Source organism: Asticcacaulis aquaticus, assembly GCF_028550415.1.
In the GTDB taxonomy this organism is placed as follows: Bacteria; Pseudomonadota; Alphaproteobacteria; order Caulobacterales; family Caulobacteraceae; genus Asticcacaulis; species Asticcacaulis aquaticus.
In genome coordinates, this window is the sequence record NZ_JAQQKX010000021.1 from 1 (window position 1) to 46,221 (window position 46,221).

The following is a 46,221-nucleotide window of genomic DNA, read 5'->3' on the forward strand; positions in this document are numbered from 1 at the left end:
TGCCGGTTGGTCCCCACCCGATCCCATTCCGAACTCGGTCGTTAAGCCTGCCAGGGCCAATGGTACTTCGTCTTAAGGCGCGGGAGAGTAGGTCGTCGCCAGGTCTATCAAACACAAGCATCAACCCTTCAATCACATATTATCTCGATGACGCGGGATGGAGCAGCCCGGTAGCTCGTCAGGCTCATAACCTGAAGGTCGTCAGTTCAAATCTGGCTCCCGCACCCATTGAGTCATGCCTCATATATCAACCGTTCGGATCATACCTGAGCGGTTTTTTTGTGCTCGCTACCCGCAGCCCCTTGCGCGCACGAAACGGTCCACCGGATCGGACCATCGCGCTCACTCGCCCTCGCCGGGCCGCACAGGCTCATAAGCCTTCCGGTCGTCAGTTCAAACGCAGCCACGCCTCGCGTGGCAAGTTCGGGGAACATAGCGACCCAAATCTGGCCCCCGAACCCAAAAAACTAAACAAATACAACCAAATACAGGCCTCCTCACGGAGGCCTTTTTGCGTTCAACCCTTGGAAATATTGAGGGTTAGCGGTCACGATTAACAGCCAACCCTCGCAATTTACGTCGTTGAAATTACGACTTGCGCAGAGGTCAGCCCTGTGGCGGTCGCCGTAACCCGAATGGTCCCGCCGCTGCGGCCGCTCTGCACGATGGCCTGAGCCAGACCGTTGAACAGGTGGCGCTTCGAGGCCTTGTCAGGCTCATGACTGGTGGGATTGCCGTTACCGACGCCGATAATTGCGCCCGGGCCGGTAATATCGAACGTCACCAGCTGATCGGCGCGGGGCACCGGGCGCCCCTTGGCATCGAAGGCCTCGACCCGGAGAACCGCCACGTCCTGACCGTCGGCCTTAAGCGTGTTGCGGTCTGCCGTAAGCACCAGTTTTACGGCGTCGCCCGCCGTTTCGCGCGTCTGTTTCAGGACGACCTTGCCGTCCTTATAGCCAAACGCCTGAATCTTGCCCGGTTGATAGACGACATCCCATTCGAGATGGCGGTTCCTGACCACGGCCTTCTTGCCTGCCGACTTGCCATTGACGAACAGTTCGACCGCGTCGAGATTGGAGTGGACCCAGACGGGAATCGTTTCGCCTTCCTTGCCGGCCCAGTTCCAGTGCGGGAACAGGTGCAGCAGGGGCTCGGCCTTCCACCAGGCGCGGTAATAGTAATAGTTGTCTTTCGGGAAACCGCAGGTATCGAGCACGCCGAAGTGCGAGGAGATCGACGGCCAGCGGTTATAGGGTGTCGGTTCGCCGCGATAGTCGAAGCCGGTCCAGATGAAACCGCCGGCGATAAAGGCTTTTTCGTCGAACAGGGGCCAATAGGCTTCGGCGGTCGATGCCCACCACGGATGCTCGGTATCGTAGGCGCGAACATAGGATTTGGCGGCGTCGGTGACGTATTCGCCGCGGGTCGAGACGGTCGAACCGGTTTCGGAGCCGTAGATTGGAAGGTTCGGGAAGTCGGCGTGGAATTTCTCCATCTGGCCGTGGCGGTAGTTGAAGCCCAGGACGTCGACGACCGAGGTGATACCCTTACCATAGGAGTTGTCGAGCGCCGCGGTCACCGGGCGTGTCGGATCGAGGCGCTTGCACAGGGCCTTCATCGTTCGGCCGACTTCGATGCCGCGCGTCGTCCCCTGAAGCGGCTCTTCGTTGCAGATGGACCAGGCGATGACCGAAGGGTGGTTGCGGTCGCGGCGAATCATGGCGTCAAGCTGATAGAGGCCGTCTTCTGACGACGACATCTTGCGCGTTTCGTCGATGACGAGGATGCCCAGCCGGTCGCAGGCCATCAGCACTTCGGGCGTCGGAGGATTGTGCGAACAGCGATAGGCGTTTGACCCCATCTCTTTCAGCTGTTGCAAGCGCCATAGTTGCAGCGCATCGGGGATGGCGGCGCCGACACCGGCATGGTCCTGATGGTTGTTCGTACCTTTAAGTTTTACCGGCTTCTCATTGAGTAGAAAGCCTTTTTCGGAATCGAAGCGGATATCGCGAAGGCCGAAAAAGGTGATGACCGTGTCTTCGCCGCCCTTACCATCGCCTACCGTGGTGACGAGTTTATAAAGGTGAGGGGTCTCGATCGACCACAAGACAGGATCGGCAATTTTAAGCGTCTGACGGACGGTTAGAGTCTGGTCGGGTTCGGCGGTTCCGCCCGTGGTCTGAAACGCTGTCGGACGGTCTGTCGGGCCTATAGAAGAGGTAACGGCCAATGCTCGCGTGCCGTCAGAAGCATTCCGCACGGTTGTCTCGATCTCGACCGTACCGTCGGTTTTGCCGCGCACCCAGACGCCCCATTGCGGGATATGCACGGCATTGGTCTTCACCAGCCAGACGTGGCGATAGATGCCCGCACCTTCGTAGAACCAGCCTTCGCCCTGGGTCGCATCGACGCGCACGGTCAGGATGTTCGGCTTGTCGTCGGTGTTGATAAAGTCGGTGATGTCGACCTGAAACGAGGTATAGCCGCTCTCATGGCGCTTGAGCAGGAAGCCGTTGAAAATGACGACGCAGTCGCGGAACACCCCGTCGAACTCGATCCACAGGCGCTTCCCCTTATCGGCCGGTGATACCGGCACGACCTTGCGGTACCAGCCGATCGATGTGTCCGGATAGTCGCGGCCCAGCGGCTTGTAGCCGTGGGCGGCCAGCATGTCTTCTTCGTCGGGTTTGCCGGTCGGGGTATAGTTCGGATTGTTGACGAAAGGCAGTTCCACGGCCCAGTCGTGCGGCAGGTCGAGCCTGCGCCAGCCGGAATCGTCGTAGTCGTGGCCGGTATTGGTGGCCACGCGGGCGCCCTGTTTGGCGTGGGTCCTGAGGTCGAGGCCGTAACCGAAATCCTTGCTCATGTCCGCCGCGTGGCCGAAATGAAAACGCCAGTCGAGGTCGAGCCTGATCCGTTCGCGCGGGCCGAGATCCGGTTGCGGGAAGGCATCGAGGACCGGGGCGCTGTTTGCGGGTTTCGCGGCCAGAGCGGGCGAGGTCGCGGCGGCCCCGGCGATGGCGGCGCTTTGCAGCAAGCGGCGGCGGTTCAGGCTGGTCATGGCAAATCTCCCCGTAATTTTATTACAATTATCTTACAAATAAAGGGGCCGGGTCTTCAAGTGAAAACCCGGCCCCGGCGATTGCGCAATCGATTAAAATTTGACGGTGACGTCGAGCAGGAAGCGACGGCCGAAATAGTTGATGTCGCCGACGCGATGCGCCTTGTAATCCGTATAGACCTTCATCGGCGTATCGAGGAGATTACCGGCCTGAAAGCGGACGCCGACATGCGAATTGATGGTGTAGCCAGCGGAGAAATCCAGCGTCGTTTCCGGCAGGACGCGAACCAGATTGGTCGAATCCCAGCCGAGGATGGCCGTATATTCCGAATGATACTTGGCCCCCAGACGCGCTTCGAATTTCGCATCCGCGTACCACAGGTCGAGGATGGCCGTGGAATCCGCCACGCCGTTCATCGGTAGCGGGTTGCCTGTCGGGACCATTTCCTTGATGTCGGAATTGACCAGGGCGAGGTTCGAATAGATACCGAACTTGTCGAGCCAGGCCACGTCGGGGAGGATGGCGCTGAAGGGCGTCTGGAAGGTGAATTCGACGCCCGAGATATAGCCCGTGCCCGTGCCGTTGACCGGCGAGGTCAGGACGTAGGGACGCCCCATGATCGTTTCGGACCGTTGATTGTAGCCGACATAGTTTTTGACGTTCTTGTAGTAACCGGCCACCGCGAACAGGGCGTCCGGATTGAAATAGTATTCGTAGGAGATATCGAGCTGGTCGGCTTCGAACGGCTTGAGGTACGGATTGCCCGCCGACCCGGTATAGGGGGCGACCGGCGACAGGCTGCGATTGGCCTTGAGCTCGTTCATGGGGGCGCGCGAAATGACCCGGGCGATGCCCAGCTTTAGGAACGCGTTGTCGAACAGTTCGAGCCGCGCCGAGGCCGAGGGCAGGACCTTGGTATAGGTCACGCCGCCCGCCGCCGTGGTCACGACCAGCGGATAATCGGTCCAGCTGCCGTCCGGGTTCTGGAACCAGCCGCCGCCCGACCGCGATTCCCCGGCGCTCTGGCTATCGACATCGACGACGCGCAGGCCGACATTGCCGGTGAGGGGCATTTCGCCGAAGGTGCTTTCGAAATTGGCCTGAACATAGGCCTCGAAGACCTTTTCACTGACGTCGGAATTGAACGCCAGCGCGTCGGGGTCGGGATTGACGGCATTGGCGCCGTAAGCGGTTTTCAGCAGGGTGTCGAAATTGCCGTTCAGCATGACCGGCAGGTCGAAATTCTTGAATTTATAGGCGGTCAGAGACGATCCGGCGATGGTGACGGACAGCGGGGCTGGATATTGGCCGTAGCCGGTGGCTTCGCGCTTGGTGCGGTCGGCATAGCGCGCGCCGAACAGGACCGAGGTCCAGAAATCGCCGCTCATCTCGCGGCGGAAATCGAGCTGTCCGGCGGTCAGTTCGTCCTTGACGCGACCGGGGGTTGCCTCGCCGAACTCCGGCGTGAAACTGGCCGTATTGGGCTGCTGCGACACCCGGATCGACGGGTCTTCGGTCAGGAGCCAGGTCATGCTTTCGGGGTAGGTGTTCATCTGGACCGAGCGCCAGAGATTGCTGCGTTCAGCACCGGAATAGGACAGGTCCGCGGTGACGGTCCATTTATCGTAGGTCCATTTGCCGTTGAGGCCGGTGACCAGCAGGGACTTGTCTTCTTCGTAGCGGGCGATGACGGCGGTAATTTCCGACCATGCGGTCGTCGCACCGATCAGGTCGCCATTGACGATGACCGGGTTCTTGTAGCTGCCGACATTGCCGCCGTCCCAGTTGCCCCAGTTATTGCCGCCGTACCAGGCCTGATTCTGGTCTTCCTGAATCTTGTACTTCGAATAGAGCAGATCGTAGGCCAGTTCGAAATTTGCATTGGGGCGGTACTGCAGGCCCAGAGACGCCGAATAGCGGTTGGAATCGAGGTACTTGGCTTCGGCACCCGCGCCCCACGGCGTCGGCACGTCCGGGCCGTTCGCGACGATGGGACCGGTATTGTTGCCCGGGCGCAGCTTGTCGTCGTTGAAGCCCCAGCCGCGGAAGGTCTCGTAACCGTTCTTCTGGTTCTGACCGGTCAGGCCGACGACGAAGGCGAAGCTGTCATTGACCTTTTTCACCCATGAGCCCGAGGCGCGCCAGCCGGTGCCGTCATAGCCGGGGAAGGCGGACCCGCCGTCGTAATTGACCACGCCGGCGCGGGCGACGAATTCAGGACCGGAATAGGCCAGCGGCCGGATGGTCTGGATGTCGACCGTGCCGGAAATGCCGCCGGACAGAAGACGCGCTTCGGAAGACTTGTAAACGGCGGCCCCGGATACGACTTCCGACGGGTAGATTTCCCAGCGCACATTGCGGTCGGGTTCGGAGGTGGCCACTTCGCGGCCATTGACGGTGCCCAGCACCATGCGCGGACCGATGCCGCGGATCGAGGCCTGACTGTCATTGCCGCGGTCGCGCGACGTATTGACGCCGGGCAGGCGCGCCAGGGATTCGGCGATCGTCACGTCGGGCAGGACGCCGATTTCCTTGGCCGAGATGAATTCGGCCACGCCGGGATTGATCCGTTTCTGGTCGATGGCGTCGCGCATCGACTTGCGCAGGCCCACCACGACGACTTCTTCGGGTTCATCCGACTTTGCGGCTTCAGCCTGAGCGGTGTCGGCGCCTTTTTCCACGCTCACCGCCGACGCCTTTACCAGCACGGCCGTGCGTCCGTCGTTGGATTTCACCGTCAGGCCGGTGCCCGCGATCAGCGTATCGAGCGCCTTGCCGACCGGCAGATTGCCTTCGACCGGGTTGGTGCGCACCCCGTCGAGATCGGCGGCGGTCGCCAGAATCTGCAGGCCCGACTGCCTGGCGAAGGCCTGTACAGCCTTGGCAGCCGGTTGTTCGGGGATGGAGAAGGGTTTCATAGCCTGAGCATAGGCCGACGGGGCGACGCAGGCCGTGGCGAGCGCGGTCATCAGGGCCGCTCTGGAAAGCCCGGACAGATGGTGCATGATGGTGTTTCCCATTTTTATATGTGGCCTCCACCGGTTAAGCGGGCGGAAGCGGTTATTGGATGAAGCGCGGCGTCAAAAACGCCGTTCTTCGTCCCTCCCGATGTCTAAGATGAAGCGGCGCGGGATTTCCGCCGGGAATGTCGGGAATTTTTCGGCGCGGCGGGCGCGAACCGTAGCCGGTTACCCGATCACGATGCGGTCGCCATCGACGGTCACGGGCACATTGAGCGCGCCGTGTACGGCACGGGCAAAGGTTTCCGGCTGATCGGCGCGGAACCAGCCGACCAGCTTCTCCGCGTTCAGCGCCGGGTCGGCGACGACGATCTTCTGAGCGTTATAGCGGTTGAATTCGGCCACCGCGCTTTGCAGGGTGTCGTTGTCGAAAGCGATCTGCCCGTCGCGCCAGGCCAGCGCCCGGTCCACGGCTTCGGGCCGGTACTCGGCCTCTACGGGCGCGGGGGCATAGGGCACGAAGGCGCGGCTGCCAGCGGTCAGACGCGCGGGCCGGTCGGGGATTTTGTGGTTCCATACCTCAACGACGCCCTCGGAGACCAGCACCACGGCCCCCGTCGCCAGTTTCCGGACGCTGAAGGCCGTGCCGACCGCCCTGACGCGCACGGTGTCGGCCGCCACGACGAAGGGACGGGCCTTGTCCTTGGCGACTTCGAACCACGCTTCGCCGCGCACCAGCCGCACGTCGCGCCGGTCGGGCTTGAGGCTGACCTCGATGCGGCTGTCGGTATTGACGCTGGCGACGCTCTTGTCTTTCAGGGGCACCTTGCGCAGTTCACCGACTTCGGTCTCCAGATCGACGCGGTCCCTGACGGCTGCGGCCAGAACGAAGGCCGCCGTCAGCGAGGCCGCGACCGCACCGCCACCCATGACGCTCAGGAGGCCGCGACGGGTGGGCCGTGCGGCCGCCGTCAGGGGCACGACAAAAGCGTCCGGGGCGGTGTCAGGTACGGATTCGGCGTCAAAAGGGGGCGGCGATATCTCCGCAGCGTCGATCCCGGCCCCCATGACGCTGGCGCGATCCATCATCGCCCAGGCGGCCTGCGCCCGAAAAAACGCGCCCTGATGCCGCGTGTCGGCGCTCAGCCAGGCATCGAGCCGCGCCTGCAGATCGGCGTCCCAGACGCCGGAGGCCTGCGTGGCCACCCAGCGAACCGCAATGTCGTCAATGGCGGACATGCTGGACCTTTTCGGCGACCGGCAGGCTTCGGGGCTGGCCGTCGCCTTCGGCAATGCGTTTGAGGATCAGCGACAAGCCCTTGGCCGTTTCCTTTTCGACGATGTTTTCGCTGACCGACAGGCGTTGCGCCGTCTCGGCCTGCGACAGACCATGTACCTTGCGCAGTTCGAACACGGCGCGGCAGCGGGCCGGGAGCGCTTCGATAAAGCCCATGACGCGCGACAGTTCGCGCCGCGCCGAAACGGCACGTTCGGGCGAGGGCGTCAGGTCGGCGCTGCCCAGTTCGTCAATATTCTGCACGGTGGTGATCGACACGACGCGGTTTTTCCTGATCTGCTCCAGCATGATATTGCGCGCCGTCCGGTACATATAGGCGCGCGGATCTTCGATATGGTCGAAACCCGTCTGACGCAGCAGGCGGTAATAGACCTCCTGCACCAGATCGTCGCGTTCCGATGGTGTGAGCCCCGCCCGCGCCAGCCAGTGGCGCAGACCGGCTTCATGCGGCAGGATGTGGGTGCCGATGAAGGCCAGATGTTCGGCGGGCGCGGTCATCGTCCACGCACCCCGATCGGGTCTCTGCGGTATAGGATGCACGGGCGCGAGATTTCCGCCGGGTCAACCGGATATTTTTTACTGAGCATGTACGCACTCCCTGAGACTGCCCGTCTTTTTGGCGCGGACATGTCTCAGCCAGTGAAACACGGAACACTCTCTCTGGCCAGATATATTGTATGATAAAAAGTGGCGTGTGACTATTGTGCCGCTAAATTGACCAGAGCCGCTTTCGCCGGTACGACGATTTCCGACGCCTGTGCATCCTTGAGGTCGGCGACGGCGGGCGCGACCCCGGCCAGCAGGGTCGTCCCCGGCTTCTGCCAGCTTCTGTAGATGAAATAGCCGTCCCGCCGTTCCATCGGCACGGCCAGACCGCCGGTGAAATCGCCGGTCAGGTACATGGCTGCCTGACCCGTATCCCTGACGCGGAAGGTCAGTTCCACCGGATAGACGAAGGCGGCTTTCGGCCAGTCGAGCGCGGGGAGGGCTTTGCCGTCGAAATCGAAGAAGGTGGCGTTTTCCCAGTTCGACCCCGTGCCCCAACGCGTCTTGCAGGCGGTCGAGACCCAGGCGGGTTCCCAGTACACGACGCCCACCCCGCCATTGTCGAGCGTAAGCTGCATCAGGTCGTGCAGATAGGCTGCCTGCCCGGCCGGCGAGACGCCGTAAGGGGCAAAGGCGGAGTCGGTTCCCATCAGATTGCCGTTCTGATCCTTGTGCCGGTCGGTGAACGGATAGGCGGTTTCGACGACGACGATGTCCTTGTCCGGATAGGTATGGCGGACGCGGTTGATCACCGCCCCCAGCCCCGCCATATCCATTTTCGACCATTTTTTATAATAGCTGATCCCGATCAGGTCGTAACCGGTTATCCCGGCCTTCGTGGCCGCCAGAAACCAGTGTTCGACGTTTTCCGGCTGGGCGATGTGCAGCATGATGCGCGGCGTCTTTCCGGCCTTTGCCCCGGCATCCCTGACCGCCCTGATGCCGCTGTTGAACAGCCGGGCGTTGCGCGTCCAGTCGATCGGTCGTTTGGCCTGACCTTCCTTATAGGTGAGATCGCCCATCATCTCGCCATTGGTCTCATTGCCGACCTGTACCTGATCGGGCATCAGGCCTTCGGCATTCAGTTCCATCAGCGTGTCGTAGGTAAAGCGATAGAGCGCCTCGGCCTGCTGGTCGGTGGTCAGCCTGGCCCACGCTTTCGGGACAAGCTGCTTTTCGCCGTCGGCCCAGTCGTCCGAATAATGAAAATCGAGGAGAACCGGCAGGCCAGCCGTTTTGGCGCGGCGCAAGGACCGCTTGACGTCCTTCAGATTCGAGTAGTTCGTCCAGTCCGGGTCGTTCCACAGGCGGATGCGAACGAGGTTGGCACCCGATCCCTTGAACAGCGCATAGACGTCCTCTGGAGTGCCGTCGCGGCTATAGGTCGCCCCGCAGTCCTCCATCTCGTTGACGTAGGACAGGTCGCTGCCGAAATAATAGTCGCGGGCCATGACCGGCGGAGCGGCCAGAATAGAGGATATGAACAGGGCGGTGATAGGGCGCATGCGGCGGGCTTTCCTGAGAGATGTGCCCTTAAGATGCACCACACGCCTTTTTCCGCCGGTGGAATGCGCCGAACCCGACCAAGATCAAAGAAAAAGCCGTTCGGGGGCATCCCGAACGGCTTTGATATTACAGGCTGGTGAGCCTTAGCCCATGGGCATCATGCCCGGCATCATATTGTGGTTCAGATGGAACATGACCCAGATGGTGCCGACGATCAGGATGCCGACGATGATCACGGTGAAGACGAAGGCCGCATTGTTCCACACCTGACTGGACGAGGTGTCCATATGCAGGAAGTAGTGCAGGTGGACGACGATCTGAATGACGCCGAGGATCAGGATGACCGGAATCAGGCTCGCGGCGGGCAGGATTTTCAGCATGGTCAGGGCGAAGGGGATCGCCGTGAGGATCACCGACAGGGCGAAGCCGATCAGATAGGACTTCACCGAGCCATGGCTGGCGCCATAATCGTGCGCGCCGTGACGGTGGTCGTGGTTCAGCTGATCGACCGCGTGGTGATCCGCCAGTTCGGTGTGCGGGTCTTTGGCCTTGTGCAGGGTGGGTTCGTTAGGAACGTGCATCAGGCGGCTCCCATCAGGTAAACGATGCTGAAAACGCCGATCCAGATGATGTCGAGGAAGTGCCAGAACAGGCTCAGTTCCATCATGCGGATGCGGTTGGCGGAGGTCAGGCCGCGGCGGGACAGGTGGACGAACATAATGGCCATCCAGACGAGGCCCGACGTCACGTGGATACCGTGCGTACCGACCAGCGTGAAGAAGGCCGACAGGAAGGCCGACCGGTCGGGACCGGCACCTTCGTGGATCAGGTGATTGAACTCATAGAGTTCCATACCCATGAAGCCGAGACCGAGCAGACCCGTGACAGCCAGCCAGCCCATGACGCCCTTCAGCTTGTTGGCCTGCATCGAAATCATCGACAGGCCAAAGGTCAGGGACGACAGCAGCAGCAGCGCGGTCTCGATCGCCACGAAGCCGAGGTCGAACAGTTCGCGCCCGTTCGGGCCGCCCGCCGTCGCGTCTTTCAGGACGCCGTAGGTGGCAAAGATCGTCGCAAACAGGATACAGTCGCTCATCAGATAGATCCAGAAACCCAGGGTGACCTTGGTTTCTTCGTCGTGATGATGATGGTCGTGCGTATCGTGGGCGTCGTTCGGGTTGTGGTCGTAGGCGGACGTGATCTCGTCCTTGATCGCCTCTAACGGATTTGCAGGATGGCTCATGTTTAGGCCTCCTTTTGGGTCTTGAGCAGGGCGAAGCGCGCGTCCTCGATGGCCTTGATTTCGTCAGGCTGGACGTAATAGTCGCGGTCTTCGTTGAAGGTGTGGACGGCGGCGATGACGATCATGGCGACGAAGCCGAGCAGGGCCAGCCACCAGATGTGCCACACCAGCGCGAAGCCGAACGGGACGCTGACCAGACCGATCAGCAGGCCGGTCGCCGTGTTGCGCGGCATATGGATCGGCGCATAGGTTTCGGGCTGAACATAGGCCTGACCCAGTTGCTTGGCGTCCCAGAACGAGTCGTGATTGCCGATCGCGGGCGTCACGGCGAAGTTATAGAACGGCGGCGGCGACGAGGTCGCCCATTCCAGCGTCCGGCCATCCCACGGGTCGCCCGTTTCATCGCGCAGCTCGTCGCGCTTGACGACGCTCCACACGATCTGGGCGATATTGGCGACGATACCAGCCAGGATGAGCAGGGCACCGCCGGCGGCGACGATCAGATAGACCTGCCACACCGGGTCGTTCATATGGCTCAGGCGGCGCGTCATGCCCATCAGGCCCAGCGCATAGAGCGGCATGAAGGCGACATAGAAGCCGATCAGCCAGCACCAGAACGAGACCTTGCCGAGGCCGGTGTGCAGCTTGAAGCCGAACGCCTTGGGGAACCAGTAGTTCAGGGCGGCGAAGCAGCCGAACAGCACGCCGCCGATGATGACGTTGTGGAAGTGGGCGATCAGGAACACCGAATTGTGCAGGACGAAGTCGGCGCCCGGCACGGCCATCAGGACGCCGGTCGCGCCGCCGATGACGAAGGTGATGATGAAGCCGAGCGTCCACATCATTGGCAGGTCCAGCTTGATGCGGCCGCGGTACATGGTGAACAGCCAGTTGAACACCTTCACCCCGGTGGGGATCGAGATGATCATGGTCGTGATGCCGAAGAAGGCGTTGACGTTGGCGCCTGCGCCCATGGTGAAGAAGTGGTGCAGCCAGACGACGAACGAGAGCAGCGCGATACACATGGTCGCATAGACCATGCCGTCGTAGCCGAACAGACGCTTGCGCGAATAGGTGGCGACGATTTCGGAGAAGACGCCGAAGGCGGGCAGGACGAGGATATAGACTTCGGGGTGACCCCAGGCCCAGATCAGGTTCACATAGAGCATGGCGTTGCCGCCGGCTTCATTGGTGAAGAAGTGCATCCCCAGATAGCGGTCGAGGCTGAGCATGGCCAGACAAACCGTCAGGATCGGGAAGGCGGCCACGATCAGCATGTTGGCGGCCAGCGTCGTCCAGGTGAAGATGGGCATACGCATCAGGGTCATGCCCGGCGCGCGCATCTTGAAGATGGTGGTGATCAGGTTCACCCCGGACAAAAGCGTCCCTAACCCCGCTATCTGCAGGGCCCAAAGGTAGTAGTCGACCCCGACCCCCGGCGAGAATTCGATCCCCGACAGCGGCGCATAGGCCAGCCAGCCGGTGTGGGCGAACTCACCGATAACCAGCGAGACGTTGATCAGGATGGCGCCGGACGCCGTCAGCCAGAAGGAGAGGGAGTTCAGATAGGGGAAGGCCACGTCGCGCGCGCCGATTTGCAGCGGCATGACGACGTTCATCAGGCCGACGACGAAGGGCATGGCGACGAAAAAGATCATGATCACGCCGTGGGCGGTGAAGATCTGGTCGAAGTGGTCCGGCGGCAGGAAGCCTTCGCCGCCCGCCGACGCCATCGCCTGCTGGGCGCGCATCATCAGGGCGTCGGCGAAGCCGCGCAGCAGCATGATCAGGGCGAGGATGATATACATCACGCCGATCTTCTTGTGGTCGACGCTGGTCAGCCAGTTCGACCAGACGTATTTCCACTGCTTGAAATAGGTGGTCAGGCCCAGCACCGCGACGGCGGCGATGACCATGCCCGCACCGGCGCCCATGATGATGGGATCGTGCCAGGGGATGGATTCGATATGGAGCTTGCCGAAGATGGCGCGCAGAAGCGGGTCTTCGTGGAGTTGGTCGACGCGGCTGGACATGGATCAGTAAAGCTTTGCGGATTGAAAGGGCACGGAAAGGGGCGGTGTTAAGTCGCCTAGCCTTCCGGCGTTACAGGGGTATTGAGGGCGATAGTCTTGTTGTCCTTCTTCGACGACTTCGACCTATCGGTTTCCGGTGCGACGCAGGCCACTGCATTGGGGGCCATGTTTTTGAGCAGCGCCATATTGTAGGCATCGTCCTTGCACAGGCCGCCCTCGGCACAGCCATTGAGGACCTTGGTGAACATGGTCGGCTCAACCGCAGCATAGAACAGAGGCTTTTCGGCGACGGCCTTCTGGTTCAGCGTCTTGTAGGTGGCGGCGTCCAGCGTCGCACCCGAGGTCTTGGCGCGGGCGACCCAGGCGGCGAAGTCTTCGTCGCTCATGGCCTTCGCCTTGAACTTCATATTGGCGAAGCCCTTGCCGGAATAGTTGGCCGAGATGCCGTCGTATTCGCCTTCGTGATCGGCCCGCAGCGACAGGTGGGTCTGCATGCCGGTCATGGCGTATATCTGGCTGCCCAGTTGCGGGATGAAGAACGAGTTCATCACCGTGGCCGAGGTCAGTTTGAAATGGACCGGCGTGCCGACCGGCAGGGCCATTTCGTTGACCGTGGCGATGCCGTACTCCGGATAGATGAACAGCCACTTCCAGTCCATCGCCACGACCTCGACCTCGACGGGCGGGATGTGGTTGCGTTCGGCCACGGCCTCGACCTTTTTGTGCGGATCGAGTTCGTGCGTCGAAATCCACGTCACCGTGCCGAGCGCGATGATGATGAGGGTCGGAATGGCCCACACCACGGCTTCGATGCGGTTGGAATGTTCGAAGTTCGGATCGTAGGTCGCCTTGGTATTCGAGGCGCGATAGCGGAACGCGAAGGCAATCGTCATCACGATCACCGGCACGACCGGAATCAGCATCAGGCCGAGCGCCAGATAGATCAGATCGCGCTCGGCGAGGCCGACGGGCCCCTTGGGGTCCAGCAGCGCCATCTGGCAGCCGCTGAGCGACAGGGCCGCCACGGTCAGCAGGGCGGCGGTCGCAAACGTGCGGAATCGACGGGAAGCAGGAGAGGTCACAGGCACTGGGTCAATCACCGAACTGGATTTCAAATGTCAAACTCCGGGCCTACTAATGAAATCACAAAGGATCGCAACCGGCAAAATGTCGCAGCCCATGCGTTACGTCTGGCATAATTTTGTTACGTTAAAATCAACACTTACGTAAAAATCTGCGGTGCGCGGCGGCTTCTGTGGATAAATAAACTGACAAAATTGTCAAAAGGCGAAAATTTGGCTTGCGCAAACGCTTGTCCTGCCCCAACTATTGTGAAACTGACGCCTGCGTGAATTTGTCGCGGCGCTTTGGGAGATTACGGTTATGAATGATGCACTGCACACCTATCGCTTCGGCCCGCTCGTAAAGACGGCGTTGTTTGTCGCAGCCCTGCTTCAAATTGTCGCAGGCATCATGCTCATCGCCAATGCCTATATGGCCGGGGGCTCGGTTCTGGCGCAGTTCTCGGGCATCGTTATGGGGATGATTCCCGTCGCCATCGCGCTGTTCGTGGTGCCCGTCCTGTGGAACTGCCAGCTGCGCGTTTACGAGAACCGTCTGGAGTATCAGGGCGTCCTGCTCAACATCGCCATCCCGCGCGAAGATCTGGTGGCCGTTTCCGCCGCGCCGAAGCCCGGTTTCGGCATGTTCGGCCTGACCTTGGAACTGGTCAACGGGCCGTTCCACCGCCTCAATCTGGCGATCATGTCGAAGAACGAAGACCGCGTGGTCAACTGGTTCGAAACCGCCCGCGCTTAAGCGACAATAGGCATTTCATAAAAAACGCCGCTCTGCTCAGAGCGGCGTTTTCGTTTTGGGACGGAGCGTCAGCCATAGCGTAGCGCCGGCAAGGCCTGCCGCCATGGCGAACCACGTCAGGGCATAGGTCAGGTGGTTATTGGTGAAGCGCACGACGGTCATGCCGCCTTTGGGCCAGCCGCCGGGCAGGTTCGATGCTTCGGCATCGATGAAATAGGCGGGCACCGCCCCCAGATCACGCGCCCTGGCCATGACCTGTGTGTCGCGCAGATACCAGCGGTCGTCGGCAGGGGCATTGGGTTGCGAGAACAGCCAGCCCTTCGTTTCCGACAGGCGGACAAGGCCGGTAACGGTTGTCGGACCGGACACCTGACCGGGGATGCGCGTTTCTGGCGCCTTCCTGTCGGTCGGCACATAGCCGCGATTGACGAAGATCGTGCCGCCATCGGTCGCGAACGGCGTCATGACCCAGTAACCGGCCCCGGCCTCGGTCAGGGCATAGACCTGAACTTCCCTGTCATTGAGGAACCGGCCGCTCAGGCGCACCCTGCGGTATTCGTCATTCGCCTTCGTCAGAACGGGCCAGCCGGAGGGTCCGGCTTCCAGCGCCTGCGCGGGCGCTGTGGTACGCGCATTGACCGTCTCGATCAGCGCGGTCTTCCACATCAGCCGCTGCACCTGCCACACGCCGAGCGCCAGAAGCACGGCGGTAACCAGAACAACGGCAATAGGGAGAACAAGGCGACGCATTGAGAGCAAACTCCGGTGGGGCGGGCCTCTATAGCCCTTTCCGACCGTTTCGTCGTGCGTCAATACGCCGCCTCTTTTATCAGAAGCTGTAGTCGAGGCTGACGATCACGCTGCGCGGGGCGGCATAGAAGGACTGCCCCCAGCGCAGACCGCCCCAGTATTTCTCGTCGAAGGCGTTCTTGATGTTGAGCGAGGCGCGGGCCTTGTCGGTGACGCGGACGCTGCCGAACAGATCGACCACGCTGTAGGCCTCCTGCTTGATCGTCGTGGTCAGGGCCGTCGTTTCGACGTCGCTCTGCCAGCGCAGCGACGCGCCCAGCTTGAGGTCGTTATACTGCGGCAGGTTATAGGTGGTGCTGATCTTCAGCGACCGACGCGGCAGGTACAGGCGCACATCCTGACCGGCGCTGTTTTCGATCGACAGGTCGGTCCAGCCGCCATTGATACTCCAGTCCGGCGTGATCTTGCCCGACACCTCGAACTCGTAGCCTTTGACGATGGTGTCTACACCGGCATAGTAGGAGTCCCAGGTGTTGGGGATGTAGCCGACGAATTCCGCCAGATGGCTCTGTTCCGACTTGAACACCGAGGCCGTGGCGTAGAGGCGGCGGGCAAACCATTCGGTCTTCACACCGGCTTCATAGCTCTTGCCTTCCGCCGACGGCAGGCGCTTGCGGTTGATATCGACCTCGGCCTGCGGGTTGAAGATGTCGGTATAGCTGGCATAGAGCGAGATATTGGTATTCAGGTCGTAGGTCGCGCCGACATAGGGGCTGACCTTGTTCTCGGCGCGGTCCTGCGTCACGCCGTAGGAGACGCCGGTCGTCGTCAGGTCGATGGCATTGAAGCCGACGAGGCCCTTGAAGCGGTCTGTGAAGTTCAGATGGACGGCGGCATAGGCGCGCGTCAGCTTGTCCGTGACATTGGCGGCTTCATAGGGGGTGGCGAAGGTAGTGGGCTCGGCCGGGGCGACGATCTGCACGCCCTTATAAGCCGGATAGGCAAAGCCCGCAGCCTCGCCCGCCCAGCGTAAGGTGTCGCTCTCATTAGAGTTGACGCCGACCACCACCTGATGTTCGCGCCCGAACAGGGAGACCTGACCGTTAGCGACAAGGTCGAACAGGTTCTGCTTCCAGCTTGAGGGGTAATAGCCGGCGAAACCCGCTACGCCGAGGCCGGTCGTCTTGTCCGGATAGTTGTAGGCATAGGTCAGCTTGGCTTCGTCGCTGAGGTTCTTGTAGGTATAGATGCCCTTCACGGTCCAGCCGTTGTCGAACTGGTAGGACAGTTCGGTGAAGGTCGTGGCATTGTGCGTGTCCCAGTAGGTCCACGGGGCCGAGGTATTGGCCGAAACGTCGTACTTGATCGGCGTGCCGTCGGTATAGACCAGCGGCAGGGCACCCCAGTTATTGCCGGTCGCGAGGTTATCCTGCTTGGAATAGCCCGCCGTGGCGTTCAGCTTCGGCGTGATATCCCACGACAGGACGCCGTAATAGACGTTCCGGTTGACGCCGTAATAGTCGAGATAGGATTCGGTGTCGGTATTGGCATAGACGAAGCGGCCCGTGACCGTGCCCTCTTTGTTGAGGGCCCCGGAGACGTCGCCGGTCAGGCGCAGATTGTCCCAGCTGCCGTAGCTGGCCGACAGATTGGCGCGGAAGTCCTTGGTTGGGCGCTTGCGGATATAGTTGATCGTCGCCGACGGGTTGCCGGTGCCGGTCATCATGCCGTTGGCGCCACGCACGGCTTCGATTCGCTCGAAGATGGCCACGTCAAGCGCGCCGGTTTGCAGGCCCCAGTCGAGCGGCTGCCCCACGCCGTCGACCTGAAAATTGACGACGTCGAAGCCGCGCGAATTGAAGTAGGTGCGGTCGGTTTCCGAGGCCTCGACATTGATGCCGGGCAGGGTCGACAAAAGCTGGTTGGCGTCGGTGAGGGCGAATTCCTTCATCTGCGCGGCGGAAACGACGGTGACCGACTGCGGCGTCTGGCGCAGGCTGAGGTCGAGACCGGTCGCCCCGGCGGACTCGCGGATGACGCGCTTGCCCAGCACGACAACTTCGGTGGGCTCGGCATCGGAAGCGTCGGGGGCATCGGCAGCGAAGGCGGGCAGGGCGAGGCTGACGAACAGCAGGGCGGAGGCGGAGCCTAGGAGGCGGTGTCGGGACATGGGGCAAACCTTTGCAAATGCAGCCAATACACACAGTGGCCATATTTAAGAATGCGTCGCAATTACTAGATTGCGGCAGGGTGTCAAGTTAATTGCGAATGAATTGCAATTTTGAAACACGATTTATCTGAAGGCCGATTTTGAGGTCACACCTCTGTATTCGCAGGACTCTTTACCTTGCGTAAGGTCAGGGCGACGAAGCCCAGCCCCAGGATCAGCAGCGTCAGATTGACCTGTACGGCGGCGACGCTGAACGACTGATGGATGGTCTGATGGACGGCGACCATGGCGATCAGCGACAGACCGAGCCCGGTCCGCATCAGTCTGGATACGATCTGAACGGGGGCCTGCGTGAATTTCGGGCTGATCAGGGTGACGACCGTGAGTATAGCCATGCCGCCCCAGAACACCGCGACCGGCGATACGTGCAGGCTCATGGCCAGCGCGAAGGCGAGCGCGATCAGGGCGGGGGCACCGTAGATCAACACCGTCCATAGCCGGTGGATCAGCGGGCGTGGCTTGCCCTTTTCGGCGGATTTGATCAGCCAGATATCCATCCCGGCGGCGATCATTACGGTCAGGCCGAAGCCCAACAGGGCGTAGATCAGCTTGACGGACCAACCACCGAAATCGCCGAAATGCAGGCTGTACAGGCTGGCGGCCACCTGACGCCCGGCGGGACCGTCCGACAGGTGGTAGCTGCCCTTGAGATGGCCCTGAGCGTCGAAGCGCCAGGCCTCGCCATAGACCAGTCGCTGCGACGGTTTGGTGGTGATCTCCAGAAACTCGGTGGGCGTACCGACCATGCGCACGGCGATGAAGCTGACCGGTTCGTCCGGACGCGCGGCCTCGATCTGGCGCAGAGCGGTGAGGAGCGCGCCGTCCTGCAACGGCTTGCCGCCCGTCGCGGCGGTGATCTCCGCCTGACTGCCGAAGATGGGTTCGTAGGCCTTCAGGCTATTACCCTGATAGTAGAGGAGGCCCATGGTCAGGGCGACCAGTTGTCCCAGCCCGATCAGGGTGCCAGTCAGGGTAATGATCAGGCCGAAGGGCAGGGTCCATGCGCCGATGCGGTTGTGCAGGTCCGCGCGCGTCAGATGGCCCTGTTTGCGCAGGCGAAACGCAAAGGCGTCGCGGAACATCTTGGGGTGCGACAGGGCGCCGCCGATCAGCAGCGCCATCATGCCGACGCCGAACAGGCAGACGACGATCATGCCGAAGCTTTCCGGCAAATGCAGATAATAGTGCAGTTCGGTCAGGAAGTGCGTCAGGTCGTGGCTGGCCGGACCTTTGAAATTCCCCTGCGCATCGTAGCCGCGCGCTTCGTGGCCGTAGCCGACGACGAGGCGCGGGGCATTGTCCGTCGGCGGGCTGATATAGATGTCGGTGTCGAAGGGCCCGCGGTGTGTGTCCGCCAGCATGACGGCGCGCGTGTCGGCGGTGGCGCGGGCGATGGCTTCGGGGGTGACCTCGGAAAATTCCGGCAGGTTCGGGCGCTCCCAGCGCTCGAACTCGACATAATAGACCCCGACCCAGCCGGTCAGGCAGATCAGGTACAGGCTGGCGCACAGGGCGAGGCCGAGGATCTTGTGACCGTGCAGAACGCGGCGGACGAAGGCGGCGGGGACTTTGGGCCAGAGGGTCATCTTAGTGTGCTCCCGTCAGCAGCGGCAGGCCGACCACGGCCGCGCTGATCGCACCGGTCAGGCTCAGGAAACCCAAAGCGCGCCACGGACGCTGGGCGCTGTTGCCGATGACCAGACCGATCGCCGAGGCGGTGACGAAGGCGAACACTGCCCAGGCATAGCGCGTAGAGCCATGACCGGGCATGTACAGCCACGCGACAAGACCGACGGCCATGCCCATGAGCGGCGACACGACAAGGCTGGACAACAGGCGGGCCGCAATGCGGCCGCCCTTGCGCAGGGTGAAGCGCTCTTTTACGTCGGGCATTGTCCGGGCGCGGCGGTCCTTTTCCGGCTTGAGGCGCGCCGGGTCGTCCTTGGCGTTGCGCCAGACGATCAGACACAGGGCCAGGCTCATGGCGATCAGAAACCCGACCGGCAGGCCGAAATCCGGCTTATAGGCCATCATCCACAGGACCGCCGAAATCGCAAGCGCCAGCCAGGCGACCGGCACGGCGGCGCGATCGGCCCATGCAGGGAGGCCTTGCCCGCGCCATTTCAGGTACAGGATTGCCAAAGCGGCGAGGATCAGGGCGACGGCGAAAAGGGTCAGCACAAGGGACATGATGAGGTGGCGATAGCAGCCGCCGGATGCGCTGTAAAGATAAATTGCGACGCATTTGCAGATTTAGCGGCCCGCGACTGGTGTGTGAGAAAAGTCTCATAAAATATTGTTATAAAACAAAAATGGCTCCAGGAAACCCGGAGCCATTCTTTGAATACGGTTGCCCGTGGATCAGAACTTCGTGCCGACCGTCACCATGGTGGTGATCGGTGCACCGATCCAGAAGTAGTTGCCCGAGTCGTAGAAGACGTTACCGGTCGAGATCGCCGAGATGTACTTCTCGTTGAACAGGTTCTTCACGTTGAGGCGGACATAGCTGCTCTTCATCGGACCGATATCGCCGAAGTCGTAGCTGACATTGGCGTTCCACACCGTATAGCCGGGGGCCGCGTCGCCATTGGCCAGCGAGGCGTAGCGTTTGCCGGTATATTTGCCGGTCACGCCGAAGTCCCAGTTGCCGTGCTCGTAATCGACGTTCACCGCGTGCATGATGCTGGGGATCTTGCCGAGCTTCTTGCCCTTGGTCGGGTTATAGGCGGTTGCCGAATAATAGACGTTCTCCAGCATTTCCGTGTCGGTATAGGACGACGACGCGTAGATATCGAGGCCTTCGACCGGCTTGAAGCCGATTTCAGCATTGATGCCCTTCATGCGCGCCTTGCCCACATCGGTGGCGACCGAAGCGCCGATCGTTTCGTCCCACGCCGTTTCGACGCGGTGATCGAAGTCGGTCTTCCATACGGCGATCGATCCCGATACCAGCGGCGACGCATAGCGGTAGCCGAGGTCGACGGTCTTGGAGATTTCCGGCTGGAGATCGAGCGACAGGCGGTCGTAGAGCGAGTCGGTACGCGGCGCCGAAATGGTCTCGGCATAGCTGGAATAGACCGTCTGATGGTCGGAGACCTTGTAGCTGACGCCGAGGTTCGGCAGGGTCTTGTCGTAGGACACCGTCCAGCTGGCCGGGGCCTTGGCGGTGATCTGCGACGAGGTACCGGTCAGGACCAGAGTGGTGCCGGGGCTGGCCGAGCAGTAGGCGGTCGAGGACGAAATCTGGTAGCAGTAGTTGTTCAGCTTACGCTCGAAGTCCGGCAGACGCACGCCCGCATCGATCTTAAGCTTGCTGTCGAAGAACGACCCGGCATAGGTCAGGGCGAATTGCTTCAGATTGGCGTAGGACTGACGGTTACGCTTCTGGATTTCCTCGCCGTTCTTGCCGCGCAGCCACAGCGACTCGTCTTCGGCGAAGACGTCACCGATCCACTGACCGCCTTCGAGCAGGCTGACGTGGCCGGTCTGGCGGTGGTCGCCGTGGTCGTAGGTATAGGCGGCGCGCAGGGTATTGTGGTCGTCGAGATACCAGATCAGCGAGGTATTGATCGTATAGCGGCGCGTTTCGGTGACGCTGGGCGAGAAGACCTTGTAGGCGGTGGTCGAGACGACGCCGTCGTGGTTGGCGTCATAGCCTTTCAGTTCGTTCCACACATAGCTGGAACCGACCATCGACAGGACGCCGGTCGATTCCGTCAGGGTCGAGACCTGCGTGCCGCCGTCGGCGAGCGTATACTGGAAGCTGGGGTCGACCGTCAGGACGAGGTTGTCGGTCAGGTGCTTCTTGAACTGGGCGCGGATATTGCCGTTGTTGGTCGGATTGATACGGTAGCCGTAATAGCCGGTCGAGCCGGACGAGATCGAATTCGACACCGTGCCGATGGTCGAGGCATAGGCTTCGGACCAGTTGCCCGCCGTAATGGTCGGCAGCGAGCTGTTGTAGATCGCGTTATTGCGGGTTTCGTTATAATAGAAGGCCACCGAAGCGAAGTCGCCGCCGCCGAGCGACTGATAGATGCGACCATTGACCTGCTTGCGGTCTTCGGTGCCGACGCCCTTGAACTGATTGGCGTTCAGGTTTGAGGCGGCGATGAAGGCGGTCGTGCCCCACGGGCCGAAGGCGCCGGTATCGACGCGGACATATTCGCGCGCATAATCGTTGGTGCCGAAGGTGCCCTTGACCTCGACGCCGAACTTATCCTTCGGGCGGCGGGTGATATAGCCGATGGTGCCGCCGCCGGCCGAGGCCGTCGGGCTGTCGACATCGGTGGTGCCGAGATTGACGTCGACCTTCGAATAGATTTCCGAATCCGGGTTCATCGTCGGGTAATAGGCATAGTTGCCGGTATCGTTCAGCGGCATGCCGTCGAGCATGAAGGCGATGCGCTGCTGATCGAAGCCGCGCAGCGTGATGTCGCCGCCGACCGAGCCCGTGGCGCTCTGATCCGAGAAGTTCACGCCCGGCAGCAGGTTGATCGCTTCGAGGATCGAGCCGGGGGCCTGCTTTTCGATATAGTCTTCGGTGATCGACGACCGCGTCTTGGTGACGCTCTGATCGACCGCCAGACCGCCGACCGACCGGTTACGCTGACCGGTGACGACCACTTCCTTGACGTCTTCCAGGGTCTGGGTCGCGGTCGACTGGGCCAGGGCACCGTGCGCGGTCAAAAGACCGGCCATGGCGGTGCCGGCCATGAACACTGATTTCGTGAACTTCATTACGGAGTATCCCTTCTCCAACCTACTTGAAACTGCCGGTGACGCCGTAAAGGAGAGGTGGCGTACCGTCCGGTGCCTGCCAAAGCTAGCAGCACAAGGGGCGGTCTTTAAACTCCGATTTTGAAGTATTTGCGAATGATACTGAATTCTGTAAAATGAGGTGTGGAGTTGTCACACTATATTTCACAGTTGATAAAAACGTAACATTGGAATAATGTCGTTATAAATTTAATTTATATCTTACAGTAACCGGGTTTTTGTTTAAAAAAATTCTTTACCGGATTTTAATTCGGATTTTTGTTTGTCTATATCATGTCATTTCTGAAATGAAATTAGCATCTCGAAATGGTGTGGCGTGGGGGACTATCTCCCGAAAATAGTCGATGGTGCGGCTCAGACCTTCGGACAAGGGGACGACAGGCGCCCAGCCGGTGATCCTTTGGGCGGCGGCGATGTCGGGTTGCCTCTGGCACGGGTCATCGATGGGGCTGGGACGATGGACGAGGCGGCTGGCCGATCCGGTCAGGATCAGGATATGCCGGGCCAGTTCAGACACCGAAATTTCATGAGGATTGCCGAAGTTCACCGGCTGAGGAACGCGTCCCTCCGTATCCATGAAGGCGATCATCCCGGCAATCAGATCGTCGACATAGCAGAAACTGCGCGTCTGCGCGCCGGAGCCGTACAGGGTGATATCCTCGCCCCTGAGCGCCTGAACGATGAAGTTCGACACCACGCGTCCGTCGTCGGGGTGCATCCGCGGCCCGTAGGTATTGAAGATGCGCATGACGCGGATATCGACGTCGTGCTGGCGTTGATAATCGAAGAACAGGGTCTCGGCGCAGCGCTTGCCCTCGTCATAGCAGGCGCGTGGTCCGATGGGGTTGACCCGCCCCCAGTAGGTTTCGGGCTGCGGATGCACCTCCGGGTCGCCATAGACCTCGCTGGTCGAGGCCTGAAGGATCTTCGCCCGGGTGCGTTTGGCGAGGCCCAGCATGTTGATCGCACCGATGACGCTGGTCTTGGTCGTCTGAACCGGGTCGAACTGATAATGGACCGGCGAGGCCGGACAGGCGAGGTTATAGATCTCGTTGACCTCGACATAGAGCGGGAAGGTGACGTCGTGGCGCAGGAATTCGAAGCGCGGATGCCCCATCAGGTGCGCGATATTGCGACGCTGGCCCGTGAAAAAATTATCGACGCACAGCACGTCGTCGCCGCGCGCCAGCAACCGCTCGCACAGATGCGAGCCGAGGAAGCCCGCCCCGCCGGTGACCAGTATCTTTTTCATTGCGGCGCCCTCCACAGGCGGTGGTCGAAGGGCACGGGACGGCGGGCGTGACGTTGGGCAATCAGGCGTTGCCAATGGGCTTCGTAGTCAGGGATAGTCTGGGTCTCATGGGCTTCATGGTCGCGCGGTGCAACGATATCGAGCAGGATGTCGAGGTTGTTGAGGTCCGGTCGGGGCAGGCTACCGTCGCGGCAGGCCTGCCACATCTGCACGTAGAGCGCTTCAAGCCCGCGAACCAATCCCGGCATATCGAACAGGGTGCAGGTGTCGCGCGTCTGAACCAATCGCGCCTTGAACCCGTCGAGGCGCGCCCGGTCGCGTCCCAGCGCGACGGCCAGATCGACGAAATCCGCGACCTCGGTCGTGACCAGTTCCGGCAGACCGGCGGCGCGCAGCAAAGAGCCGCAGACGCGCGCGGCGAAACTGCGCCCGCTTAAGGTAAGGACCGGCACCCCCATCCACAGGGCATCGGAACAGGTGGTGTGCGCCCCGTAGGGTGTCGTATCAAGGAACAGGTCGGCCAGTGGATAGCGCGCCAGATGCTGCGGATTGGGCAGCTTGGCGGCAAAGACGATGCGCGTCGGATCGATGCCGCGGCTCTGGGCGTGGGCCTTGAGGCGCAGATGCGAACTGTCCGAACCGCTGAGGAGCCACAGGACGCTGTCCGGGACGCGCGACAGGATGTCCAGCCAGCGGTCGAAGGTGAAGCGGGTGATCTTGTGCGTGCCGTTGAAGCAGCAGAACACCGTCGCGTCCTCGGGCAGGCCCATTTCGGCGCGGGTGGGGCGGTGGTCGGCGACGACGCGCTGGCGGTTATTGGGCTGATAGCAGGGCAGGCGCATCACGGCTTCGGAATAGAAGAGTTCGCTGTCCGGCGGGATGATCCAGTCGTCGGCGATGATATAGTGGTGATACGGACTGCCCAGTGTGCCGGGGAAGCCCAGCCAGTTGACGATGACCGGCGCGGGTCTGAGCGCCAGCAGTTTCGTGCGCCCGTCGCGGGTATAGCCGTTGACGTCGATCAGAATCTGGATGCCGTCGTCGGCGATGCGCCGCGCCGCCGTGGCGTCGTCCATCTGCGAAATATCGACGAATTGATCGACGGCGGCGCGGTAATGGGCGTGGATTGGATCGTTCGCGGCGGGGATGCCGCAATAATAGGCGAAGACCTCGACCTTTTGCCGGTCGTGCAAACCGGGCAACTCATACATCAGGTGGCCGATGGCGTGTTCGCGCAGGTCGGACGACATATAGCCGATGCGCAGGCGGCCGTCGCTGCGGCCCTGATGGGCGGCGAAATGGCGAGTGATGGGCCCGTCCTCGCTCAGGCCGACATCGGTGTCGCTATAGTGGGCGTTAAGCGCCAGTTGCAGGAGGGGGTCGTCGGTATAGGCATTGGCCGAGAGAGGCGACATGCCCTTGAGCAGGCGGGCGCGATCGACGCGCTCGAACGGCTCTATGACGGGCCAGGCGCATTGTCGCTGACGGGCGGCAATCAGGTGCTGGATGGCCTCGCGCTGGGTGGGGTCGAGGTCGAGGCTCTGGCGCAGGGCGGTTTCGCAGGCCTCGTCCTGATGGGCGGCCTCAAGGACGCGGGCGGTCTGGTTGAGCGCCATGACCTTGTGCGTGATGGCCTGACCGGTCACGGGCGACAGCCGCTCGCTCATCCGGTGCCACAGGGTGACCGCCAGATCGCTGCGCCCCTGCCGTTCGTGGACCCGGCCGAGATTAATATAGGCCGGCAGGAAGTCGGGGTTGAGGTCGATGGCCTGTTCTAGGGCATCGCGCGCGCGGTCGAGCGCTCCGGCATCGGTCAGCAAAACCCCCAGATTGAACTGAAGGGCATAGATCAGAGGCTCATCGGGCTGGTCGGCGATAAAGCCTTCGTAGAGCGCGGCGGCGGCCCCGGGATCGCCGCGCAGACGCAGGGCTTCGGCGGCCTGAATCAAGTCTATAACGGTCATGTAAACCTTAGCTTAGGGCGGCGCGCAGGGCGGCCAGTTGAACGGCCGACAGGCTGGCGATCTGGGTGGTGGTCAGGTAGCTGATCTGTTCCGGCGTCAGGGCCTCGATCTGGTAGGTATTGAGCGCGCTGAGGAAGGTGGTGCCGAGCAGGCCCATGCTGGTGGTGGTCAACTGGCTGAGTTGCACGGCACTCAGCACCGCCATTTCCCCGGCGCTGAGATTGTCGAGCTGGGTGGCGGTCAGGGCGGCAACCTGTTCGGCGGTCAGGGCGGTGAACTGCGTCGTGGTGAAGGCGGCGATCTCGGTGATGGTCAGGCTGCCGATCTGGGTGGGGGTGAGCGCCGAAACCTGCGTGGTCGATAGCGCGGCGATCTGCGCCGTGGACAGGGCCCGAAGCTGCATCCGGACCAGCGCCGACAACTGCGTGGTGGTCAGGGCGGCGATCGAGGTGGTCGACAACGCTGCCACGTCCTCGGTCGCCCAGGCTCCGATCTGGGTGGTGGTCAGGCCCGCGATCTGGGTCAGGGTCAGGGCGGCGATGTGAACCTCGGTCAGGCCGGAAATCGCCTGAGTGGACAGAGCCCCGATCTGGGTGGAACTGAGCGCCGACAACTGCGTGGTGGTCAGGGCCGACACCTCTGTGGCGGTCATGCCGTGAATGCCGCTGTCGGACAGGGACGCCAGTTGCGTGGTGGTGATCGAGGCAATGTGCGCCTCAAGCAGCGACGCCACGCCGGTTGCCGACAGCGAGCCGAACTGCACCATGCTCAACGCCGCGATCTGGGTGTCGGTCAAAGCGCCGATGGCGGTAGCGGACAATACGCCCATCTGGGTTTGCGTCAGGCCGCCGATCTGGGTGGTGGTCAGGGCCGTCGTCTGGGTGGCACTGAGGCCGGTGATGGCCGAGGTCGAGAGGCCGGCGATCTGGGTGGCCGCCAGAACCGACAATTGCGACGTGGTGAGCGCGCCCATACCGGTCGCGGTCAGGCCGCCCAGTTGTGTCGCCGTCAGGGCGCCGACCTGCGTGGTGGACAGGGCGGTGAGCTCGCTGGTCGTCAGCCCGCCGATCTGCGCCGAGGTCAGGCCGCGTAACTGCGTCGTCGTCAGGGCATTGATCTGGGCAGTGGTGAAGCCCGGCAGGGCGGTGACGGCCAGCCCCGACATCTGGGTCGAGCTGAGGCCGCGCAGTTGCGTGGTCGACAGGGCGGCGATCTGAGTATCGGTCAGACCGCCCATGCCGGTGGTCGAAAGACCCGACAACTGCGTCGAGGTAAGGACCGCCAACTGCGTCGCCGTCAGGGCGGCGGTTTCCGTGGCGACCAGTCCGGCCAGTTGCGTCGAACTGAGGCCCGATACCTGCGCCGTCGTCAGGCCACGCACCTCGTCGGCGGTCAGGCCGCTCAGTTGCGTGGCCGAAAGCGCCTTGGTCTGGGTGGTGGTCAGGGCGGCGACCTGCGTCGGGGTCAGGCCGCTGAGGCCCGTAGACGACAGGGCCGCCACCTGAGTCGTGGTCAGGGTCTGGATCTGCGTCGCGCTCAGGGCCGCCAGACCGGTCGCGGTCAGGGCGGCGACCTGCGTGGTGGCCAATGCCGCGACCTGTGTCCCGGTCAGGCCTTGCACCTGCGTGGCGGTCAGGACGCCGACCTGCGTGGTCGTCAGGCCATTTAGCTGCGTGGTGGTCAGGGCGGCGATCTGGCTGGCGCTGAAATCCTCGACGTCCTCGGTGCTGAGCGCGGCCATCTGCGTGGCGGTGAGGGCGGCCAGTTGCGTGGTCGCCAGGGTCTGGATCTGGCTTTCGCTGAGGCCGGAAATGGCCTGACTGTCGATGGCGGCGAACTGCGTGGTGGTCAGGGCCGATAATTGTGTGGCGGTGAGCGATTCCAGCGCCGTATAGCTCAGGCCCTTGATTTGCGTCGTATAGAGCGCCGACAGGGCCGTGGCGCTCAGGCCGGAAACCTCGTCCGGATTGAGCGCGGCGATCTGGGTGGCGCTGAGGCCGCGCAACTGCGTCGAGGTCAGGGCCGCCAGATGGGTCGCGTCGAGCGCGTTGATCTGCGTGGCGGTAAAGGCCCCCAGTTGCGTCGAGGTCAGGGCCGACAACTGCGTCAGGGTCAGGCCGCCCAGCTGATCGTCACTCAGGCCCTGAATCCCGGCGGTCGATAATGCCGCCAGTTGCGTGCTGCTGAAGGCCGCCAGTTGTGTTGCCGACAGGGCCTCGATCTCGGTAGCGGTCAGGCCCTTGAGCTGGGTAGTCGTCAGGGTTTGAAGCTGGGTCTCGGTCAGGCCGCGCACGGCGGTTTCGCCCAAACCCCCGATCTGGGTCGAACTGAGGCCCCGCAGTTGCGTCGCCGTCAGGCTGGCGGTCAGGCTCGTCGTCAGACCCGGCAAGGCCTCGGTCGTCAGAGCGTTGATCTGGGTCGAGGTCAGGGCCTGAAGCTGGGTGCCACTGAGGCTCTCGATCTGGGTCGAGGTGAGGCCGCGTATCTGGGTGGTGGTGAGCGCCGTGACTTCCGTGGCGGTCAGGCCTGCGATCTGGGTGGTCGTCAGGGCGGCGACCAGTGTCGCCGACAGGCCCTTTAGCTGCGTGGTCGTCAATCCGGCGAGGTCGCTGGCGCTCAGGCCATGGATGCCGGTGGTGGAGAGGGCCGATATCTGGGTCGAGGTCAGGGCCGCCACCTGCGCGTCCGTCAGGTCGCCGACCTGAGTCGTCGTCAGGCCGGCGATGGCGGTGGCGGTGAGGGCGGCCAGTTGCGCGGTGCTCAGGGCCGCGATCTGGGTGGCATCGAGCGCCGACACGCCGGTAGCGGTCAATCCGGCGATCTGGGTGGTGGTCAGGCCGCTCAGCGCCGTGACGCCCAGCCCGGCGATCTGGGTGGTCGCCAGCGCCGAGACCTGCGTGGCGGTGAGGCTGGCCAACGCCGTGGCGGGCAGGGCCGTCAACTGCGTGGTCGTCAGGCCGGAAAGCCCTGTCGCGGTCAGGGCCGAAATCTGGGTGGTGGTCAGGGCCGCGACCTGTGCCGTCGTCAGGGCGGCCACGCTGTCGGAGGTCAGGCCCTTGACCTGCGTCGTGGTCAGGGCAGCGACTTGAGCCGTGGACAGGGCCTTGACCTGCGTGGTGGCGAGACTGGCGACCTGCGTGGCGGTCAGGCCCTTGATCTGAGTCGTGCTGAAGGCCGCCATGTCGGCCGCCGACAGGCCGGACAGTGCCGTTGTGGTCAGGGCCGCCAGTTGGGTTGTCCCCAGCGCCGCCAGTTGCGTGGCGCCGAGGCTGCCCGCCTGCGCCTCGGTCAGGCCGCTCAGGGCGGTGACGGTCAGGGCCTCGATCTGAGCGGCGGAAAAGGCGGCGATGTGGGTCTCATTGAGCGCGGCGACGCCGGTGGCGGTCAGGGCCTTTACCTGCGTGGTCGATAGTCCCGACAAGGTAGTGGCGGTCAGCTCCGACACCTCGTCTTCGGTCAGGGCGGCGATCTGCACGGTGGCGAGCCCGTTCATCTGGGTCGTGGTGAGCGCCGCCATCTGCGCCGCGCTCAGGCCGCGGAAGGCGGTCACGCTCAATGCCGCCAGTTGCGACGTGGAAAAGGCGCCCAGTTGCGCCGTCGTCAGGGCCGAGGCTTCGGTGGCGGTCAGCGCACCTATCTGCGTCGTCGTCAGAGCGGCTATTTCCGTCGGGGTCAGGGCGGCGATCTGGTTTTCGCTGAAACTGGCTATCTGGGTGGCGGTCAGAGCGCGCAGTTGCGTCGTGCTTAATCCCTGAATCTGAGTCGCCGACAGGCTGGCTATGCCGCTGGTCGCAAGCGCGGCGACTTGCTTTGTACTCATCACCGCCAGCTGCGTCAGCGACAGAGCCGCCACCTGATTGTCGCTCAGGCCGCTGATGCCGGTGGCCGAGAAGGCCACGATCTGGGTGGTGGTCAGCCCGGCCACCTGCGTCGAGGACAGGGCGGTCATCTGCGTCGCGGTGAGAGCGCTCAGTTGCGTCGTCGAGAGCGCCCCCAGTGTGTCGGCGGCGAGACCGGAGACCTGCGTCGTGGTCAGGGCGGCGATCTGGGTCACGCTGAACGTGGCGATCTGGCTGGCGGTCAGGCTGGCGATCTGCGTATTGGTCAGGCCCGCCATGCCGGCGACCGACAGGGCGGCCATCTGGGTGTCGCTCAACGCACCGATCTGGGTCGCCGTGAGCGCGGCAACGGCGGAAGCGGTCAGTCCTGCGATCTGAGTGGTGTAAAGCGATGCGACCTGCGTGGCGCTCAGGGCGGCGATCTGGGTCTCGGTAACGGCCCCCATTTCGGCGGCGGTCAGGCTTTTCAACTGCGTGGTCGACAGGGTCGCGAGGTCCGCCGCCGACAAACCCGCGATCTGGCTGGTCGTCAGGGCGCGGACCTGCGTCGTGGTCAGGGCCTGCAAACCGTCGTCGGTCAGAGCCTCCAGTTGCGCGGCGCTCAGGCCGGGTACCGCAGTGGCGCTGAGGCTTTTGAGCTGAGTTGTGTTGAGCGCCGCGACCTGTTCAGTGCTGAGATTAGCGACGCCGGTGGCCGTCAGGGCGCGCACCTGCACGGTGCCGAGCGCAGCGATCTGGGTGGCCGACAATCCCGCCAGATTGGACGCGCTCAGACCGGCGACCGCCGTGGTCGACAGGGCCGCGATCTGCGCGGCCGACAGGGCGGCGACCTTGTCGGAAGTCAGTCCACTCAGTTGTACGGCGCTGAGGACCGACACCTGAGACGTGGTGAGCGCCAAAAGCTGGGACTCGTTCAGCGCGCCGGTCTGGGTCGCATTAAGCGCCTTGATCTGGGTGGTCGACAGGACGCTGGTCTGGGTCGTGGAGAGGGCCGACACCTGATCGGTGGTCAGGGCGGCGATCTGGGTGGCGGCCAGCGCCTTGAGCAGAGTCGTGGTCAGGCTGCCCATCTGGTCGGCGCTGAGGCTCGATACCGCCGTCCCGGTCAGGCTGGCGATCTGGCGCGTGCCCAGGGCATTCAGTTGCGTGGCGGTGAGGGCCGCGACCTGCACGTCGGTCAGGCCGCTCAGGCCGGTGGTCGAAAAGGCGGCAACCTGCGCCGTGGTCAGGCTGGCGACCTGATCGGCGGTCAGGGCCTTGATCTGGGTCGCGGTGAGCGTGTTGAACTGCGTTGTCGACAGCCGCGACAATTCGGTGGGCGAGAAAGCGGCCACCTGATCGGCGGTGAGCGCCCGAATCTGGGTCGCGGTGAAGGCCCCCAGTTGCGTGGCCGTCAGGGTCGACAGTTCGCCCATCGACAGATTGGCGATCTGCGCCGCAGTGAGGGCGGCGATCTGCCGCTCGGTCAGCGATTGAAGCTGCGTCGCGCTCAGTTCGGCGAGGTCGCTGGCGGTCAGGCCCTGAATCTGCGTCGTGCTCAGCGATTGCAGCAGGGTGGTCGAGAGGGATTTCACCTGCCCGTCATTGAGCGCGCTGACCTGCGCCGAGGTGAGCGCGCTCCATTGGGTCGAGCCCAGCGCCGACAATTGACTGGCGGTCAGTTGCGACACCTCAGTGGTGGTCAGGGCCGCCATCAGGGTTTGCGGCAAACCGCGCAATTGCGTCGCGGTGAGGCCAACGATCTGGGCTTCACTGAGCCCCTTGATCGCTGTGGCCGTCAGGGCCGCCAACTGCGTGGCGCTGAGGACGCCGACCTGCGTGTTGGACAGGGCGGCGATGTCCGAAGCGACCAGCCCGCGCATCTGGGTCGTGGTCAGGAGCGCCAGTTGCGACAGGTCCAGCGACGCAATCTGGTCTTCGCTGAGATAGCCGATCTGGGTCGGTGTCAGGGCCCGAAGTTGCGTCGTGTTAAGGCTGTTCAACTGCGTGGCGGTCAGGCCCGACACCGCCCCGGCGCTCAGGGCGGTAATCTGGGTCAGGCTGAGGGTTGATAATTGCGTGCCGGTCAGGGTCGAGACCAGATCGGTACTGATCCCGCCGACCTGTGCCAGACTGAAGACGCCCAGTTGCGTGGCCGACAGGGCGCTCAATTGTGTGGCGCTGAGGCTGGCCACCGCCGAGGCGGTCAGGCCCTTGACCTGCGTGGTGGTCAGGCTGGCGATCAGGCTGGTGCCGAGGGCCGCCACCTGCGTCGTCGCCATGGCCGCGACCTGGGTCGAGGTCAGGCCCGACAACTGCGTCGTGGTGAGGATGTCGAGGTCTTCGGATCCGATGGCGCGAATCTGGGTGACCGTCAGGGCCCCCAGCTGATTGGCGGTCAGGGTCGAAAATTGCGTGGTGTTGAGCGCGGCGATCGCCGTGGCGCTCAGGCCGCTGATCTGATCGGTGCGCAGCCAGCCGAGTTCGGTTTCGCTCAGGCTATAGACCTGCCGCTCGACCAGAGCGTTCAACTGAGTCGAGGTCAGGTTGGAAAATTGTGCCGCGCTCAGGGTCGATATGGCCGTAGCGCTCAGCGTCTTGATCTGGGTGGTGGTCAGGGCCTTGATCTGGGTGTCGTTGAGCGCCGCCATCTGCGTCACCGACAGGGTGTTGATCTGGGTATCGGTCAGCCCCTTGATCTGGGTCGAGGTCAGGGCGGCGACGCGCACCGCACTCAGGCTTTGCAATTGTTCGGTGTTCAGGCCGGATACGGCGGTGACGGTCAGGCCCGACGACTGGGTGACGCTGAGCGCATTGATGAAGGTCGTACTCAGGCTGCTGATCTGGGTCGAACTCAGATACCCCATCTGGGTGGCGCTGTAGCCGCCGATCTGCGTCGTGCTGAGGGCGTTGAGCGTGTCGGCGCTGAGGCTGGCGATCTGGGTGGCCGTCAGGCCACCGATCTGAGTGGCGGTGAGGGCGGCGACCTGACTCGCCGACAGGGATTGCAGTTCGGTAACGCTCAGGCCGCGCACCTGCGTCGTGTTGAGGGTGGCGAGATCTTCGCCGGACAGGGCCGCGATCCCCGCCGTGCCGAGCCAGCCGATCTGGGTCGATGTGAGGCCGGATAGCTGCGTCACCGACAGGGCGTCGATCAGCGTGGCGCTCAGGCCTTGAATCTGCGCCGAGGTCAGGGCGCCGAGCTGTGTCGACGACAGGGCCGCCAGTTGCGTCGTACTAAGGACGCCGATCTGGTCGGTCTGTATGCCCCTAACCTGAGTCGTGGTCAGGACGCTCAGCTGGGTCGGCGACAGGGCGGCGAACTGCGTGGCGGAAAACTCGCCGATATCGGTCTGGGTCAGGCCGGCAATCTGCTGGGTGGTCAGGGCGGCGATATCCTCGACGCCGAACGCCTCGACCTGCGCCTCGATCAACACCGACAATTGCTTGGCGCTGAACACCATCTGATCGGCGGTAAAGGCCGCGATCTGTTCGGTCGTCAGGGCCCGCATCTGCGTGGTCGACAGGGCCGTCAGCTCGGTCGTGGTCAGGGACGCGATCTGTTCGAGCGTGAAGGCGGCGATCTGGGTCGTCGACAGGGCCGCGATGTCCGTGGTCGTCATGGCGCGGACCGCCGCGGTCGACAGGGCGGCGATCTGGTTGACGGAATAGGACGAATAGATGGAGGCCACGCGCCTTCATTTCCCCGGAAAATCGATGCTGAACACAGCGCCGGCCGGTCGCAAACCCTGAGGTCGCCGTGCGTTTTGCATCACCAGAAATGAAGCGCTGTTGCAGGGATTTGCTGCATAAAAGCGGTCAAATAGAGGTTTGAATGTATAAATTTTGAAATTAAATATATGTGGCGGCTGCTGTATTGTTTATTTCAAAATGGAAACATAGTGTTGTTATGGTTTCAAATTGGAAGTTCTATTTATATTGTGAAATTTACATTAGATTAACTGTATTTACTGTCATTTTATACGTTGAAATTTCACCCGACGTATTGAGAGGTTATATGTCCCTAAGCAGTGTTATGCTGACCGGCGTGTCCGGTCTGGCCGCCACCTCGACGGCGCTGTCGGGCATTTCCAACAATATCGCCAACGTCAATACGACGGCGTATAAGCGCATCGAGACCAACCTGTCGGCCACGGTGACGTCGAGCGCGGGCACGACCTATACCGGCAGCGGCGTGTCGGCCAGCACCTCGATGTCGGTGTCGCAGGCGGGGGCGCTGCAAACCACCACCTCGGCGCTGGATATGGCCATCGACGGTAACGGGTTCTTTGTGGTGTCCGATACCTCGGCGGCGGGCAGCGCCAGCCTCTATACCCGCGACGGGTCGTTTTCGGTCGATGCCGACGGCTATCTGGTCAATGCGTCGGGCTATTACCTTCAGGGCTGGACGGCAGACAGCTCGGGCAATGTGACGACCGGCGGCCTGACCTCGCAGCTTTCGGCCATTCGCATTCCGACGTCCGGCGACGATCCGGAAGCCACCACCGAGGTCAGCCTGTCGGCCAATCTCAATTCGACGACCGAAGCCTATACGGGCGAATACGATATCTCGACGGGCCTTTCGATGACCAGTTACGACGCCGAAGCGGGGACGGGCGTGGAGCCCGATTTCGAGATCACGATCCCGGTCTCGGACTCTCAGGGCGGCGAACACAGCCTGACCCTGTCGTTTCTCAAGAGCGAGACGGCGAACGAATGGACCGTCGAGCTATGGTCCGACGACGTCAGCGGTGGTTACGGTGCCGACGGGAACATTATCAAGACCGGGACCATTAGCTTCAACGAGGACGGCTCGATAAATACCGACAGCCTGAACGCCTTTCTGGGCAGCGAAGGTTCGACGATCAGCATCGGAGCCTCCAGCGACGAGTCCGGCGGCCTGCACTGGAACAGCGATCTGGGGATCGAAGGGCAGGCGATCACGCTCGATATCAGCGACGGTCTGACCCAGATGGCCTCAGCGTCCACGGTCAACAGCGTTGAGGCCAACGGTACGGTGTTCAGCGACGTTACGGACGTTCAGATCGGCGAGGACGGCACGGTCACGGCGGTCTATGAGGACGGCTCGACGCGGACCATAGCCCAGGTGGCGCTGGCCACCTTCGTCAATGCCGACGGCCTGAAGGCCGTATCCGGCAATGCCTATAAGGCGACCTCGGCCTCGGGCAGCTATACGCTGAAAACCCCCGGCAGCGAAGGGGCGGGGAGCCTGACCGCCTCGGCGCTCGAAGCCTCCACCGTCGATCTGGCGACCGAATTCACCGACCTGATCACGGTGCAACGCGCCTATTCGGCGTCATCGAAAATCATCACCACCGCCGATGAAATGCTGCAGGAACTGATCAGCCTCAAGCGCTAATATGTCAGGGCTGTCGTGTATGCTGAAAATGATTTCATATGCGAATTAATGTCATCAAAGTCGCGACTTTTTCTTATTTTACATTGCCTTATGCAATGAAATGGGGAACGTGATGTCGGCCTTTGAAACGCTTTACCATCTGATGACGGCCCTGCCGAAGGCGGATGGCACCCTGTCGTCCGAACTGGTCGAGGTGGTGCGCAATATCCGGACCGGCAACCGACAATGCCTTCTGGCCTTTCCGCCAAAGGTGGCGGGGACCTTCCTGCGCACGGCGCTGGTCGAACTTCTGGGGCAGCACTATGAAAGTTATCTCAGCCGCGGGGCCTATGCCAATGTCACCCTGTCGCACGACCTCTATTTTCCCACGCTCCTCAATCAGCATATCGTCTCCGGGACGCGTCCGGGCGCGGCGGTGATGCACCTGCACCTCAATCCGTCGCGTCATACGACGGCGCTGGTCGAAGCGTTCGATATCCCGGTCGTCATCGGGACGCGTGACATCCTCGACACTTTGGTCAGTGCCAAGAACATGTGCGATGCCGCCCCGCCCACCGAAGCGGACAGCTTCAGCGCGCTGGGGGCGCCCTGGCACGACCTGACCGAGGCCGAGCAGCGCCACGTGCTGGTGCACGTTCTGCCGGCGTGGTACGCCCGTTTCTACGGCGCATGGATGCGCTATTCCGTCGATTGCCACGTCCGGGGCCTGAGGCCGCCCCTGTGGCTGCGTTACGACGATCTGGTGGCCCAGCCGGTGGACCTGATCGGGGCCATCCTCACCCATGTCGATCCGACCCACACCTATGCGCCCGCCGATATCGCTGCCGTCCATGAACGGACGCGCCGCAAAAAGGCCGATGTCCGCCTCAACAAGGGCATATCCGGCCGGGGCGAGGCCTACTTTACTCCTGAGGAAAAAGAGATCATCCATCAGGCTCTGCGCTCGGCCGGTGAACGCGAAATGATCGGTCTGGGGATTCTGCCCGACCCGGCGGTCAGCGCGCGATATGACGCTCCGGCCGTGCCTCAGGTGGCGGAATAGTCGCTGACGCCACCTGGCTTCCAAACCCGTTTTTCAGCCGATCCGCCGGACGCGTTCATTCCACTTCGCGCATCGATTCATGCGTGAATGGAATTCGCGTCCTTTTTTAATCGGCCTATGATCCTTGCATAACAACATGACGGGAATGCTTCAAACGCATCGAATATTCCGTCAGGCAGGCAAGGAAAAACACCATGATCACATCAGGGAAGACGGCTCGTCAGAGCCTGACCTACGGCGCATCTATGCTCGCTTTGCTGGCGTTGGGCGCACCTCACGCCATGGCGCAGGACGCGGCCTCCGCGAATGACGAACCGGTCGAGGTAGTCGTCACCGGGTTCCGCAGCAGCCTTCAGAGCGCCATCCGCGCCAAGCGCATGGAAACCGGCGTCGTCGATGCCATCAAAGCCGAGGACATCGCCGACTTCCCCGATCTGAACCTTGCTGAATCCCTGCAACGCATCCCGGGTGTCACCATCACCCGCGCCAATGGCGAAGGTCGTCAGATTTCTGTGCGCGGTCTGGGATCTGAATACACCCGCGTCCGCGTCAACGGCATGGAAGCCATCGCCACCACAGGCGGCACGGTCAATTCCGGCGGCACCAACCGGACGCGCGGCTTCGATTTCAACATGTTCGCCTCGGAACTGTTCAACTCCTTAAGCGTGCGCAAGACGGCTTCCGCCGAGGTCGAAGAAGGGTCACTGGGCGCGACCGTCGATCTGCAGACGGCGCGGCCCTTCGATTACAAGGGCGATCAGCTCGTCATGTCGGCGCAGGCCAGCTACAACGATCTGGCGCGCGAAACCACACCGCGGTTCACCGCCATGGCCAGCCGTCGCTGGGCCGACGGGCGTCTGGGGGCGCTGGTCTCGGTCGCCTATGAAAAGCGCCATATCCTCGAAGAAGGCGCCAATATCACGCGCTGGACCTATGGCGGCGCCAATAGCGGCTTCAACACGGCCTCGACGCTCAGCGGCTATACGATCGCCCAGATCAACGACACCAACACGGCCACCGCGCTGTATCATCCGCGCATCCCGTCCTATGTCAGCTACGACATCAATTCCGAACGTCTGGGCCTGACCGGCGCGTTCCAGATGCGCCTTTCGGAAGCCACCCTGTTCACCCTCGACGTCCTCTATTCCGACGTGAAGACGACGCGCGGCGAGCATCAGCTTCAGGCTATCGGCTTCAGCCGCGCCGGCACGGGCAAACCGCAGACCATCATCCGCAGCGGTACGGTCGAAGGCAAGAATATCGTGCAGGGCGTGTTCGACAATGTCGATCTGCGCACCCAGACCGCCTGGGACGAGATGGAAACCGAATTCTCGCAAGTCACCCTGACCCTGACGCACACCTTTTCCGAAAAGCTGCGCGGCGGCCTTATCGCCGGTCGGTCCACATCGGACTTCTCCAACCCGGTCTCGACCATCATCACCTTCGATCGCGCCAATTCGCAGGGCTACAGCTACGACTTCCGGTCGCGCCTGCCGGCTATCAGCCTGAATTTCGACGCCACCAGCCCGGCCAGCTGGTCGATGATCGACGGCACCTCCGAGGTGCGCATCCGTCCGAACTTCGTCACCAACGCCTTCACCACGGCCAAGGGCTATCTCGAATACGACGTCAACGAAAACCTGACCCTGAAAGGCGGGCTCGACTACCGCAAGTTCGAGTTCGACTCTCGCGGCTACTACCGGACGACGGAAACCAAGGTCGATACCCTGTCGGCCGCCGATCTGGCCGCGGTGTCGACCGTCTATAGCGGCTTCGGACGCAATCTGGACCAGCCGTCGGGCAATGCCACGGCGTGGCTGGCCCCCGACCTCAACGCCTTTGCCGCCAAGTACAATATCTATTGCAACTGCGGTATCTATGCCCTGACCGACATCAACAATTCGTCGGCGCGCGGGCAATGGATTACGGTCGATGAAGCCGATTCGGGTGCCTATCTGCAGGCCGACTACAAATTCACCGCCTTCGGCCTCAACTGGCGTGGCGACGCGGGCCTGCGCTATTTCAAGACCAAGCAGCGCTCCAGCGGTTACGCGGCGGTGGGCTCGACGATCAAGCTGGTCGAGGCCGAGCGCACCTACGACATGACCCTGCCGTCGTTCAACATCGCGGCCGACCTGACCGACGACGTCGTCTTCCGCGTCAGCGCGGCGCAAACCATCGCCCGTCCGTCGATCTCCAGCCTCACCCCTGGTGGCGATGTCGGCATTCAGGGCGCCAACCGCTCCTATTCGCGCGGCAATCCGGACATTAACCCGACCAAGTCGAAAAACCTCGACCTGTCGCTGGAATGGTACCCGGCCCCGAACTCGCTCTACGCCTTTGGCTTCTTCTACAAGAAGATCGACACCTTCGTGCAGACCCTGCGTCAGGACATCCCCTTCAACCAGCTGGGCCTGCCGAATTCATTGCTCGACGGGACGACCGCGACGACCAGCGATATCTTCGCGGTTAGCCAGCCGGTGAATTCGCCGGGCGGCGACCTGAAGGGGTTCGAAGTCAATATGCAGCAGCAACTGACCTTCCTGCCGGGCTTCTGGTCGAATTTCGGCGTGCTGGCCAACTACACCTATGTCGACTCGACGATCAATTACCTGACCTCGACGACGCCGGGCGCACCGACCATTCCGGAAACCTTGGTCGGTCTGTCGAAGAACGCGGCGAATTTCACGCTCTATTACGAAGTCGAGAAGTTCAGCATCCGGGGCTCCGTCGCCTATCGCGAAGGCTACCTGACCGCCGTGCCGTCCAACGACGGCAACACGGTCGCCGGTACAAATGAGACGACCAATTTCGACATGCAGGCCTCCTATAACCTGACGCCGAAGCTGAAGCTCAGCCTTGAAGGCATCAACCTGACGGATGAGTTCAACGATCAGTATGTCGACGCCACCAACCGTCTGAACGTGCGCAGCCATACGGGTCGCCAGTTCTTCCTCAGCGCGCGGTATAGCTTCTAACCTCCTTACGCCGGTGCGCGCGAGGCCCCCAACTCACGCGCACAGGTGCGGCGTAGTCCCTGCGCCAGACGACCGGATATCCATTCCCCCGATATTCGGTTCGCACTTAGCCCGTCTCGCTCAAACCGAGCGGGACGGGCTCATTTTTTGCTGGTCGCGCAGGCCAAAAACCGCTTCGCACTTTTTGGCCTGCGCTTGAAGCCACGGCTGCCCTACCGCAGCCGTGGCTCTTTTCTTTTGTAAAGACGATGTCTCATGTTAGCTTCGTTCCAAATACATCCGATAAAACGGGTACAGGGAAACATGTTCGAACTCAGCCAGATACGGTGCTTCGTCACCGCCGCCGACGAGTTGCACTTCGGCCGGGCGGCGGCGCGGCTGAACATGACCCAGCCGCCCCTCAGCCGGCAGATTCAGGTGCTTGAGCGCATCCTTGGCGTCCCACTCTTCGAGCGCACCAGCCGCAGCGTGAAACTGACCCCGGCGGGTCGGGTCTTCCTGCCCGAAGCGCGGCGGATCATCTGGCTGGCCGAAAGCGCAACCCTGGCCGCACGCAAGGTGGCGCAGGGCGACGCCGGACGCATCGGGATCGGTTTCACCGCCGTGTCGGGCTACAGCTTCCTGCCGCAGATCGTGGCGCAGGCGCGGGCGCGCCTGCCCAATATCGAGTTGGAGCTGCGCGAAATGGTCTCCAGCCAGCAGGTTGAAGCCTTGCAGACCGGTCTGATCGATATCGGCTTCCTGCGTCAGCCGCTCGAACGGCACGAATTCGAGTCGGAGCGCGTGGTCTGCGAAGGGCTGGTCGCGGCCCTGCCGACGGGCGATCCGCGTCTGACGACACCGGAACTGACCCTGGTCGATTTCGATGGCTCGCCCCTGATCATGTATTCGCGCGAAGGGGCCAGCTATTTCCACAACATGTTGATGTCGCTGTTCGCCGAGGCCGAGGTCAGGCCCGACTATGTGCAGCAGGTGACACAGATCCATTCCATGCTGGGTCTGGTCCGGGCGGGCCTGGGAATCGCCATTGTGCCGCGCACGGCCATGAGCCTGCAGTTTTCCGACGTCCATTATCGCGATATCGCGACCTCACCGGAAAAGCCGGTCGAACTGTACATGGTCTGGCGACGCGCCAACACCAACCCGGCGCTCGGTCCGGTTCGGAGCCTGTGCAGCGAGGTCGCGCCGAAGACGGTCTGATTACACTCGATCCCAAGGATGGCTCAGGGTAGGCGCGTTGGCGTGGCGTTTATGGGCAAAGCGGATCGTCGTGCCGCAACCGGGCGCGAGATCGAGCGTCACCTGATTGCTATTGAGGGCCTGAACTTTACCATCGATCGTCATGGCGGTGAATTGATGCTCGCCATAGCCGCCCGCCTGAACCGTAACGGTCCGTGTACGGAATGGATGCGTATTGACCAGAGTGACGGTGGTGGCCAGATCGCTCAGTTCACTGACCAAGGCGCCGACATCGTCCGGAATGCCGGCCCGGCGTTTCACCGGATCGAAGTAGCGCAGGCGGGCATAGAGCAGGGCGCCGCCCTGAGGCGCAGAGGTCTTCGACCAGGTTGGTCGCGCGATATGGATGGCCCCGCACATCAGGTGCAGCAGCGGCGTTACCTCCGCCGGATTGAACTTCAAAAGCGCGTCGGCAAGGCGGGTCTCTTTGGTTGTCGTGTCTTTGGCCAGATCGCCCATCTTCCTGCGCACGCTGTCGAGCGCGCCGCGCACCGCCGTAACAGGATAGGCCGGGTTCTTGCCGGTCAGATAGTCGATCCATGGATGGTTGGTATCGGCGCGCGCGAAGTCGTCAGGCCGCATCGACATGTACCAGATATCGAGCCCGTTGGTCCGGTAGGGGCCGGGCCGATAGCTGTACCAGCCGTCTTTGCCGTACATGGTCGGCACGCTGGACACGCCGTCGATCGATTTCGCCTGCGCATTGATCGCGGCGTTCTGATCGCGCCACACCTGTAGATACTTATCGTCGCCCGTCAGCAGATAGGCGTTCAAAAAGGCGACGATGGCGCGCGGTACGCGGTTACGGTCCTCGCGCTTACCGCTGACCGGATCGATCGGCGAAAAGCCCCAGCCATAGACATTGCCCCACCATTCTTTTTTCGGCCCGCCGATGCGGCCTTTCAGATCGACGTAGCTGGGCAGGATATGGCCGTTGCGTTTGGCGCGGTCGATCCAGGCGTCGAGATAGGTGGTAATCCAGTCACGGTATTTGCGCTCGCCCGAGATCATATAGGCGTTCATGACGAGGCTGGTCGATTGCAGGTTCAGCGGGCTGTCGCCGACGACGTCGGTATAGTCGACATAGTGGTCGAGCGTTTCCTGATAGGTCGACTCGCCGTGCTCCATGAAAAAGCCGGTCGGGTCGAAGGGATCGCCCGCCCAGTCGAGCGCCGTGGCCTTGCGCAGTTGCGGGCCCTTGGAGCCATTGATCATCGAGCGGATGATCTTGCGCTTAGGATCGTAGTTCTTTGCCTCTTTATCTTCGCCGGTATAGAAGCCGGAGAAGCGCCGGGCGCGGGCCTGAAAGGCCGGATCGTTCGGCGCGGACAGCCCCATCAGGTTGAACACCGACAGCCCTTCGGACAGGTGCTGCCAGTCGTTCATCACCGGAAATTCGCGGTAATACATGCCTTCGCGGGCAATCGGCGTCTCGACGGTCTTCGCCTCGGTATATTGTTTGAGGTGCCCCTCATAGGCCTTGGTATAAAGCTCACGCACCCGATCCGAACCGCCCAGCGCGTGCAGCAGCGGCCACTCGTTGCAGTTCTCTATCGCGTCGTCGGGGCCGTCATTCGCTCCCCAGCGCTCGAAGCACTGAAAATAGCCGCGGTCGTCGAAATAGCGGTTATAGAAGACCTCGACGGCTTCGCTCTCGACGCGCAGGGCCTCGCGTTGCAGCAGCGCCCATTCCGGCGGGGCCATGGGGGTGGCGATCACCGCATCGGCGGCTTTGGCCACGACGGGGAGGGCGGCCCCCAAAACGGGAGATAAGGTCGCGACGGCGCAGGCGCTTTTGAGCAGGGTACGGCGGTTCATCATCGTCTCAGTCGATCTTCAGGCGTTCGATCTTACCGGTAATCAGGCCGAAGGCCAGCATGGTAATGACGCAGTGAATGCCGACATAGAGGAGCGCGCCGTCGAAGGAACCGGTCACGGCCACGATATAGCCGATGACGATGGGGGTGACGATGCCTGCCGTATTGCCGAACATGTTGAACACCCCACCCGCCAGACCGATATATTCGCGCGGCGCGACATCCGACACGACGGCCCAGCCCAGAGACGCCACGCCCTTGCCGAAGAAGGCGACGGCCATCAACACGATCACCAGCCATTCTGCTTCGACATAGGCGCAGGCGATGATCGACAGGGCCAGCGTCATGCCGACGAAGATCGGGATCTTGCGCGAACGGCTGACATTACCCGACTTTTTGAGCAGATAGTCCGACAGGAAGCCGCCGACCAACCCGCCGATAAAGCCGCACAGCGCCGGGGCGGCGGCTGCGAAACCCGCCTGCATGATGTTCAGCCCGCGCTCCTTGACCAGATAGATCGGGAACCAGGTCACGAAGAAATAGGTCAGAACATTGATGCAGTATTGCGCGATGTAGATGCCGATCAGCATGCGATTGGTGAGCAGGAACTTCAGGCGCGTGAGGTTGAAACCGGTCTTATCGCCTTTGGCCTTGGCTTCCATGCTGACCGCGCCGCCGTCCTTCATGATGGCCAACTCCGCCGCATTGACCATCGGATGGGTCTCCGGGCTGCGGATGAATTTCGCAAAGACGAAGGCCGCGACGACGCCTAAGGCGCCCATGACGTAGAAGACCGAGCGCCAGCCGTGTTCGTGGACCAGCCACGACATCAGGGGCGCAAAGGCGACCAGCGCGAAATACTGCGCCGAATTGAAGATGGCCGAGGCCGTGCCGCGCTCGGCCGCCGGGAACCAGGCGGCGACGATGCGGGCGTTGCCGGGGAAGGAGGGCGCTTCGGCGAGGCCTACCAGAAAGCGCAGGACGAACAGCGAACCGACGATCGACAGGCCGCCGACGAACCCGACAAAACCCTGCATGGCGGTGAAGATCGACCATAGGGCAATGGCCCCGACATAGACGCGTTTAACGCCGAACCGGTCGAGCAGGGCGCCGCCGGGGATCTGTGCCGCCACATAGGCCCAGCCGAAGGCCGACAGAATAAAGCCCATCTGCACCGGGCTGAGGCCCAGCGCTTCCGACGCTGCTGAGCCCGCAATGGAAAAGGTCGAGCGGTCGGCGTAATTGATCGTCGTGATGATGAAAAGGAACGCGATCAGCCAGTAACGGGCGTGGGTCGGCTTGGTAGGCGCGGCAGAGGCCGCTTCCGTAAGGCTGTGGGACATGGTTCGCTCTCTGTATTCATGCGGCTCGTGTATCGGAGGCGATAACGCCGTTCGACCCGGACCTGTTTATGAGGCACAGTTACGCATAGTTTTTTACGCTTGGGGAGGGGCAGAATGCCGCCTTCATTGCGTTCCACGCATCGATCAATGCCGCCTTTGGCTTGGACGACGGGAGGGCTTGCCGATAGCGTTGAAGGAATGGATAGTGTGAATGCCTGACGTCTCATGCCGTCCCAATATCTCATAAAATTCACGCGGAGGTGCGTAATGGCTGGCATAAGCCCGAAGGAAATGGCGCAAACGATTGGAACGGGGCTTTTGTCCTTTCCGGTGACCCATTTCGATGCCAATAATCAGTTCGACGAAGGCCCCTATCGCGAACATTGCGCCTGGATGCTGGAAAAGCCGCTGGCCGGTCTGTTCGCCGCCGGTGGCACGGGCGAGTTCTTCTCGCTCAGCCTGACCGAGGTGCGCGACGTGGTCGCCGCCGCCGTCAAGGAAGCCAAGGGTAAGGTGCCGGTGGTTGCGGGTTGCGGCTACGGCACGCAGATCGCGGTCGAGCTGGCGCAATCCGCCGAGCAAAGCGGCGCTGACGGGATTTTGCTCCTGCCGCCCTATCTGATCAGCGGCAAGCAGGACGGTTTCGAGGCCCATATCGACGCGGTCTGTAAGGCCACCAAGCTCGGTGTCATCGTCTATAACCGCGACAACGGCATCATCGAGGACGAGGCTCTGGCCCGTCTGTGCGACCGCAATCCGAACCTTGTCGGCTATAAGGACGGTGTCGGCGATATCGAGCTGATGACGCGCATCTATACCCGCATGGGCGACCGCCTGACCTATATCGGCGGCCTGCCGACGGCGGAAACCTTCGCCGCACCCTATCTCAAGCTGGGCGTCACGACCTATTCTTCGGCCATCTTCAACTTCCTGCCGGACTGGGCGCTCAGCTTCTACGCCGCCGTGCGCGCCGAAGATCAGGCCGCGGTTCTGGCCGGTCTGCGCGATTTCGTCATGCCGTATATCGCGCTCCGCAACAAGGGCAAGGGCTATGCGGTGTCGATCGTCAAGGCAGGCATGAACGCCATCGGCCGCCCTGCCGGTCCGGTCCGCACGCCGCTCAGCGATTTGTCGGAGTCTGAACTGGCCGAACTGACCGCCCTGATCGCCAAGGTCCAGCCCTCGGCCCTGAAAAAGGCCGCCTGACCGTGAGAATGCCGCGCCGCCAGTTCATCGGGGGCGCGGTCGCTCTCGGTCTTGCCGCTTCGGCTCCGGACGCCGGGGCGACACGTACATCCCCTGTCGCCGTAACCGCCTACGGCAAGGTGCGCGGGCGCACCGAACGCGGGGTGCACGTCTTCAAAGGGGTGCGTTACGGGGCCGATACGGCCCCGAACCGTTTCCGCCCGCCGCGTCTGCCCGAGCCGTGGACCGGCATCCGGAATGCGTTCGACTTTGGTCCGGCCTGCCCGCAACGCAGCACCGACATGCCGGTCAGCGAAGACTGCCTGTTCCTCAATGTGTGGACTCGCGGCCTGAAGGATGGCGGTAAACGGCCCGTTCTGGTCTGGTTGCACGGTGGGGCCCACGCCTCCGGCCACGGGGCGTCGCCGCTCAATGACGGGACTAATCTGGCCCTGCGTGGCGATGTCGTGGTGGTCAGCCTCAATCATCGTCTTAATGTCTTCGGCTACGGTTATTTCGCACGACTGGGTGCGGCGGCGGGCGACAGCGACTTCGATTATTCCGGCAATGTCGGTCATCTCGATATCATTCAGGCCCTGAAATGGGTGCGCGACAATATCGCCGAGTTCGGCGGCGACCCGTCGAATGTCACCCTGTTCGGGCAGTCGGGCGGTGGCGGCAAGATCGTCGGCCTTATGGCCATGCGCGCCGCCGATGGCCTTTACCGTCAGTGCCTGACCATGAGTGGTCAGCACGTCACGGCGTCGGCGCCGCTCAACGCGACGATCCGCGCCGAAGCCTATCTGAAGACACTGGGCCTGACGCCCGCGCAGGTCGGCGACCTCAAGACTTTGCCGGTCGATAAGCTGGTCGCGGCGCTGGGGACGCAGGACCCGCTGGTGGTGCGCGACAAGATACTGTTCGCCGCGACGCTCGATTACAAGACCCTGTTCCGTCATCCGTTTTATCCCGACGCACCGGACGAGACGGCGCAGGTTCCGCTCATTATCGGCAATACGCACGACGAAACCGCGGCCTTCATGCGCGACCTGATGATCGCCAACGACACGACGTGGGAGACCCTCCCGCAGCGGTTGGCGAAGGAAATGCTGGTCGATATGTCGCCGGAATACGTCATTGCCCACTACCGGCAATGGTATCCGCAGATGACCCCGACCGATGTGCTGCGTGCTGCGGCGACCGCCGGACGAAGCTGGCGACCGCACCTCATTCAGGCCGAGGCGCGCGGGGCCAAGAACACGCCGACATGGATGTACCAGCTCGATTTCGGCTCGCCGGTTCACGGCGGACGACTGGGGGCTTATCACGGCTACGATATCGGCCTGATCTTCGACAATGTCCGCGTGCCAGAGGCCAACTGCGGCACGACTCCGGAAGAAATCGCCGCCGCGCAAACCGTCGCCGACCAGATGAGCACCATGCTTATTCAGTTCGCTCGCACCGGCAATCCGCAGACGCCCGGCTTACCGTCATGGCCGCGTTACGAGTTGTCGCGCCGGTCGACGATGATCTTCGATACGATGTCGCGCATCGAGGACGACCCGCGCGCACAGGAACGGCAACTGTTCGCCACCGTGCCCTATACTAAACCCGGCACCTGACGAAACGCTCTGTCCTGCGCAATTCGATCGTAATATTTTGAATTTATTGATATATGGCGCACACAAGAGGATTCGAACCATTGTATGTATCTGCCTATGGGTGGATTTAAGCGCATTGATTTACAATGATTTTATATAGACATTGTCTTTCGAGGTTCATTACAGTATCTGACAATCCAGCGCTTAAATGTACAACATTTGGGTAACTAATGGGTAAGTGAGCGGTTTTAAAACCCGCTCTAGGTTCGAGACTCAATCAGTCCACCAAGTAATTGCGATAGCAATAGCGATGGCGGCAGCAAAATTGGCTGCGAGTTTGTCGTATCGGGTGGCGATGCGTCTCCAGTCCTTTAA

26 protein-coding genes, 1 tRNA gene, 1 rRNA gene and 1 pseudogene are annotated in these 46,221 nt (G+C 62.2%); 9 read left to right on the top strand and 20 right to left on the bottom strand.

The window, feature by feature from the left end:
- Positions 1 to 104, top strand: a 5S ribosomal RNA gene (gene rrf, locus PQU92_RS17635); the annotation flags it as partial.
- 47 nt (positions 105 to 151) lie between these two features.
- Positions 152 to 228: transfer RNA gene (locus tag PQU92_RS17640), tRNA-Met, on the top strand.
- Between the two features lie 346 nt (positions 229 to 574).
- Here the strand turns inward: PQU92_RS17640 and galA are convergent.
- From galA to cyoA, 9 genes are all read right to left on the bottom strand, one after another.
- On the bottom strand, positions 575 to 3,064 hold the full coding sequence (gene galA / locus PQU92_RS17645) for a beta-galactosidase GalA (RefSeq protein ID WP_272749618.1): 2,490 nt from the start codon (positions 3,062 to 3,064) through the stop codon (positions 575 to 577).
- Between the two features lie 93 nt (positions 3,065 to 3,157).
- Complete coding sequence (locus PQU92_RS17650) at positions 3,158 to 6,070, bottom strand: TonB-dependent receptor (RefSeq protein ID WP_272749619.1); 2,913 nt, start codon at positions 6,068 to 6,070, stop codon at positions 3,158 to 3,160.
- Between the two features lie 183 nt (positions 6,071 to 6,253).
- Entirely contained in the window at positions 6,254 to 7,264 is a 1,011-nt protein-coding gene (locus PQU92_RS17655; RefSeq protein ID WP_272749620.1) for a FecR family protein, read from the bottom strand.
- Positions 7,251 to 7,820 (bottom strand): RNA polymerase sigma factor, encoded by a 570-nt coding sequence (locus PQU92_RS17660; protein ID WP_272749621.1) that lies wholly within the window; start codon positions 7,818 to 7,820, stop codon positions 7,251 to 7,253. Before PQU92_RS17660 ends, PQU92_RS17655 begins: the two co-directional genes overlap by 14 nt.
- 200 nt (positions 7,821 to 8,020) lie before the next feature.
- Positions 8,021 to 9,373, bottom strand: coding sequence for a glycoside hydrolase family 53 protein (locus PQU92_RS17665; RefSeq protein ID WP_272749622.1), 1,353 nt, complete (start codon positions 9,371 to 9,373; stop codon positions 8,021 to 8,023).
- A 144-nt stretch (positions 9,374 to 9,517) separates the two neighbouring features.
- Positions 9,518 to 9,955: a cytochrome o ubiquinol oxidase subunit IV gene (gene cyoD, locus PQU92_RS17670; RefSeq protein WP_272749623.1), complete on the bottom strand. Its 438-nt coding sequence runs from the start codon at positions 9,953 to 9,955 to the stop codon at positions 9,518 to 9,520.
- A complete protein-coding gene (gene cyoC, locus PQU92_RS17675) occupies positions 9,955 to 10,617 on the bottom strand; it encodes a cytochrome o ubiquinol oxidase subunit III (protein WP_272749624.1) in 663 nt (220 codons plus the stop codon). The genes cyoD and cyoC overlap by 1 nt, the downstream gene beginning before the upstream one ends.
- 2 nt (positions 10,618 to 10,619) lie before the next feature.
- Positions 10,620 to 12,650 (bottom strand): cytochrome o ubiquinol oxidase subunit I, encoded by a 2,031-nt coding sequence (cyoB, locus tag PQU92_RS17680; protein ID WP_368407122.1) that lies wholly within the window; start codon positions 12,648 to 12,650, stop codon positions 10,620 to 10,622.
- Between the two features lie 56 nt (positions 12,651 to 12,706).
- Positions 12,707 to 13,732, bottom strand: coding sequence for a ubiquinol oxidase subunit II (gene cyoA / locus PQU92_RS17685; RefSeq protein WP_272749625.1), 1,026 nt, complete (start codon positions 13,730 to 13,732; stop codon positions 12,707 to 12,709).
- A 301-nt stretch (positions 13,733 to 14,033) separates the two neighbouring features.
- Here cyoA and PQU92_RS17690 point away from each other — a divergent pair, with 301 nt between their 5' ends.
- Positions 14,034 to 14,468 (top strand): hypothetical protein, encoded by a 435-nt coding sequence (locus PQU92_RS17690; protein WP_272749626.1) that lies wholly within the window; start codon positions 14,034 to 14,036, stop codon positions 14,466 to 14,468.
- A gap of 36 nt (positions 14,469 to 14,504) precedes the next feature.
- On the opposite strand, the gene PQU92_RS17695 is transcribed toward PQU92_RS17690, so the two are convergent.
- The 8 genes from PQU92_RS17695 to PQU92_RS17730 form a co-directional block, all read right to left on the bottom strand.
- Complete coding sequence (locus PQU92_RS17695; RefSeq protein WP_272749627.1) at positions 14,505 to 15,218, bottom strand: SURF1 family protein; 714 nt, start codon at positions 15,216 to 15,218, stop codon at positions 14,505 to 14,507.
- Between the two features lie 79 nt (positions 15,219 to 15,297).
- Entirely contained in the window at positions 15,298 to 17,388 is a 2,091-nt protein-coding gene (locus PQU92_RS17700; RefSeq protein WP_272749628.1) for a TonB-dependent siderophore receptor, read from the bottom strand.
- 146 nt (positions 17,389 to 17,534) lie between these two features.
- Positions 17,535 to 19,034 (bottom strand): PepSY-associated TM helix domain-containing protein, encoded by a 1,500-nt coding sequence (locus PQU92_RS17705; RefSeq protein ID WP_272749629.1) that lies wholly within the window; start codon positions 19,032 to 19,034, stop codon positions 17,535 to 17,537.
- A 1-nt stretch (position 19,035) separates the two neighbouring features.
- Positions 19,036 to 19,638, bottom strand: a complete 603-nt coding sequence (locus PQU92_RS17710; RefSeq protein WP_272749630.1) for a hypothetical protein — start codon at positions 19,636 to 19,638, stop codon at positions 19,036 to 19,038.
- Positions 19,639 to 19,809: 171 nt separating this feature from the next.
- Positions 19,810 to 22,188, bottom strand: coding sequence for a TonB-dependent receptor (locus PQU92_RS17715; RefSeq protein ID WP_272749631.1), 2,379 nt, complete (start codon positions 22,186 to 22,188; stop codon positions 19,810 to 19,812).
- Between the two features lie 310 nt (positions 22,189 to 22,498).
- Positions 22,499 to 23,479: a UDP-glucuronic acid decarboxylase family protein gene (locus PQU92_RS17720; protein ID WP_272749632.1), complete on the bottom strand. Its 981-nt coding sequence runs from the start codon at positions 23,477 to 23,479 to the stop codon at positions 22,499 to 22,501.
- Positions 23,476 to 25,443: an O-linked N-acetylglucosamine transferase, SPINDLY family protein gene (locus PQU92_RS17725; protein WP_272749633.1), complete on the bottom strand. Its 1,968-nt coding sequence runs from the start codon at positions 25,441 to 25,443 to the stop codon at positions 23,476 to 23,478. The genes PQU92_RS17720 and PQU92_RS17725 overlap by 4 nt, the downstream gene beginning before the upstream one ends.
- A 7-nt stretch (positions 25,444 to 25,450) precedes the next feature.
- Complete coding sequence (locus PQU92_RS17730) at positions 25,451 to 32,953, bottom strand: beta strand repeat-containing protein (RefSeq protein WP_272749634.1); 7,503 nt, start codon at positions 32,951 to 32,953, stop codon at positions 25,451 to 25,453.
- 326 nt (positions 32,954 to 33,279) lie between these two features.
- Between PQU92_RS17730 and PQU92_RS17735 the strand changes: the two genes are divergently transcribed.
- The 4 genes from PQU92_RS17735 to PQU92_RS17750 all read left to right on the top strand — a co-directional run bounded on the left by PQU92_RS17735 (position 33,280) and on the right by PQU92_RS17750 (position 39,861).
- Positions 33,280 to 34,641, top strand: a complete 1,362-nt coding sequence (locus PQU92_RS17735) for a flagellar hook protein FlgE (RefSeq protein WP_272749635.1) — start codon at positions 33,280 to 33,282, stop codon at positions 34,639 to 34,641.
- Between the two features lie 112 nt (positions 34,642 to 34,753).
- Positions 34,754 to 35,683 carry a hypothetical protein gene (locus tag PQU92_RS17740; protein ID WP_272749636.1) on the top strand — a complete coding sequence of 310 codons (930 nt, stop codon included), beginning with the start codon at positions 34,754 to 34,756 and terminating at the stop codon, positions 35,681 to 35,683.
- A 194-nt stretch (positions 35,684 to 35,877) separates the two neighbouring features.
- Complete coding sequence (locus PQU92_RS17745; RefSeq protein ID WP_272749637.1) at positions 35,878 to 38,661, top strand: TonB-dependent receptor; 2,784 nt, start codon at positions 35,878 to 35,880, stop codon at positions 38,659 to 38,661.
- 303 nt (positions 38,662 to 38,964) lie between these two features.
- Positions 38,965 to 39,861 carry a LysR family transcriptional regulator gene (locus tag PQU92_RS17750; RefSeq protein ID WP_272749638.1) on the top strand — a complete coding sequence of 299 codons (897 nt, stop codon included), beginning with the start codon at positions 38,965 to 38,967 and terminating at the stop codon, positions 39,859 to 39,861.
- On the opposite strand, the gene PQU92_RS17755 is transcribed toward PQU92_RS17750, so the two are convergent.
- Positions 39,862 to 41,718 (bottom strand): DUF8034 domain-containing protein, encoded by a 1,857-nt coding sequence (locus tag PQU92_RS17755; protein WP_272749639.1) that lies wholly within the window; start codon positions 41,716 to 41,718, stop codon positions 39,862 to 39,864.
- A gap of 7 nt (positions 41,719 to 41,725) precedes the next feature.
- Positions 41,726 to 43,060 carry an MFS transporter gene (locus PQU92_RS17760; RefSeq protein ID WP_272749640.1) on the bottom strand — a complete coding sequence of 445 codons (1,335 nt, stop codon included), beginning with the start codon at positions 43,058 to 43,060 and terminating at the stop codon, positions 41,726 to 41,728.
- A 267-nt stretch (positions 43,061 to 43,327) separates the two neighbouring features.
- On the opposite strand from PQU92_RS17760, the gene kdgD reads away from it, so the two are divergent.
- The gene (gene kdgD, locus PQU92_RS17765; RefSeq protein WP_272749641.1) at positions 43,328 to 44,266 is read left to right on the top strand and encodes a 5-dehydro-4-deoxyglucarate dehydratase; all 939 of its coding nucleotides are present in this window, start codon (positions 43,328 to 43,330) and stop codon (positions 44,264 to 44,266) included.
- An 8-nt stretch (positions 44,267 to 44,274) separates the two neighbouring features.
- On the top strand, positions 44,275 to 45,867 hold the full coding sequence (locus tag PQU92_RS17770) for a carboxylesterase/lipase family protein (RefSeq protein WP_272749642.1): 1,593 nt from the start codon (positions 44,275 to 44,277) through the stop codon (positions 45,865 to 45,867).
- Positions 45,868 to 46,119: 252 nt separating this feature from the next.
- Here the strand turns inward: PQU92_RS17770 and PQU92_RS17775 are convergent.
- Positions 46,120 to 46,221: pseudogene (locus PQU92_RS17775) on the bottom strand (IS5/IS1182 family transposase); the annotation flags it as partial.

Coding starts and splice junctions, on each gene's coding strand:
- galA (WP_272749618.1), bottom strand. CDS start 3,064: ATGACCAGCCTGAACCGCCGCCGCTTGCTGCAAAGCGCCGCCATCGCC.
- PQU92_RS17650 (WP_272749619.1), bottom strand. CDS start 6,070: ATGCACCATCTGTCCGGGCTTTCCAGAGCGGCCCTGATGACCGCGCTC.
- PQU92_RS17655 (WP_272749620.1), bottom strand. CDS start 7,264: ATGTCCGCCATTGACGACATTGCGGTTCGCTGGGTGGCCACGCAGGCC.
- PQU92_RS17660 (WP_272749621.1), bottom strand. CDS start 7,820: ATGACCGCGCCCGCCGAACATCTGGCCTTCATCGGCACCCACATCCTG.
- PQU92_RS17665 (WP_272749622.1), bottom strand. CDS start 9,373: ATGCGCCCTATCACCGCCCTGTTCATATCCTCTATTCTGGCCGCTCCG.
- cyoD (WP_272749623.1), bottom strand. CDS start 9,955: ATGCACGTTCCTAACGAACCCACCCTGCACAAGGCCAAAGACCCGCAC.
- cyoC (WP_272749624.1), bottom strand. CDS start 10,617: ATGAGCCATCCTGCAAATCCGTTAGAGGCGATCAAGGACGAGATCACG.
- cyoB (WP_368407122.1), bottom strand. CDS start 12,650: ATGTCCAGCCGCGTCGACCAACTCCACGAAGACCCGCTTCTGCGCGCC.
- PQU92_RS17690 (WP_272749626.1), top strand. CDS start 14,034: ATGAATGATGCACTGCACACCTATCGCTTCGGCCCGCTCGTAAAGACG.
- PQU92_RS17695 (WP_272749627.1), bottom strand. CDS start 15,218: ATGCGTCGCCTTGTTCTCCCTATTGCCGTTGTTCTGGTTACCGCCGTG.
- PQU92_RS17700 (WP_272749628.1), bottom strand. CDS start 17,388: ATGTCCCGACACCGCCTCCTAGGCTCCGCCTCCGCCCTGCTGTTCGTC.
- PQU92_RS17705 (WP_272749629.1), bottom strand. CDS start 19,034: ATGACCCTCTGGCCCAAAGTCCCCGCCGCCTTCGTCCGCCGCGTTCTG.
- PQU92_RS17710 (WP_272749630.1), bottom strand. CDS start 19,638: ATGTCCCTTGTGCTGACCCTTTTCGCCGTCGCCCTGATCCTCGCCGCT.
- PQU92_RS17715 (WP_272749631.1), bottom strand. CDS start 22,188: ATGAAGTTCACGAAATCAGTGTTCATGGCCGGCACCGCCATGGCCGGT.
- PQU92_RS17720 (WP_272749632.1), bottom strand. CDS start 23,479: ATGAAAAAGATACTGGTCACCGGCGGGGCGGGCTTCCTCGGCTCGCAT.
- PQU92_RS17725 (WP_272749633.1), bottom strand. CDS start 25,443: ATGACCGTTATAGACTTGATTCAGGCCGCCGAAGCCCTGCGTCTGCGC.
- PQU92_RS17735 (WP_272749635.1), top strand. CDS start 33,280: ATGTCCCTAAGCAGTGTTATGCTGACCGGCGTGTCCGGTCTGGCCGCC.
- PQU92_RS17740 (WP_272749636.1), top strand. CDS start 34,754: ATGTCGGCCTTTGAAACGCTTTACCATCTGATGACGGCCCTGCCGAAG.
- PQU92_RS17745 (WP_272749637.1), top strand. CDS start 35,878: ATGATCACATCAGGGAAGACGGCTCGTCAGAGCCTGACCTACGGCGCA.
- PQU92_RS17750 (WP_272749638.1), top strand. CDS start 38,965: ATGTTCGAACTCAGCCAGATACGGTGCTTCGTCACCGCCGCCGACGAG.
- PQU92_RS17755 (WP_272749639.1), bottom strand. CDS start 41,718: ATGAACCGCCGTACCCTGCTCAAAAGCGCCTGCGCCGTCGCGACCTTA.
- PQU92_RS17760 (WP_272749640.1), bottom strand. CDS start 43,060: ATGTCCCACAGCCTTACGGAAGCGGCCTCTGCCGCGCCTACCAAGCCG.
- kdgD (WP_272749641.1), top strand. CDS start 43,328: ATGGCTGGCATAAGCCCGAAGGAAATGGCGCAAACGATTGGAACGGGG.
- PQU92_RS17770 (WP_272749642.1), top strand. CDS start 44,275: ATGCCGCGCCGCCAGTTCATCGGGGGCGCGGTCGCTCTCGGTCTTGCC.